We start from the raw sequence: 57,671 nt of genomic DNA on the forward strand, positions 1-57,671 counted from the left end.
GCATTGAATGTGCCAATCGTAAGACTAACGGATTTTTTTCACCGTCAAAATCTTTCGGAAGAAACACTTTTACAGCTTCCGCTGGATAGATAAAATCCATACTTTTTTGTCCTTCCGCAGTACAATCGTTTCGAAATGGCGGCAAGGTTTTATACAACGGATTTTTACTTTGATAATAATATTCCATTAATGGTGGCAACACAAACCAGCTTTTGTGTGTCATTTGACTCAATGGCTGACAGGACGAGTTTACCTGAAAACGCTCGTCTTTATCTACATGAACCCAAATGTGATACGGACATGGTTTCGTTTTTAATCCGCTTCTTGGAATAAATTGAAGTTCCGTTTCTTCACATAATTCTGAAGCTCTGTAGCCACTTTTTGTACAGATGGAAACTTCTTCCAATTCATCATACGGAACATCAAACCAATCACTTTTGGGCAATATGCTAAACACATCAAACAAAATTGGTGCCGCTGTTGTTGTTCCAATTAATCCTGGACGACCTTCGCCATCGGCATTTCCAACCCAAACTCCCACAATATAATCTTTGGTAGAACCAATTGCCCACGCATCTCTAAAACCAAAACTGGTTCCTGTTTTCCAAGCAATTTCTTTACTCGAATCGAAGAATTCCCAGTTTTCTTCACCTTCTGGTCGGTTCACTTCTTTTAAGGAATCATATGTTAGATAAATAGATCCTGCATCAAAAATTGTTTTTTCTGTCGTAAGACTTCCAAAATCTACGTTTTCATCTAATAAAAATGAAGGTTCGCAAAATTCATTTGTGTAATATTGACTAGAGTTATCTCCAAAATGATTCAGCGTAGAAGAGAAAGCCGCATAGGTTTTGCATAAATCCCATAAGTTACTTTCTGCACCGCCAAGTATTAATGAAAGTCCATAATGATCGGCATTATACGATATATCTTTTAGTTGTAATTGTTTGAGGTGATAATGAAATCTGTCCAACCCAAATTGTTGCAACATTCGTACTGCCGGAACATTTAACGAACGCGCCAACGCTCGTTTTGCTGTCACAGCGCCATCGTAGGATTCGTTAAAGTTTTTCGGATTGTAATTCCCAATTTTCGTAGGAACATCAATTACTAATGTGTTTGGTAATAAATCGCCTGCATCTAAAATTGCGGTGTACAGAAACGGTTTCATAATGCTTCCTGTACTTCTAGGTTTATGAATAACATTTACATCTTTTTGATGTGCATTATCGGTTGGTGTGTTTCCAACATACGCCAATACTTTACGTGTTTTTACATCTAAAACCAAAACAGCCGCATTATACACTTGATTCTGTTTTAGTTCCTTGTAATGTTTGGCAACAATGGCGTTTGCTTCTTGTTGTATGTACGATGCTACAGAAGTTTGTACACGTTTTCCTTTGTGTGTTTCGGTTATTTTATTGAGCAAATGTTTGGCAGTTTGCGGTAATGCGTACGGTTTTTGCGGAAGTGGTTCTTCAATTGCCAACTCGTAGGTAAGTTGATCTATAATTTCTTGATCGTGTAATTTTTTGAGTAACCGATTTCGTTTTTCTTTTAATCGTGCTTGATTTTTCCCAGGGAATATTAAACTTGGTGCATTTGGCAACACGGCTAACGTAGCATTTTCTGCCCACGAAAGTTCTTGTGGTCTTCTTCCAAAATAACGCCAAGAAGCAGCGTCTAATCCGACAACATTTCCGCCGAAAGGCGCATGCGAAGCATAAAATTTTAAAATATCGTCTTTAGAATATCTAAATTCTAAACGTGTGGCAAGAACAAGTTCTTTTAGTTTTTCAAGATAGGTGCGTCTTTGTCCTTTTCTAGACAATCGAATTACTTGTTGTGTGAGTGTACTTCCGCCACGTTTTACACTGCCTGATTCTATATTTTGCCATAACGCTTTCGCGATGGAGATTGGGTTGAATCCAGGATGGTTGTAAAAGTATTCATCCTCAAACTGAACGATGCAAATTTTGAATTTCTCGGGAACGGAATCTAATTGTGGAAAACGCCATTGACCGTCATCGGCAATTTTCGCGCCAAGCAAAACACCTTCATTACTTTCAATTACCGTTGAAGTTGGTACGTTGAATAGTGTTTTTGGCAAACAAAAATAGTACGCTATTACTAAAATAACCAGAATAATAGTTTTGATTTTGTGTTGTTTAATCTTCTGTATTATGCTGGTTATCATATAGTGTTTAAAAAGTATTAATTTCCGTTGTTATGTGGAGATGTTATGATGGTTCCAGGACCACTATAAGTATCAGTATACGGTGTAGAAACCCATATTCCTGTTTGTGCATTCCAAACATAAATCATGTTATCGTCTCGTGCGTCAAATATAAAGTTCCCATTAGAAGTTGTAATTGCTCCTGCTCCACTATAAGTATCAGTATATGTAACCGAAGACCATGTGCCATTAGTTGCATTCCATGCAAAAATTTTATTATCATCTCGAGAGTTAAAAGCGAAGTTTCCTTCTGAAGAAATGATTGTTCCTGCACCACTGTAAGTGTCTGCATATGTAACTGAAGACCAAGAACCGTTAATAGCGCTCCATGCAAAAATTTGGTTATCATCTCTAGAGTCAAAGGCAAAATTTCCGTCCGAAGAAATGATTGCTCCAGCACCACTATAGGTGTCAGCATAACTTACATCTGTCCATGCATAGTTTATATAGCTCCATGCAAAAATTTTATTATCATCTCTAGAATTGAAAGCAAAGTTTCCATTCGAAGAAATAATTTCTCCAGCACCGCTATAGGTGTCAGCATATGTTACTGATGACCAACTATTACCATTGCTCCAGGCGTTTATAGTATTATCATCTCTTGAATCAAATGCAAAACTAGTATTTGTATTGTTATTTAAAGGATTGGTTTGATTGTTTCCTCCAGGACTTCCGCCTTCAACACTTCCAGCAGTTTTAGCATACAATGCATATGGAACACTTAGTAACTGACTTGTTCCAGTAATGGTATAGTTAGTTCCGCCTAAAACGTCTGTTTCAGTTTTGATAAAATACGGTCCTGAACTCCAATCAATTGTAGAAAAATCATCAGAAGTTGATCCGCCACCAATTTGAATTGTTATCAAACCATTTGTGTTTGTAGAAGCAATATGTGTTTCTGTATAAACAGCCGTTCCTGTTGCATTAGTTTGTAAAATACTCACACGCATTCCAATATTTGAATCCTGTATTAGATTTCCTTGATCATTTCTAATAATCGCTTGGTAATTGATTAAATCTGGCGCTTGCGCAAAAGTTGTAACTGTAATAAAAAGAGTTAATATATAGAGTAAATTTTTTTTCATTAGTGTTATTTTTTGATGATTTTGAATGTTTTGATTTCTTTAGTTTCTTGAAGAATTTTTAAAAGATAGGTTCCACTTTTTAAAGTTCCGATGGAAATAGTTTCAGAAGAAATCTTTTTTTCGTTTTTGATTGATTTTCCATTTAAGTCAAATAATTGATAACTTAAATTGGTGTGTTTTCCAGTTTTTAATCTCAATACATTTGCAGTCGGATTTGGAAATACGCGTACAGCTACATCGTTGAAAGAAGGATCATTTGTACTTAGTAATTGAGTAACTTCTAAGGGAATTTGCGCACCTTGACTCACACTTCCTTCTGTACTTTCAAGTGTTTTTACGGTAAGTAAACCCACAGAATAGCTAACACTACCAGTACTTCCTGTACTTTCATTTGCCGAAGAAACAGGTGTTTCTTGAGCAACTAAAAATGAAGTAAAAAATAATGCTATTAAAAATAATGTTGTTTTTTTCATATATCGGTTTTAATAGTTTGTTGCAAAGTTCGTAATTTTTTTATGTGATTTTATAATTTTTATACAAGCGTTGCAAAAAGTTTATAAGCGTATTATTTTTTTACAAAACTATACTCACGCTCTACTTTGCAAATTTTTACATTGTAGTGCGCATACCAGTTTTTAATGCCTTTTTGTTGTGCAATTAAATGATCTGTATGTTGTTTCCATTGCTGAATGACTTCTAAATTTTTCCAATAGCTCACCGTAATTCCGACCGCATTTCGTGCGCTGTCAATTCCGATGAATCCTTTTTGTTGCTTGGCTAAAGTTTCCATTTGTTCCGCCATTTCGGCATATCCTGCTGTCGTTTCTGTTTGAACAGAAGTAAAGATCACCGCGTAATACGGCGTAAATTCTGAATTCATAGTTTTTGTGTGTACTTGTAATCTTATCGAACCAATGTAAAACTTCCTTTAAAGGCAAAACCGTCTGCCATTTCCATTTTGTACCAATAGTCATTACTTGGCATTTGTTTTCCTCGGTATGTTCCGTCCCAACCTTCGGTTTGTCCTGGTCTAAAATAAAAGATGAGTTTTCCGTACCTGTCAAATATATACATGATTGCCGATTGTTGCACAGCTACAGAAATTCCGCGAACATTCCATGTGTCATTTGCCAAGTCGTTGTTTGGTGTAAAAAACTGTGGAAAATAAATGTTAGAAATATCTACAATAGTATCATAACAATCAGGATTAACATAAAAATTACTGATACTTCTACAGCCAATAGCATTGGTAACAGCTACAAAAATTTCTTGTACGCCACTAGTTGCATAGAAAATTGGGTTGATGGCTCCAACATTCGCTTCCGCATTATTTTCAGTTAAGTAAAATGCTAATGAATACGTTGTATTTCCGTCTAAAACGACTTCAGAATAACTATCATTTAAGTCAAAATATCCAGTGGTACTATTGTCCAGATAACAATCGGTTAGCATCCGCGCACTTGGCGTATTTACATAGGATGGCACTTCAGGATTTGCAATAATTTGAACCGTAAATTGTGTCGTTTCAAAACAACCATTTGAAGTATCTTCTACACGCACGTAAATCGTAGCCTGATTGGTTGTTAAGGTATAATTTGAATCAATAGGACTTGTATTACCAGTCGCATCACCTAATGAAACATGATAGCTTACAACCGTAGTTTGCGTTACATTTTGCAATACTTCATCTTCTACCAAAGTTAAATTGAACATGTTAGTACTTCCATTTTCACATGCAGTCAAATCGCTTGGTGTTGTAATGCTCAATCCTTGATTGATGGTGATTTCAAAATCTGTAATTGCAAAACAATCATTATTCGTATCATCTACACGCACAAAAATAGTTTCTTGATTTGAACTTGGCGAATAGTTTGTGCTAATTGCGTTTGTGCTTGCTGTTGCATTTGCTAAACTCGTATAATAACTTACCGTTACAGTTTGCGTTGTGCTTGCTAGTACGGTTGTTTCCACTTCCGTGAGATTGAAAACGTCGTTGTTTACACCTTGACATTGTATAATATTATTTGGTGTATTTATTTGTAGGCTTTCGCCAAGATTGATGTTAAATTGTGTCGTTTCAAAACAGTTGTTATCATTATTTTGAACACGTACATAAATTGTTTCTTGTCCAGGAGAAATTTGATAATTGGTATTTATAGGATTTGCGTCCATTTCGGCATCCGCCAATAAAATATGATACGAAACCGTCACCAGATTTGTATTGTTTTGAAGCAATTCCGTTTCTACATCGGTTAGTGTAAATGTATCACTTCCTTGGTCTATACATTGAAACAAATCGCTTGGGGTTTCAATAGTTGGACTTGAACTAAGCAACACATTAAACTGTGCTACAGAAAAACATTCGTTATCATCATTTTGAACACGCACAAATATTGTTTCTTGTGTTGTGGTTAGTTCATACATTGTGCTAATCGGATTTACATTGTCATCAGCATTTGCTTGTGAAGTATGATACGTAACTGTCACCGAATGTGCCACATTTTGAAGCAACTCCGTTTCTACAGCTGTTAAGTTAAACATCGGATTTCCATTACTTTCACATTCGGCAAGATTGGTTGGTATTGTCAAATCTGGAATATTATCATAAATGACAATGTTTACTTCAATAATTTCAAAAGTTCCTGTAAGCGTATTTTCAACTCTAATGTAAATAGTTTGTCCGCCTTGTTGAGTATTTGTCCATGTATCTGGCAATGGATTTGTGCTGTTGGTAGCATCATCACTCGTTATATATGAAGAAACTTCATAGTCAAAAGCTTCATGCAATCCTGCGGCTCCGTACCAAGAACCATAAAGGAAATCGTTATTTATAACGGTTGTAAATGTAAATGTGTCTAAGTTAATTTCGTATAATTCACTTGTTGAAACACCGTATAAAGTACCCAATTCACTTGCAAGTCCAAAAGTTCCGCCAGGAATTTGACCTAAATCAACGTGTGAAACATAATTGAAGTCACTATCAATAGTAACTTCATACAATCGGATACTTCCAGATAAATCCCAACTGATGTACATTTTTCCATCTAATACTACAAAATCACCACTTGGTGCGCCAGATCCGAAATTGTGCCAAACATACGCCGGACTTAATTCGTCACTATCATATCTGTATACAGAACCGCTATTAAACCCACCAAAATATAAATTTCCTTGTGTGTCAAATGATAACGAATTTGTAGCAGGAATGGAGCCTAAGTTTGGTAATGGAAGTGTTGTACAATTCGTTTGATCGAGTTCAAAAATAGTATTGAAATCAGTTGCATAAATAACACTATTTTCATCCACGGCAATATCTGAAAGCGAATTTGGCATGTCGCAAATAACAGTTGTTGTAATGGTTCCAGATAAATCGTTTAATTGAATAATATGTCCTGAAGATGTACAAATAACAACAGCTTCTTCAATAGTAACACCATCATAATTCGATAGAATATCATTTTGAATGTCTAAAATATTCAATTCTGAAAATCCATCATCATCACAAATCACATACTCAATCGGATCCATCATCATTGCTTCAGATGTTTCTGCTGAATTTGTGTTGCGATTGGAACTTATCGATAGTGATAATACTCCGAGTACACCTATTAGAAATACTTTTGTTTTATGCATGCCCCAACCTGTTTACCTGATATAAAGGTACTAAAAGCTTTTTTATATTTATTGTTCTTATATTATTTTACAATTTCAACCCATTTTCCTTTGGTACGAATAAAATATTCGTTGTCGTACATAGCTTCCGCCTGAATACCTGGTAAGTAATATTTTCCTAAATAGGATGCGTTGAGTAATACATTGAATGTTTTAGATCGTTTGTAGCCTAAATCAAAATAGAAATTAACACGATCATCTCTAATATCTATATGTCTTGCTTCGCTTGATGTAACATTGCCATAATCTGTAAAACGTGTATTTACAATTTCCCAACCTGAAGGAAATATTTCCGTTAAAGCAATATCTTTTACAGTACTCGATTGATCATTTGTAATGGTCACAGAAGCCATAAAATCAGTTCCTTGCGTAAGTTTAGTTACATTAACAGGATTTCCTTTTTTGTCTTTATATGCTACTCGAATTGTGAAGTTACGTTTTTCAGCCAATTCTTCACCCAATGGTAATTTTCCAGCATTCAATACACGTACAAATAGTGTATTATCATCTTTATTTTCAACTTGTAAACTATTTGCGCCTTTGGTAATTTTTAAACTACGTTGTGCAATTGCTTTGGATGTTTTTATGTTTTCATTGTTTTTTCCATTTAAATGGAATGCGATATTGATATCTTTTCCACCGTTTTTTGTCACCATTTTACCCATTGAAAGTAAACAATAAGCGGTTGTTTGTGTGCTCATCCAACGACTTGAAGATAATCGTTGTGCAATATTTTTTGCAAGAGTAACAGTTCTTTTATCATCTAAAATAACCATCGTTTCCATTGCCATTGCTTTGTTTCTATACATTGAACCATACGAATAACTATTATAATTTTTGGTTTCTACAAAGTCTGTCGTAGCCGATTTAATGATGCGTTCTGCCGCTTCTTTTTGTGAAGCCAATGCGTACGCTGCGGCCAATCGCCATTTTCCGCTGTTCGATAATTCTTTCGATTCACGCAAACGGTTCATAGAAGCTAAATCTGGATGTCCAGCCAATGCCAATGTGTACAATCGGTATGCTTGTGCTAATTCAGAATTATAGTAACCTCTTCCATCTGACGAACGCCAAGAACGTGCTTTATTTTTCTGATATTTAAGCCATTGACTCATAAATGTAAGCGGCAATCTGTATCCTTTCTTTTCAGCTTCAATCATAAAATGACCCGAATAACTCGTTCCCCAATCATTTGCTTCACTTTCCCCAATCCAATAGCTCATACCGCCATTTGGACGTTGAAAATGTGATAAACGTTTGATTCCTTTTTTAATATTATCTTGAATTTGATTTTCTTTTGCAGATGATAAATCAAAAATATCTGCTAAATATAATTGTGGAAATACACTTGACGTAGTTTGCTCAACACATCCATGTGGATATCGAATTAAATATTCCATGCGTGCTGTAAAATCCATTGGCGGCAACGTAGAAAACTCTACAGTTGCTTCATTGGTTCCTATAACTCCAAACGTATCAAAATTGAGTGTTTCTGTTGTTTTTCCTTCAAGCGTAAGCTCATGAATTTTTGTACTGATCGGATTCGGGTTTTCTACATCAATTTCCACTTTATACGATGCTTTTTCACCATTTCCAGTAGCAATTACTTCAATAGTTTGTATGCCTTTTGCCTGACTCACATCTAAATCAAAATACACCATTTTTTCATCTGGTCTATCAAACGTAAGTGATTGTGTTGAATTGCCAATAACTGAGATTCCGTTTTGTAACTTTAGCTGAAGCGAAACATTTTTCACCTTATTTTCCATAGCAAAAACCGTAACTGGAAGCGTTACTTTTTCACCTGGACTCAATTTTCTTGGAGCTGTTGCCAACACCATTAATGGTTTTTTTACTTGTGATGATTGCTCAGCATTTCCGTATGCTTCTGTTTTAGGATCTCCGGCAACAACCATCGTACGAACTGCGCCAATATAATTTGGCATGTCAATTTTGTGCGATTTCGTTTCACCCGCTTTCAGATTGAAAGGTCCTAAATATTTGACAACAGGTTTAAAACGGTTTGCTTTTTTGTTTTTAGCGCCATTTCCGCCGTCGCCACCACCAATTGCAAATACTTGATCAATACTACCGCTAAATGCGCCAATAATATCATCATAAATATCCCATGTGCGTACGCCAAGCGCTTGTCGTTGGTAAAATGCATCCCAAGGATTTGGTGTTTTAAATCGGGTTAAATCTAGTAAGCCTTCATCTACAATTGCTAATGTATATGTCATTGCTTTTTTGTCCGTTTCGCTCACTTTTACAGTGAATGATTGTTCTGGACGAAGCGTTTTAGGCATTGAAATTTTTGGTTTTAGAATCGTTGCAGGATTTTCAACCAGTATAGGAATAACTCCGTACAGGCGAATTGGCAAATCGTTAGTTACATTATCATGTTTTTGAACCAATGAAATATTTACAAATACATTTGGCGCCATTTCTGCTGTAATCGGGATTGTAGTTGTGGTTTGTTCTTTTTCAGTTTTTACCCACTTGGTGCTTAATACTTCCGTACCGTTTTCAACACTTACCAATGCTCTTCCACCTTTTCCTGATGGAAATGTAATTGTTGCCGTTTCACCAACGTTGTATGTTGTTTTATCCGCAGAAAAGATCAGCATTTTTGCCATTTCAGAATTTCCATTGGTATTTGCACGCCACCAATTTTTGTAGAAATACATTGTTTTTCCAGAAGCATGACCACTTTTCGGATCGTAGATACGAATTAAATAACGTCCGCGATCTTCATCAGGAATGTTTAACTTAAACGTTGCTTTACCGTTTGTATTCGTATTGATTTTAAAAGTTTTATAGTGCGAATGATAGTCGCTTCCAGCATAAGAAGAAAGGTCTTCGTAGGAAGAACTCCACCACCAACGCCAATGAATTTGATAAATTTTCACTTCCAATCCGTTACGTTTGATTGGATTTCCTTTATCGTCAACCGTAGCTACTTCAAAAGTTTGCTCTTCATCTGTATAGTATGAGCCATATCGTTTTGGTTCGGGCGCGCGCATTCCGACAAAAGAAATATACGGTGCAAAATCTTTTGAAAAGGCATCAATAGAATAATCGCCACCATTTTCAAATACACGTGTTAAGAACGACGCACGCAACATACCTGGTGCTTTGTTGGTAACGTTTATTTTTTTAGAAATATTGGTAATTCCATCTGCATTTAACGAACCTTCAAACATGGTAAATTCTTCCGTATTGAACTTTCTTGTTGGATCGTTAAATTCATAGTTTGGAAACTTTTCAAACGAAGTATTGGTACTACTTAATTTTATACTCACTTCCGCACGTAAGTTTTTAGCAGGTGCGCCATGTAGCCAAGCGGCTTTGAGTTCGCCTTCAATTGGACGCGAACTGGCAAGAATTTCATCCTCAAAATCAATATTAATTTTTAAACGATTTGGCTTTACCGTTTCTATTTTTAAATTTTTAGTAAATCGGACACCACCAACTGATACAGTAGCATTCCAATTGCCTGTAGGCGCTTCTTTTGCTGTAGGAACTGTAAATTTGTAAAACTGATGTACACCTTGTGTTGCAATATTTTTATAAACCAATTTGCCTTGCGCATCTGTAACTTCCATTTTTACAGGATGATTTTTAGGAAGCGGATTTCCAATATCATTTAATACAAAAGCTAAGTGTAATGAATCGCCAGGTCGCCAAACGCCGCGTTCGCCATAAATATATCCTTTTAGCCCTTTGTTAATTTTTTTTCCAGAAACATCAAATTTACTCATGGAAAGCGCGTTTCCGTCATTGAGCTTTACATAGGTAACTTGATTGTTTTTTGAAACCGTAGCAAAGTATGCATTTTTATCAGCGTCAATAAGCGTTAACCCTTCTGAATCGGTACGTTTGGAAGCAATTTCTTGTTGTTGATAATTGTAAAGTGTCACTTTTGCACTTCCGACAGGATTGGTAGAAATGATATCACTTACCGCAAAATAGTACGATTTGTTTTCGCCTCTTTTTACAATAACACCTAAATCAGAAGCGAGCACATTTGCCGTTAAAAAACGTCTTTCTAAATAGTACGAATCTGTACACGGATTATCACGATCGCTCCAATTGTATCGATAATCTCTGAAATTGTACATGCGATTGTCCCAATATTCTTCTTCATTTTCGTCTTCCTCCTCACGATTTTGATAATAGCTACTTTCAGCTTCCTCTTTTGCGGTATTGTCATCACAAGTGTACAACCCATATGCGCGTTTGAAACCAATTTCTATTTGATAAATTGCACCAGGTGACGCTTTGAATAATGTTGATAAATCAATTCCATACGTTCTCCATTGTCCGTCATTGTCATTTTCGTTTTCAAATAGATTGATGGTTTTTTTGGCAACACGGCGTCCAACTGTACGAATGCTATATCGATCTACATTGCTAAGATCATTACCTTGTAAAAACTGCAATACATTATCTTGATATATTTTAATAACGCGAACATCAACTGATTTTAAATTGATTGCTTGGAAGTTATATGTTAAGTCTTTTGAGTTTGGCAAAATCACACCAGTACTTACAGCACGCAATGCAGGTTTTTGTTGTTCAAATGAAACACGTTTTGAATACGGTTTTTTCAGTTTGAAATTTTCTTTGTTTTTAATTCCAGGAAAGATTTCAAGTTGCACATTTCCAGTAACTCTATTTTCAGGATATACGTGTAAAATATTTCCATCAACGGCATAGGTAAGTGCTGATTGATTTTGAACCGAAACCAATCCGTCAAAGTTTTGATTTTTTAATAAAGGATCAGAAAAGTTAATGCTGAATTTTTGTTCAGGACTTTGAGAAATATTTACTTCAATAACAGAGAAGTTGTTTTGCCCTGGAATTGTATATTTTCTTTTCCCAGAAGATTTTGCAACAATAGGTTTACCTGTCCATGCAATTGTTATTTCAGAATCGTCAATAGGTCTGTTAATACTATCAATTGTAAATTCGTATGCGTAATTGTTAAAAATATTTTCATTCCATTTAATGGCTAATTCTTTACCGTTTTGCGTTGCCGAAATTAACTCTGAAAGTTTTTCTTTAGGTATGGCATCTGCAGATTTTAATACACCATTTAAATATTGCCATTCTTTAGAATATGATTGTAAATCGTTGGTTACGATAAGAAAGTTTGGTGTAATGGTTTTAAAAGCAAATGTATAGTGTTCGAACGTAGCTGGCACAGCTTCGTAAATTTTGTCCAAATGTACTTGTACTGTATATTCGGTGTCTGGCTGTAAGGAAGTTTCAGGTGTAAAACGTAATGTTTTGTTATTCTCAACCGTTAATTTCCCTTGTATTTTGGGTGTAATTGAAATTAAATTGCTTGGTACTTCTTGGTTTGCTTGCCAATCGGTTACTTCTTTTTGAAGTCCAACAATAATCGATTCTTTTGCAGAAATAGTTCCTGCAGTTGTTTGATAAATATAATCTTTAAACTCAAAAATATTATCGGTTTCTGGAGCTGTTTTTTTGCAAGAGTATAAACCAATAAATACAAATAAAACGATGAAAATAGTTGAAGTGCGCATGGTGATTTTTTTTGTAAAATAGACAGACTTTTTCATTAAAATAGTGCTTAATTAGTATTCGTTGGTATATAACTAGTATTCGTAAAAGAATAACCAATTTATGTGTTTACTCTTTGTAAATTCCGATAGTAACTGTTCCGTTTTCGTCAACCATGGCTCTGTACATTCCAGCCGTATTAAACTCTGCAACTAAGTTTCCTTTGGTATCAATGGCAATAATTCCGCCATCGCCGCCCATATTTTTCAATTTATTCTGAATGACTTCTTTTGCAGCTTCTTGCAATGATAAACCTTTGTATTCCATTAACGCTGAAATATCATATGCAACGTTTGCTCTTATGAAATATTCTCCGTGTCCAGTTCCTGAAACTGCACACGTTTTGTTGTTGGCGTATGTTCCGGCACCAATAATTGGAGAATCGCCAATACGACTCCATTTTTTATTTGTCATTCCTCCAGTAGAAGTTCCTGCGGCTAAGTTTCCGTTTTTATCTAATGCAACACAACCAACCGTTCCGTATTTGTAATCTTTGATAAACGGATCAATAGATGCGGCTTTGTCTTTTATATCTTTATTTTTTGCTTTTAGTAGTGAATTGTATCTTTTTTCTGTGAAGAAGTAACTTGTGTCAACAGTTTCTAAGCCTTGTGATGCGGCAAATTCTTCTGCGCCTTTTCTAGCCAATAATACATGATCTGAGTTTTCCATGACTTTTCGTGCTGCAGAAATTGGATTTTTCAAATTTGTAACACCAGCAACAGCGCCTGCATTTAATGTTTTTCCTTCCATAATAGAAGCATCCAATTCATTCTTTCCATTGTTTGCAAACACAGCTCCTTTTCCTGCATTAAATAATGGTGAGTTTTCTAAAATATGAATGGTCTGCTCTACAGCATCTAAACTTGTACCACCATTATTTAAGATTTCATATCCTTTTTTGGCGGCTTTTTCTAGGGTTTCTTTATACTGCGCTTCAAGTTCTGGAGTTAAGTTCTTTTTTAAAATAGTTCCTGCGCCACCATGAATTACCAATCCAAAACTATTTTTTGGAGTTTCATCTGTTTTAGGTGTTTCTTTTTGTGAAGAGGTATCTGCGCAACTGTTTAGTAGAAAAGCAAATAGAATTAAAATAAGAGTTGATTTTTTCATCGGTAAAAATTGATTAGTGGCTTAAAATTACACAATTTCAAATGGAAAAGTGTTGGTTTTTCAAATAATTATATAAACTAAAAAAGCTTCAAAAGAATACACTTTTGAAGCTTTTATTGGATAATTTCTCAAAAATTAACAGCCTGTAATTCCTGCCATTGTAATGAATGAATCACAGAAACAGTTGGTGTTTGCCGAAGGACAACCAACAGTTTGCGGTGGGCAATTTGCCGTAGCGCAACCATTTGTCCCTGGAGGACACCCATTAGTTGGGCAACCTGCAGTACATTGCATGGATTCGAAAGAATCGCAAGGGTTTGATCTTGCTGTTCCACCTATGATCCTATTTCTTTGATCAAATGATGCAATTTTAGACTTGTTAATATTTAACTTTTGAGATAACTTCTTTTTTTTCATGAATATTTCTTTTTAATTAATTTAAGCAACGCAAATACGTACTGATTTTACTCCACACGCCAAGTCTATTGTTATTGGACATGGAAATTGTATAGATTCACATCCACCTTGCCAAGAAGGATCACAATTACAAGCCGTATATAATTCACTGACCCAAGTACAATTGAATAAATCTTGTGTCGGAGCACAAATAAAAGCAAGTGATACTGGAGCAGGAGCTACTGCGCCTCCGTTTAGCTTAGAAACGGATGATTTTTTTAGTGATAAGTTTTTTAACTTCTTTTTTTTCATGATAATTTAAATTTTAATTAATATTTATGCTTCACAAGGAATGTCAACGGACTTTCTACAGGCATTATACTGAGAATTACAGTTAAAATCCCAAGTTGGTTCGCATTCACAAGCTGTATATAATTCACTATACCACGTACTTGTTGTACAGTTAATAATATCTATTGTAAGTGCGCATTGTTGTAAGTTTCTAGTTAAAAGGATAGGAACTTGACCACCATTTAGGTTGGATATTGATGCTTTTTTAAGCGATAATGCTTTTAATTTCTTTTTTTTCATGGTTTTTAATTAAAGATTATAACAAACAAATTCTAACAGAATCCGCGCATCCTACAGGAGCGTTCGAATTACAATTTAAATCCCAAGAAGGATCACATTCACAAGCTGTGTTCAACTCGCTATACCAAGTACATTGGCGAATGTCATACGTAAATAGGCAGTCTCTGATATCTATGGTTAATAATGGTCCTGGACTTGGAGCTGCTATCCCACCATTTAGGTTGGATATTGATGCTTTTTTTAGTGATAAAGTTTTTAGTTTCTTTTTTTTCATGATTTAATAATTTTGTGATAATATTATTTGGAAACACTAGTAGGCTAGTCAAAATTACAAGTGTTTTCCCATCTGGTTAAGCAGTCACATGCTGTTAATAATTCACTCGGGCCAGTCCCGGTACATTGATATACATTCCAAGTTATATAACATTGATATGCAATGCGAGTTACTGGAATAGGTATTGTAATTGTAGTATTAGGTAGTGCAATCTCACCACCATTCAAACTAGAAATTGATGCTTTTTTAAGCGATAAAGCTTTGAGTTTCTTTTTTTTCATGATCGTTTACTTTTAATTTTATTTACACAGGACAAGCTGTTTGTGAAGAATTACATACTAGTTCAGTCATACACAAACAAGTATCTACTCTACTAAAACATCTAGTGTCATTTGTTTTGTATCTTATAGGGATTAGGCCTCCATTAATAGTCGAAAGTTTTGAAACTTTCGCTCTCATTAAAGATAACTTCTTGCTAATTTTCTTTTTTTTCATGACTATTTAATTTAAGCGTCACAAACATCTTTTGATGGCACTGGGCAAATAATTCCCCAAGAAGGACAATTAATATTTTGTGTTGGAACACATTCACATTGCGTGCGCAATTCACTTATCCATGTACAGTTGAATATATTCTCTGTTTCACAAAAACAAGTGTGATGCGACAGCGCCAAACCACCTTTTACATTTCCTAGATTTGAGATTTGTTTCTTTCCTAAATCGAGTTTTTTACTAAATTTCTTTTTTTTCATGATTTAAATATTTTGGTTAACAAAAAAAAGATATAGAATAATACAGTGAGTAAAGTACGGTTTCACCTTACTTAACACTTGTACGTCAGTCAATTACTGTACTATCTGTATGAAAATGATAAAGGATCACTAAAAAATCCGTAATTTTAAAATCTAAAATTCTAAGGATAATGGGAATACAAAAACCGTTTAATCTCAATCAATGGATTGAAGAAAATAGAGACTTATTAAAACCACCTGTAGCCAATAAAAACTTATACAAAGAAGCGGGTGATTATATTGTAATGATTGTGGGCGGGCCAAACGCTCGAAAAGATTATCATTACAATGAAACTGAAGAATTGTTTTATCAGTTAGAAGGAAATATAGAAGTACATATTCAAGAAGATGGTCAGAAAAAAACCATGAAACTTGGGCCTGGCGATATGTATTTGCATCCAGCAAATGTGCCACATTCACCAGTTCGTTTTGAGAATTCTATCGGACTTGTCATCGAGCGAAAGCGAAAAGGAACCAATTTTATGGATGGTTTGCAATGGTATTGTGACAATTGCAATCATAAATTACATGAAGTAAAGTTTCCGTTGTTAGATGTTGAAAAAGATTTTTTAGGACATTTTAAAGATTTCTATGCTTCTAAAGAATTACTTACTTGCGACAATTGTGGACACGTTATGCCAGTTGATAAGCGATTTACCGCAGATGAAGAGTAACATTGTTTTTTTAATAATCGTTTTAGGAATTTTTTCATTTTCATGCGAACCAAAACTATCAGCGGAAGCTATTGTTAAAAAATCGTTGGAAGAAGCACATGGTGGAAAAGCGCAATGGGAAACGTATAAAATTCTAATTTACGAAAAAACAACTACGCTGTATGATCGTTTTGGAAAAATAGAACTTGAAAAAAAGCAAAAATTCTACAATACATTACAACCTAAATTTACCTCAAAAGCAATATGGAAAATAGATGATGAAGAAAAACGAATTGTCTTTGATGGTGAACAAACTTTTGTATTTATTAATGGTTTTCAAGTAACTGATGATGAAAAAGTAAACGTTGCTCACAAAGAAATTCTGGGTGCGCAATATGTATTATGGCAACCGTATAAATTGTTAGCGGATGATGTTTCCTTAAAATTAGAAGGAAAAGTTACGTTAGATGATGGAAATGAGGCATATAAAATAAAAGCTACGTATCCTGAAAGTGAAACGGTTTGGTGGTATTATTTTGATGTCAAAACATTTATATTAAAAGAAAACGTAGTCAAACATGGAGCAACATACAGCCAATTAAAAAATATAGCGCAGGAAACAAAAACCGGATTGCGTTTACACAAAGAGCGAAAAAGTTATATGATTGATAGTACTAGGAATCAAAAATACCTTCGTGCACATTATTATTATAGTATTTTAGAATTGAAATAAGAAACAAAATTATCAAAGATGAAGATTGCTAGAATTGTGCTATCTTCGCAAAAATTTAACAAAAGAATCAAAAAAAGTTATAAATAAATGGGAGCAGTAACTACTGATTTTGGAATCAAAGAAGCTTTAGCAACGCTAGGCTTAAAAGATATCAACGAAGGAACATCAACAGGTTCAACTAATTTTTCAAATGGAGAATTGATTGAATCATATTCTCCAGTAGATGGAAAATTGATCGGAAAAGTAAAATCTTCAACAAAAGAAGACTACGAAAAAGTGATGGAAGCTGCTACTTCAGCTTTTAAAACGTGGAGAACAATGCCAGCGCCACAACGTGGAGAAATTGTGCGTCAGTTTGGAGAAAAATTAAGAGAGAAAAAAGAAGCTTTAGGAAAATTGGTTTCGTATGAAATGGGGAAATCATACCAAGAAGGTTTAGGAGAAGTTCAAGAAATGATTGATATCTGTGATTTCGCAGTTGGATTATCACGTCAGCTTCACGGATTAACAATGCATTCGGAGCGTCCTGGACACAGAATGTATGAGCAATATCATCCACTTGGAGTTGTAGGAATTATTTCTGCATTTAACTTTCCAGTGGCGGTTTGGGCTTGGAATACAGCATTAGCTTGGATTTGTGGTGATGTTTGTGTGTGGAAACCATCTGAAAAAACACCAATGTGTGGTGTAGCGTGTCAAAATATTGCCGCTGAGGTTTTTGCCGAAAATAACTTGCCAGAAGGAATTTGCTGTTTAATAAATGGTGATTATAAAGTTGGAGAATACCTTTCTAAAGACACACGTATTCCATTAGTTTCGGCTACAGGATCAACACGTATGGGGAAAATTGTTGCCAAAGAAGTTGCAGGACGTTTAGGAAAATCTTTATTGGAATTAGGAGGAAACAATGCCATCATTGTAACACCTGATGCAGATATAAAAATGACCGTAATTGGAGCCGTTTTTGGAGCCGTTGGAACAGCCGGACAACGTTGTACATCCACTCGTAGATTAATTATCCACGATTCTATTTATGATAAAGTAAAAGATGCAGTAGTTGCCGCGTACGGACAATTGCGTATCGGAAATCCATTAGACGAAAACAACCATGTTGGACCAGTGATCGATAAAGATGCTGTAAAAGGATACCAAGCGGCTTTAGAAAAAGTAGTTGCTGAAGGTGGAAACATTGTTGTTGAAGGTGGTGTTTTATCTGGAGAAGGTTATGAAAGTGGTTGTTATGTAAAACCTGCAATTGCAGAAGCAGACAATTCATTTGAAATTGTACAGCACGAAACATTTGCGCCCGTATTATACTTATTAAAATATTCGGGTGATGTAACAAATGCGTTAGATGCACAAAACGGAGTTGCACAAGGATTGTCTTCTGCAATAATGACTAACAACTTACGTGAAGCAGAACATTTCTTATCTGTACAAGGATCTGATTGTGGAATTGCAAACGTAAACATTGGAACTTCTGGAGCAGAAATCGGTGGTGCTTTCGGTGGAGAAAAAGATACAGGTGGCGGACGTGAGTCTGGATCTGATGCTTGGAAAGTGTACATGCGTAGACAAACAAATACCATCAACTACACAACTGAATTGCCATTAGCGCAAGGAATTAAGTTTGATTTGTAGTTTACGATAAGAAATATATATAGAAAAAATCCGCTTCAAACGAAGCGGATTTTTTTATGTTTTTTATTGAAAGGTTGAAATCTTGAGCTTTCTAGTATTTCTAGATACTAAATTCTTTCAGAATTTTATTCGAAATGACGCTTTGATTTACAATGTATACTTTTTCAATCTAAAGTTATTATTACATTTTCAAATTACTATACTGTTGAAATATTCGTCATTCCGAACTTGATTCGGAATCTCATATGTTTTGCATGCTATTTTCTGTGAAACTGAATCAAGCTTAACTTGATGCTAGATTCGTTAGTTCAAAACATTTCGAGTTTGAGTAAAGAATCTAAAAGCGTAGCGGTCTAAAAGGCGAAGCCGCTCTAACAGCAAAGCGATCTAACAGCGCAGCGTTCTAAATTAAAGCATTCCGTTTGCTTCTACCCATTTAAATTTTGTAATATCTTCAGGAATTGCAACACGATCAGCAATACGCGCCATACGATCTGGTAATTTCATTACGTAATCTCTCGCTTTTTTAGCTCTATCTGTTAATTCGGTTAATTTATCAATTTCCCAATAAACATTCAGCTTTCTTAAAATATCAACATAATCATGCGTTGTGTATACACCTAAACGTTGTGCAGCATTGGAAAAGTTTTCAAATGCTGTTCCGATAGTTTCTCCAGATTCACGCACAAATTGTGCTGGCATGACGATTTTTTTACGCATCATATCTTCAAAAGCCAACATCATTTCACTTGGATCATAATTGAAAATTGTTTTCACAAACTCTCTATATGCCAAATGGTGTCTCATTTCGTCACCTGCAATAATATTACACATTTTTCCAAGCAACACATTTCCTTGTTTTTTAGCTAACTGCCCAACTCTTTTATGAGAAACATTGGTTGCTAACTCTTGAAAACTTGTGTATACAAAGTTTCTATAAGGATCATTTGCTGTTCCAATATCAAATCCGTCGTTAATTAAATGCTGTGTGGTAATTTCTACTTCACGCATGTTTACACGACCAGATAAGTATAAATATTTACTCAACACATCTCCATGACGATTTTCTTCTCCTGTCCAATGACGAATCCATTTTGCCCAACCATTGTCTCTGCCATTTTCTCCATGTTGATTGATTCCTTCAACATCCATTAACCACGATTCGTAGGTTGGCAATGCTTCTTCCGTAATAGTATCTCCAACTAATACAACCCAAAAGTCGTATCCTAGCTCTTTTGCTTCTTCTCTAATTTGATGCACTTCATCAAAAAATGTATCTTCTTGAGAATTTGGCAAAAAATCTGTGGGTTGCCATATTTTTTCGGGCGGAATTAGATATTTATCCATGTAACCATCGATTTCTTTTTCGATCGTTTGCATGACTTCTAAACGTATATTTTTTATTGACATGATGGTTGTTTAATAATTTGACAAAAGTACCACTAAATATCTACTTTAAGCGAGGATTTTAAAGAATTAACACCTTTAGCGGTCAATAGTTTTCTATTACTTAGTAAAATAGCTATTATTTATTACGACCAGTTTCATTAGGGTACAACTCAGGAAGCGGATCACTTTGCCAAAATTCTTTCGTATCTACATCTAAAATAGATAGTTTTCCTGTAAAAGCGGCACCTGTATCAATATCCCACAAATTATGAGCTTTCATAGGTGTTGAAGTTCCGTAGCGAATCGTTGGTGTATGACCGATGTAAATTTCAGTGTACAATGACAATCTTCTTGGTCCGTGTTGTTCTTTTTTAATGTTTTCAAGCCCAATTTCTTCTACCAAAACGGCGGTTTCTATCAGTGTTCTATCAAAATAAAAATTCTTTGGATAAAATTCTTTTTCCACACCTAACATGGACGTAAAACCTGCATGTAAAAACAATCGATTTTTAGCATCTAAGCTGTAGTTTTCTAAATTATCATAGAATTCAATATGTTGTTCTTTATCAAAGGAAATACGCTCGTAACTTTCAATGGTTTCTTTTCCACCATGACGATACCATGCATCATTAATGTGTCCGTCCATGAGCCATTCATGACACCAAACATCATGATTTCCACGAATGAAAATACAGTTTTGTTTTGTGTTTAAATCGATTAAGAATTCTACCAATTCTGCAGATTCGCTCCAGCCATCAACATAATCGCCCATAAAAATAAGCGTATCTGAAGTCGTAACATTAGCGCGTTTTAGCACTTGTACTAATGCTTTAAATCCTCCGTGAATATCTCCAATAGCAAGTGTTCTCATTGATTTAAATTTTGGTCTAAAATAGTATAAAAATTGATGGATTATTCATGTTTACAGAAACATAACATTGAGAAAACACAGCTTAATTAACTATACTTTATTTTCCGCAAAATTCGAATGGTGGCTTTGTACAATTCATAAATATCTTTATCATAGTTTTTTAAGTATGGTTTAGCCGAATCTAATTTTTCTTTCGCTTCGTGAAAACCATTCAAATAACAAATCATATAGGTTGCTGGAAGATTTCGTAAATCGTGATCTTCACTTTGGTTGATCGGAATTTTTTTGCTCAGTTTTTCAAGAATTACATTATTACTATTGTAAATATGATGCAAGGTTTTTTTGTCAAATTGTGGCGCTTCAAAAATCAACTTGCTATCAATTACATACATTCCGTTTGGCTGAAATGTAATCGTCTTTTTTTCCAACGGATAATACTTGTAGGTGTCTTGCAATCCTAACGGAACATATTCAATAATGGTAAATTCATCATCAGTATAGGTAATTTCAACCTGATCCAACGCAGAATAAAACAACTTTACTTGCTCGTTAATCATTTCAATATCAACTCTAGAATAAAAAACTTTGTCTTTCTTTTTTTGCTTAATTCCTGCCCAACACACCACAAATTGTTCCTTAAACACTTGGTAATGTGTTTCTAAATTTTTGTGTTCATTCGTAATAAAATTAATCACGCTATCTAATGTCAATTTTATGTTGTTTCGTGCACTTTTTTCTATGGTTTGCACTAGTTCTGAATTCACATCTTTAATCTCAATATCAAATGTTTTTGGCATGGAAATACTGCCATCACGCATAAAAATAGAACCGCCATAATACTTCCAAATGTTCTTGCGAAGCGACGTAATTTTAGCATTTGACCGAATGGTGACCAAACCAACTACTTTGCCTTTTGGTAAATGCGGAAAATAGATGTTTTCATACTGAACAATCGGCGGATTTGCCAAATAGGCATTGACCAAATTTTGAATTTTGCTATCGTCAAAAAAATCAACACCAACAATTTGATTTTCTTCATCTTCCACGCCAATTACGATAAACGAGTTGTTTTTCGGGTTGCTGTTAGAAAGTGCGCAAATGTGTTTTAGAAACTTTGCTTTTCCTTCTTTTTCGCCAATATTCAACTTTCGCTTTTTATCGTAAAAACTATTCTCGTCGTTGTGAGCGAGTAAATTTTTAATCAAAAGGCGTTTATTGATCATAATATTGTGAGTTCTCTTTGAATGTTTTTTCTAGCGTTTGTTTCCCACAAATCGTGGTATTTTTCAGTGTAATAAATTCGTGGACGTTCTAGAAAATGCTGCAATACTTTCTTTCTTCCTTTTTTATACATGAAATTTGGAAACATGGAATATTCCTTGCGAATTTTTTGCGTGTATGCTTCATACGTTTCCCAAGTTGTTCCTAAAATTGCCAAATCGAAGTCCAAAAGATAGGCATTATCTTGATTTTGAGTATTTAAGATTTCATGTTTTTTGGTGGAAATGATCAAATTTGCGCAATTTTCTATGCGTTTTGGATCAATTTGAAGACATTTTAGTTGTTTTTCGGCAAATTTTGCACTTTTCAACTCGTTGTTACTTTTGGTTGCTTTGTATACAATATCATGATACCAAATGGCAAATTGTAGCATATCATAATCTACCAAATCAGCTTGATCGTTCTCCGCAAAATGTAACATATGACTAATATGATTCAAGTTGTGATACTGACGTTTTTGTTCACTATACGTATCTCTAATTTCTTCCCAATGATATTCTATAAATAAAGTATCATCGGTATATGTAGATAAAAGATTTCTCCAAGAAGTATAGAGTCTGTTGTGCATTATGATTTTTAAAACCTAATTATAAATTATTGACATTTAAAATCTCTCTAATTTTAAATATTCCAAATCTTAATATATTTTGTCATGACAGATAAATTCACTATTTTTGTCTAGTAATGCTTAATAAAGCCTCTTTCTTTTATAGAAACGTAATTAAGTGAAAGATATACAAAGCTTCTCAAAATTTGAGAAGCTTTTTTATTTTATTTATGATTTCTTTACAATCGTACTCGAAGCTTGTGCCGTACACATCACCATCAAATCGGCAACATTTACATGCGCAGGGCGTGATACAATAAAATAGGCAATTTCGGCAATATCTTGTGGTTTCAAGGGTTGATATCCTTGATATACCTTCTCAGCTCTGTCTTCGTCGCCTTTAAAACGAACATCGCTAAACTCTGTTTCTACCAATCCAGGATTAATTGCGCCGACGCGAATTCCGTGTGCATTTAAGTCAATTCGCATTCCTTGATTCAGTGCATCGACCGCGTGTTTACTAGCACAATACACATTTCCGTTTGGATATACTTCCTTTCCAGCCGTAGAACCAATATTTAAAATATGACCATTTTTTCGTTCCACCATTTGTGGAATAATGGCATTGCTTACATATAAAAGTCCTTTTACATTAATGTCTAACATGGCGTCCCAATCGTCCAAATTTCCACTCTGAATTGGATCTAAACCATGTGCATTTCCTGCATTATTGATCAAAATATCAATCGTTTTGAAATTTTCTGGCAAGGATTCCACTGCTTTTGCAACGTTTTCTTTATCGCGCACATCAAAATTTAAGGTGTGAACTTCCGTATGCAAACTTAATTCCGCTTGTAATTCGTTCAAACGTTCTTGTCGGCGTCCACAAAGAATCAAACGTATATTATGTTTTGCAAATTCGCGTGCAATCTCACGACCAATTCCGCTTGTTGCACCTGTTATAAAAGCTGTTTTTTTCATATTTATTTCCCACGAAAGTGGGAATCTATTTAAGTTAAACAAATACTATTTTAAAACTCAAAAATCTATTCTCAATTCTAACATCTCAATACTAATAGCTCTCTACTGCAAACCTACGGAACTTTATGTCCTTGACTTTCCACCAATAAGGTAAACCAATCTTCCAGTGATAAGTCAATAACTGTTGCTTTCGCAGCATTCGTAATACGTTGGGGCGTTGTTGTCCCAATCACAGGATGAATTCCTGAAGGATGTTTTAAAATCCAAGCTAAGACCAATTGATCTTTCGTAGCGTTATATTTTTCTGTTAAATTGTCTAAAACCTTGTGAATTCTTTCCGTTTGTTCATTTTGTTCTCTAAACACACTTCCTAGCGGTTGCCAAGCCATTGGAATGATAGAATTTGTGATCATATAATCAAGAGTTCCATCATGCATGGCATCAAAATCTGTCAATGAAAACTGAATCTGATTCGTTGTAATTGTATTTTTAGTATTTACCATCGTCATTTGCGAAGGCGTAAAGTTAGACACACCAAACTCCTTAATTTTCCCTTGTGTTTTCAGTTGCTCAACTGCTTTGGCAATTTCGTCAGGATGCATCAACGGACTTGGTCTGTGTAGCAATAACAAATCTAAATACTCCGTTTGTAAATGTTGTAATGATGTTTCGGCAGACCAAATAATATAATCCGCTGCATAATCATAATGTTTAATGGTGTTTTGACGTGTTTCCGCTTGGTATTGAATACCGCATTTTGAAATAATTTCGATGCTTTCGCGATCAATTTTGCTTTGTACGAACGCGTTTCCGAAATCAGCTTCGGTTGTATAACCACCATAAATATCAGCATGATCAAACGTGGTAACTCCTATATTTCTGCAATGATGCATTAAATCAACCATTTGTGAAGTTGACAATTGTTTTCCCCAACGTCCCCAAGTCATGGTGCCTGCTATAATTCTTGAATAATTTGATTTCAAAGTGTTGTTATTTTATGGTAAAAATACGAATTTCTTTAAGAAGAAAACTGAGCGGAGTAGAAGTTTAGACTGTACTTTTTTTTGCCACGAATTCACGATTATTTTTTCTTGATTTTGGTATTCTGAGTCATTCCGAACTTGACTCGGAATTCCATACGATTCAACACTTACTGCTATGAGAAGCTGAATCAAGTTCAGCTTGACGAATTTTCAACTAACAATTTAGCAAATCTAAGAAAGCCCAAAAAGCGAAGCGCTTCCAATATTCAAAAAAATTCCTGCCTTCGCAGGAATGAAAATACTATTTTTAAAAAACACTTGCTCTAATCTTTTTCCAAAGTCGTGTAAGAATAAAACCAGAAGCAATGACAACTATTGTTAAGGTTATTGCATAAGTGTAATCGCCATAAATCCAGTAGCCTGTCGCAAACATGATACTGTAAATAAAAATCATGGCAACGATCATAGCTAAAATACCTGAAGGAACATTCCATGGTTGTGTGTCGGTTACAATTTCCACATCAGCTTCTTTGGCATCAGCAATAGTTTTGTTCCAGCCAGGTCCGCCAGGTTGTATTTTTTTGTAAAAATTGAATAAAGTTTTGTTGGTTTCAGGTTGTGTCATGAAGGTAACTGTGAGCCAAATAATCGTTGTAATGAATACTACTAGTGGAAACTGCGCATAACTTGGCATCCAACCTTCTATAGTTATTCCGCTTACGTCTTTATGTGTGAATAGAATTTTCCCAACAATAGTCAATTTAAACAAATAAGAAATGATACCAGAAGATACCATTGCCGAAATTTCACTCCACGCGTTAATTCGCCACCAAAACCATCGTAAAATAAAAATCAACCCAGTTCCGGCACCAAACATAATAATGATGTCAAAAAGCTGACTTGCATTTTGTAAACGCAATGCAAAAAATGCACTTAACACCATTAAAATAACGGTAGAAATTCGTCCAACATTCACCAATTCTCTCTCAGAAGCTTCCTTATTAATGGTTTGTTTGTAAAAATCATTTACAATATAGGATGATCCCCAATTTAAATGTGTTGAAATGGTTGACATGTATGCCGCAACTAACGAAGCTAAGACCAAGCCTAACAATCCGCTTGGTAATTTTGTTAACATGGCAGAATAGGCAACATCGTGTCCTAATTTGTCATCGGTGATGTTAGGAAATGCTTCGCGAATACTTTCTAAATCTGGAAAAACTACCAACGAAGCCAATGCTACTAAAATCCACGGCCACGGACGTAACGCATAGTGCATAATGTTGAAGAAAAATGTGGCGCCAATGGCATGGTTTTCATCTTTTGCGGCTAACATTCGTTGTGCAATATAACCACCACCGCCAGGTTCTGCGCCTGGAAACCACGAACTCCACCATTGTACCGCTAATGGAATTATAATTAGTGTGATGAGGATTTCTTTATTATTAAAATCTGGAAAAATATTGAGTTTATTTGCTACATTTTCATGTGTAATTAAGTTTTCAATTCCACCAACTTCAGGAAGATTAACACAGTAATACGCGGCTCCAATTGCACCAGCCATTGCGACAAAAAACAATATAAAATCTGTGTACACAACACCTTTAAATCCGCCAATAGCACTAAAAATTACTGTAATTACGCCAGCATATACAACTGTTTCCCACGGTTGCAAACCGAGCATTACACCGCCAATTTTTATCGCGGCTAGCGTTACTCCAGCCATGGCAAATACATTAAAAATGACACCTAAGTACATGGCACGAAATCCTCTTAGAAATTTGGCGGGTTTTCCGCCATAGCGCAATTCATAAAATTCAATATCTGTGGAAACATTTGATTTTCGCCAGAGTTTTGCATAGACAAAAACGGTTAATAAACCTGTAATTAAAAAAGCCCACCACATCCAGTTGGACGAAACACCATCTTTTCGAACAATATCCGTTACAAAATTTGGAGTGTCGGTTGAAAACGTAGTTGCCACCATAGAAACTCCTAAAATCCACCACGGCATATTTCGTCCTGATAAAAAATATTCAGACGTATTTTTCCCTGAAGTTTTAGACACATAAATTCCAATTCCTAAAACAATGGCAAAAAATCCAAAAATAAGGCTATAATCCAATCCTGATAATTCCATAAAAAAGATTTAAAAAAAGGCAATGCAATTCGTATTATTGCGAAACATGCGCTTTTAAGTTATCAACAAAAAAATGAGATCGTTAGATTTCAATTTAAGTTTTGAGTTTTAAAGGCTTCAATATATAAATTATCCTAAATATTTTAACCAATTATTAACAGCAATAAAGGAATAATTTTAACAATTTGCATCGTTAAAATGTGATTAGTAAATTCACGCCACAAAAAAGTACCTAAATGGAAGAAACAATTGATATTAGAGCTATTAATGAAAAAATAGAAAGAGAAAGTGCATTTGTCGATCTACTTATGTTGGAAATGAACAAAGTAATTGTAGGACAAAGACACATGGTTGAACGTTTATTGATAGGCTTGTTAGGACAAGGACATATTTTATTAGAAGGTGTTCCTGGTTTGGCAAAAACATTGGCTATCAATACGCTGAGTAAAGCTGTTCAAGGAAGTTTTAGTAGAATACAATTTACGCCCGATTTACTTCCGGCAGATGTTGTAGGAACGTTGATTTATAATATGAAAGACAACGATTTTTCTATTAAAAAAGGACCAATCTTTGCAAATTTCGTACTTGCGGATGAAATCAACCGTGCGCCAGCCAAAGTACAATCGGCATTGTTAGAAGCAATGCAGGAAAAGCAAGTTACCATTGGTGATACAACGTTTACTTTAGACAAACCTTTCTTAGTAATGGCAACGCAAAACCCTGTTGAGCAAGAAGGAACGTATCCGTTACCAGAAGCACAAGTGGATCGTTTTATGTTGAAAACCGTAATTGATTATCCAAAAATGGATGAAGAACAATTGATTATGCGTGCCAACTTAAAAGGAAGCTTTGAAAAAGTAAATGCTGTCGTTTCTGTTGAACAAATCCTAAGAGCGCAAGAAGCAGTTCGTGATGTGTATATGGATGAAAAGATTGAAAAATACATCTTGGATATCATCTTTGCAACGCGTTACCCAGAAAAATACAAACTAGGAAACTTAAAACCATTAATCAGTTTTGGAGCTTCGCCACGTGGAAGTATTAACTTGGCAACCGCTGCAAAATGTTATGCATTCATCAAACGAAGAGGATATGTAATTCCTGAAGATGTGCGTGCGGTAGTTCATGACGTTTTACGTCACAGAATTGGAATTACGTACGAAGCAGAAGCAGAAAATATTACTTCTGAAGGCATCATCAATGATATTGTAAACGAAATTGAAGTACCGTAAATGAGTTGACTTTGTCATTCCTGCGAAGACAGAAATCTACTAATTAACTAAATTGGATACTTAAAAAAGATTTCGCATCAAGTGCGAAATGTCCAGCAAGCTGAACAATGGATACAAAAGAGTTACTTAAAAAAGTACGAAAAATAGAAATTAAAACGCGCCGTTTGAGCGATCATATTTTTGGAGGAGAATATCATTCTACTTTCAAAGGAAGAGGTATGACGTTTAGCGAAGTGCGCCAGTATCAGTTTGGTGATGATGTTCGGAATATTGATTGGAATGTAACCGCGCGCTACAACGAACCATATATTAAGGTGTTTGAAGAAGAACGCGAACTGACGATGATGTTGCTGGTAGATATTTCAGGATCTGAATTATTTGGAACAAATACACAATTCAAAAACGAAACGATCACAGAAATTTCGGCAACGTTGGCATTTTCAGCCATGCAAAACAATGATAAAGTCGGTTTGATTCTATTTTCAGATGAAATTGAATTATTTATTCCGCCTAAAAAAGGAAAATCGCATGTATTGCGAATTATTCGTGAGTTGTTAGAATTTACACCAAAAAGTACAAAAACTGATATTTCGCAAGCATTACGATTTTTATCAAGTGTAATGAAGAAAAAGGCGATTGTTTTTATGTTGTCTGATTTTATATCAGATGATTACGAACAAACACTGAAAATATCGGCTAAAAAGCATGATCTTACGGGAATTAGAATTTACGATAAACGCGAAGAAGAAATTCCAAACTTGGGAATTGTGCAAATGCAAGACAGCGAAACAGGCGAAAGTATGTTGGTAAATACGGGTTCAAAAACGGTTCGTAGAAACTATACTAACTTCTATCAAGAAAAAGTGAAAAACTTCAAAGAACAGTTTTCAAAAAGTGGTGCAGGTGTTATAAATACACGTGTTGATGAAAGTTACGTAAAAAAATTATTAGGATATTTTAAACGAAGAGGATAAGCGAATGATGAATACTAAATTAAAAAGATGTACTGTGGTGTTTTCGATTGAAAAATTGAAGACATGCTTCTTTGTGTGCGCAGTTCTTTTTTCACTCGTTGTTCAAGCACAAAAAGTGGTAGCAGTTGTAGACTCTACACAGCTTAAAATTGGAGAAGAAATAAAGCTTTCAATTATAGTAGAAGCAGATTCAACGGCAAGTGTGGTATTTCCGCAAGAAGCAAATGAATTTCTTCCGTTAGAATTGTTAGAAGCTTATAAAGTAGATACTTTAAAAAAAGATACCAAATACAATCTGACAAGAAAATACGGACTCACGCAGTTCGATTCTGGCAACTATTACATTCCAAAGCAAAAAATACTTATCAACGAAAAACCATTCTATACAGATTCAATTCGAATTGCTGTGGCAGATGTTGCTGTAGATACATTGAAGCAGAAAATGTATGAAATTAAAGAATTGGTTTCGGTTGAAAAAGGAAGTAGCAATTGGTGGAAATGGTTTTTAGGAATTTTAGGAATTTTGGCAATATTTGGATTGTACTTTTACTATTTTGTATTTCAGCTTAAAGCGAAAAAGAAGAAGAAAAAGAAGAAAGAAATTCCACCTTACGATAGAGCTTTATTACAATTAAACGAATTGGATAACTCTACATTATTACTAAAATCGGAATACAAAGATTACTATTCTGAACTCACAAATATTGTACGTCAATATATAGAAGAAGAAGTACGAATTGATGCCTTGGAAAGTACAACGGAAGAACTCATCCGTAAAATTGAAGCACAAAAACAAGCTGGTTATTTAGATTTAAAAGAAGAAACAATTAAAAATCTAAAAAATGTATTGCAAACTGCCGATTTGGTAAAATTTGCAAAATCAAAACCAGATGATGCTGTCGTACAAGCCGATCGTAATTTGGTAGAACACATTGTTGTGGAAACCAAAGAAGCGGTTCCAGAAATTTCAGAAGAAGAACTCAGAAAAGACGAAGAATATAAATTACGACTGTTAGAAGAACAGCGTAAAAAAAGACGTTTCAGAAATGCAGCCATTGGAATTGTTGCTATGATTATCACTTTTGGAGGACTAATTGGGTATGCAACATTATCTTATGTAAAAGAAAACACATACATCGGTCATTCAATGGACGATTTAATAAATGGCGATTGGGTTACAAGTGAATATGGTATATCAGGATTTACCATTGCAACACCGCAAGTGTTAGAACGTGTCAGTCCAATACAAAAATCAGACACTATAAAATCGCCTGTTAACTCAGAAATATTTCAATATCAAAGCTATTTAGCACCACTTGCAATCAACTTGGAAACGTTGACATTTACAAAACAAATAGATATCACGGCTGATCAAATTGTGGAACAAATTCTAAAACAATACGAACAAGCAGGAACAACTGAAATTGTTGTAAAACGGGACGAATACGAATCGCCACGTGGTATAAAAGGTCTCAGAATGTATGGAGCAGCAACATTTAATGATGTGCAAAATCCGTTAGGAACATCGCAAAGAAGAGCGTATGAAGTATACATTTTTGAAGAAGGTATTGGTATTCAAATTCTACGTATCATGTATGCAGAAAATGACGAAGAAGGAAAAAAAGTATTGGATAGAATCCTCAACTCAATAACACAAATAGAAGAACAAAAATGATGTTAGAAAATTACACTTTTGCACATCCACAATTCTTTTGGTTGTTATTGGCATTACCATTAGCAATTGCTTGGTATATATGGAAAAAACCAAAACAAATGGCATCTGTAAAAATGTCAAGTTTGCAAGGTTTCAAAGCCACACCAAGTATATTGCCAAAATTGAAACCAATACTATTTGGATTGCGTTTACTAGCAATAATTTCATTAATCGTTGCTATTGCACGACCACAAATAAAAGAAGTATCCACGCGTGTCAAAACCAATAACGGAATTGACATTGTCATGGCAATTGATGTTTCGGCAAGTATGTTATCGAAAGATTTAAAACCAAATCGATTAACAGCATTGAAAGAAGTAGCATCAGAATTCATTGATGGACGACCAAGTGATCGTATCGGGTTAGTGGTATATGCAGGAGAAAGTTTTACAAAAACACCTATTACGACAGATAAAAACATCATTCAAACCGCGTTAAGAGGTATTAAATACGAATATGGTGAATTGGTTGGTGGAACTGCCATTGGTATGGGATTGGCAACAGCGGTAAACCGTTTAAAAGATAGCGACACCAAAAGCAAAGTCATTATATTATTGACAGACGGAGTGAACAATGCAGGTTTTATTGAACCGCAAATTGCTTCCGAATTGGCAGTAGAATACGGCATAAAAGTATATACGATTGGAATTGGAACCAACGGAATGGCGCCAACTCCTATAAGAATCAACCCTGATGGAACTCTAATGTTTAGAAACATGCAAGTAACTATTGATGAAGAGTTACTAAAACAAATTGCAGCGACCACAGGCGGAAAATATTTTAGAGCAACCAACAGTAAAAAATTGGCACAGATTTATGAAGAAATCAACAAGCTCGAAAAAACAGAAATAGAAGAATTTAGATATACAAATTATGATGAAAAATATAGAATATTTGTACTATTTGCAGGACTCTTATTATTGTTAGAAATGATATTGAGAAAAACCATTTTTAGAAGTTTTATCTAAATATGGAAACAAAAGGAATCATCATTGTAGCAAGTGCTAGAAGTAATGGAAACACACATTTCATAGCTACAGCATTGCAACAAAAAACAAGGTTTTGAAATGCCTTTTATAGAAAGTGCCAACTATTTAGGTATGAATTATAAAGGACATATTCATACATGGATTGAAGATAAAAAAATAACAGAAGAAGTACAGCAAAGCATCACAAACTTTGCAAATCAATTGAAGCAGAAATAACATGCTAGAAGAAAAAAAATATTTTTACGTACTCATTATCATACCAATTGTGGTATTGGTATTTCTACTCCTGCAACTTTGGAAACGAAGCGCGCAGCGTAAATTTGCCGATAAACAATTGTTAGAACGATTGAGTCCAGAAAAATCTATTTTCAAGCCAATCTTAAAACTGACAATTTGGTGTTTGGCAATAGCTTCACTAACGGTTGCATTGGTAAATCCGAAAATTGGAACAAAACTTGAAACGATAAAACGTGAAGGAGTTGATATTGTATTTGCCGTAGATGTATCTAAAAGTATGTTGGCAGAAGACATATCACCAAGCCGATTGGACAAATCGAAACGTATTGTTTCTGAAATTATCAACAAGCTTGGAAGCGATCGTATCGGAATTATCGCGTATGCGGGAAGAGCAGTGCCACAATTGCCAATTACAACTGATTTTTCAGCGGCAAAAATGTTCTTATCAAACCTAAACACAAACATGCTTTCCTCACAAGGAACAGCAATTGATGATGCCATTCGTTTGGCAAAAACATACTATGACGATGTGGAACAAACCAATAGAGTATTGGTTATTATTTCAGATGGAGAAGATCATACAGGTGGTGCAGGAAAAATTGCAGAAGAAGCAACCAAAGAAGGAATTAAAACCTATACAATTGGTGTTGGAACCGTAAAAGGTGGGCCAATTCCAATAAAAAGAAGAGGAATTACAGAATCATATAAGCGCGATTTACAAGGTGAAGTTGTCATTACAAAACTGAACGAAAAAACATTGCAAGACATTGCATCGGAAGGAAATGGCGAATATATTGATGGAGCAAATACAGAAGCGGCAGTTGAGTTTATTACAAACCGATTAAACGCTATGGACAAAACAGAATTTGAAGCAAAAAAGTTTTCTGAATACCAAGACCAATTTCAATGGTTTCTTGGGTTGGGAATCTTTTTATTACTGTTAGATATATTTCTATTAGAAAGAAAAACAGCGTGGTTGCAAAAGTTGAATTTATTTAATGAAAAAGAATCATGAAACAAGTAAAACACATATTTATATTACTATGTACAGTTTCGATTGCGTTTGCGCAAAACAAAGAAGCGGAGCAGATAAAGCAAGAATCGAATCGGTTTACATACAAAGCCAATCAGGCATTGAAGGAAAATAGTTTTTCGGATGCGGAAGCGGAATACCGAAAAGCAATCTCAAAAGATGGCGAAAACGCAGCAGCAAAGTACAATTTAGGAAATGCATACTATACAAATGAAAGCTATACGGAAGCATTTAAAAGGTATAAGCAAGCTTCTGAAGTTGCGTTGACGAAAGCTGAAAAACACAGCGCATATCATAACATGGGAAATATTTTCATGAAAAACAAAGAATACGAAAAAGCGGTTGCGGCATACAAAAATGCACTTCGAAACAATCCAACGGACGATGAAACTCGGTACAATCTGGCTTTAGCCAAAGACATGTTAGAGAAAAATCCGCCGAAAGACGATCAAGATAAAGAAGACAAAGACAAGAAAGACCAAAAGAAGGAAGACGAAGACAAAAAGGATAACGAAGACAAGAAAGATAATAAGGATAAAAACAAAGACGAAGGCGATAAGGAGAAAGATAAAGGCGGAAAAGACGATAAAGACAAAGACGGAGAAGGCGATAAGGAAAAAGAGAAGAACAAAAAAGACAATAAAAACGATACGGAAAATGCTGATCAGAAAGATGATAAAAAACAACAACAGCAACCAAAGCCAAATCAGTTGTCGCCGCAACAAATAAAGAGTTTGCTGCAAGCTATGAACAATGCCGAAAAGAAAACGCAGGACAAACTCAATGAGAAAAAAGGAAAAGCTATCAAAGTGAAGGCTGAAAAAGATTGGTAATCATTTACATATTATAAAAACGAAAAAAGTTCGTTACAATACATGAAAACAAAAACATACATAGTTACATTCATATACTTGCTATTCGCAAGTTTCTTGTCGGCTCAGGTTACGTTTGAAACCAAAGTGAGTAAAAAGAAGCTAGGCGTTAACGAGCGCTTACGTGTAGACTTTGAAATGGATCAAGATGGTGACAACTTTACGGCACCAAAATTCAATGGATTTCGTATTACTGCTGGCCCCATACAATCTATGAATCATGTTTGGAACAATGGGCAGAAATCATTTTCAAAAACATACACATATTTTTTACAACCAACTGACGAAGGAAAATTTACCATCAAACAAGCAAAAATAGAAATTGATGGGCAAATTTATAAAACGCAACCAGTAGTAATTCAAGTTACAAAAGCAGTTGCCAAAGATAAAGATGGAAACAATTCGGACTATGTAATTTCTGAAGGATTGCACTTGGTCACAGAAATATCTAACAGTAAACCTTACCTAAACGAACCTGTAACGGTTTCGTATAAATTATACGTAAAACCAGGTATCAACGTAAGTGATTACAGAGAACTTGGAAAACCAACATTCAACAACTTTTGGAGTCAAAATATTGAAACACGAATCAAAGCAGAAAGAGGAACGTATAAAGGCGAACAATATTCATATGTAATATTAAAGCGATTTGTATTATATCCACAAAAAACAGGAAAACAAGTTATTGAACCCTTCTCTATTGATGTGCAAGTTTCTGTACCAACCAAAAGAAGATCGGTATTTGGAAGACAATATGAAACAGTGCATAAAACAGTTTCATCCTCACGCCGAACAGTAAATGTACAAGCATTACCAGAAGCAGGAAAACCAGCAGATTTTGGTGGCGCAGTTGGTGATTTTGATTTTGCAGTAACGACAAGTAAAACGTCATTAAACGCTACCGAATCATTGCAAGCAACAGTAGAAGTTTCTGGAAAAGGGAATTTAAAACTATTTGAATTGCCAAAACTAAACTTGCCGAGTTCGTTAGAAGTATATGATCCTGAATTTACTGAAAAAGTTTCTACACGAATTAGCGGAATGCAAGGTAGAATTTCCGATAGTTACACGGTTGTACCACAATACAAAGGAAAATATCCAATTCCGAGTATTTCCTTCTCATATTTTGATCCGAAAGCAAAAAAGTACAAGACACTCAACTCTGACGAAATTGTCATTGATGTAATTGGAGGTCCTGTAAATACAGCTACAGCTTCAACTGATACAACTCAAAATACAACACAGAAACAGTTAGTTACGTCAAATGGTGCACGATTCCGATTCTTGAAAACAAATACAAAATTAGTTTCTGGCAAAGCAACCGATTTCTTTAAATCGAACTTATTCTACGGATTGCTTTTTGGACCTTTTCTATTCATTCCAATCATATTATTAGTGCGAAGAAAGAAGAGAGCGTTTGACAATGATATTCAAGGAAACAAAACACGAACGGCAAATCGTTTGGCAAAGAAATATCTATCAGAAGCTAAAAAACGTTTGGGCGAAAAAGAAGCATTTTATGAAGTACTAGAACGTGCATTGCATAACTATTTACGTGCCAAACTCAGCATAGAAACTTCTGAATTTAGTAAAGAAAAAATAAATCAATTACTTACACAACGTAGTGTGAAAGAAGAAACAATTGGCGATTTTATCACGCTTTTAGAAAGTTGTGAATTTGCACGATACACACCAGCTTCTAACGTAACCATTAACAAAGATTACGAAAAAGCAGTATTAACAATTTCGCAAATTGATAAACAAATAAAGTAACTAGAAAGAGATGAAAACCAAGCTAACATACATACTTCTCGTGTTCATTTCTAGTTTAACACTAGCATTTGGACAAGAAAATTCTGCGGTATTCAATTCGGCAAACGAAGCGTATAACAAAGGAAATTATGAGGAAGCCATTACACAATACAAATCGATTTTAGATTCAGGTGAATATTCTGCTGAGGTTTATTACAATTTGGCAAATGCATACTACAAAACCAACGTAATTGGTCCAAGTATTTACTATTTTGAAAAAGCATTACAGCTTTCGCCGAATGATGACGATATTCTAAATAATTTGAGTTTTGCTAGAAATATGACGATTGATGCCATTGAACCATTACCAAAAACACAGCTCTCAAAATTCGTTGGAAACATTACCGAAAAATTTTCATACGATCAATGGGCTTGGATTGCGGTACTATTTGGGTTTCTTTGTGTACTTTCTTTTTTATTATATCAATTTGCATATCGAAGTTTGCAAAAGCGAATCTATTTCCTAATCAGTTTTATTACATTGATTTTTATGTTTGGAACTGTTGCCGTTGCGTATCAACAATATGAAAAAGCACAACAAGATCGTCCAGCTATAATATTTGCAACAGAAACTACAGTAAAAGCAGAACCAAATTTACGCAGTGACGCTGTATTTACACTACATGAAGGAACAAAAGTACAAGTGCTTGATACGGTAGGCGATTGGAAAAAAATACGTTTGATTGATGGAAAAATTGGTTGGATTATTGCCGAAGATGTCAATGAATTATAAAAAAAAATGTGCTAACTTTTTAGCATTATAAATATCCCATTAAAAAAAATACATACTTAAAATATCAAGTGTGTAACAACTGAAACTAACACATGAAAAATTTATTTTCTAATCTCAAAGGCGATGCTTTTGGAGGAATTACTGCCGGAATTGTTGCTTTACCGTTAGCTTTAGCGTTTGGAGTTTCTTCAGGATTAGGTCCAAGTGCTGGATTATATGGTGCTATTTTTATTGGATTCTTTGCCGCTTTATTTGGCGGAACCAATACACAAATTTCGGGTCCAACTGCGCCAATGACCGCTGTAAGTATGGTTGTTATTGCAGGAATTGTTGCCACAAACGAAGGTGACATTGAAAAAGCACTTCCAGCAATTTTAACCGTTTTCCTCTTAGCAGGATTATTCCAAGTTGGTTTGGGAGCATTAGGTTTGGGAAAATACATAAAATACATTCCGTATCCCGTGGTTTCAGGCTTTATGACGGCTATTGGTGTCATCATATTAATTACGCAAATTCTACCTTCTATCGGATATTACCCAAAAGAAGATATGGATTATGTGAATAAATTTAAACCACAAGCGGAAGAAGTTATACTAGAAGGAATTTTACGAGACGAGCAAAACAAAGGAATTCTTGTATTGGAAGATTTCAAAGAAACCATTGAAAGAGCAAAGCAAATCTCCCAGGATGATATTTTAAAAGAATCAAAAACACTAGCTAAAAACAATGCTTCAGGCGTTATAGGCGCTTTAAAAGTATTGCCACGTGCGCTTAAAAATATCAATTGGTTGGAAGTATTACTTGCTTTAGGAACCATTTTTATCATTTACGGTTTTAAACGGATTACAAAAATCGTCCCAAGTACGCTGGTGGCACTCGTCGTCATGTCGGGAATAGCGTTTGGTTTCGGGTTAGATTATCGATCCATCGAAAAAATTACTGGCGATTTTCCTTTACCAAATATGGAAATCTTTACAAGTTTTAGTCTCGGAAGCATTACACCATACATATTTACTGCGTTAACTTTAGCTCTTTTAGGCGCAATTGATTCTTTGTTAACAAGTGTTGTGGCGGATAATATGACCAAAACAAAACACAAACCGAATAAAGAATTAATAGGACAAGGAATTGGAAACTCTATTGCCGCTATATTTGGAGGAATTCCAGGTGCAGGTGCAACAATTAGAACTGTGGTAAATATAAATTCTGGAGGAAAAACAAAGCTTTCAGGAATGATTGCAGGTGTTTTGTTATTAATTATTTTATTAGCATTAGGGCCAGTTGCATCACAAATTCCAGCCGCAGTATTAGCAGGAATTTTAATTACCGTTGGTATTGGTGTAATGGATTATAAAGGCTTGAAAGCGATTCCAAGTTTGCCAAAAGATATCAAATTAGGACCTTTAAAATTAAGTTCGGAAGTATTGATAATGTTGATTGTTCTTGGACTTTCTACTTTCTGGGATTTAATCTATGCCGTAGGAATTGGATTGGTAATTGCTTCTTTAATGTTTATGAAAAAAATTGGAGATATTACCGCAAGAGGTTCAGACATTAAAAGCTTGCGGGAAGAAGTTTGGGATGATGAAATTGATTTCCCTGAAAATTTAAAAGAAGAAGTCTTTATCAAACACATAAAAGGACCATTATTTTTTGGATCTACAAGTGAAATTCAGGCGTTAGCCAAACAATTGCCAGAAACTGCTCGTACCGTGATTATTCGTATGGGAAGAATGCAATATATTGATCAATCAGGATTGTATGCTTTGGAAGATATTTTGATCGATTTAAAAAGTGATGGACGCAAAGTATTATTTGTGAACATTCCGAAACAGCCAAAATACATGATGGAACGTATTGACATTATTCCAGATTTAATTCCGGAAGAAGATTGTTTCAAATCGTTTGAAAAATGTTTAAAATGGATTAAAGCTAACGTAGAAGATACGGTTCATTAAGAATAATATACAGACATATAAAAACCCACTTCACTTGTTATGGTTGAGTGGGTTTTTTACTTATGATTATTCTACATCAAAATTAATTCAACTAGCACTATTATGTTCATCCTTTGGACTTCACAATAGTAAGTTTCATTAAAAAAGAAACAGTTTCTACACGAATGTAAAAACTGTTTCTAAACTAAATAACCAACCAAAGTCTTTGTATTTTATTACTTTTTAAAGTCGTCCTTATTGAACACTTTATTTTTTATTCTTTTACGTTTTTTGTCTGTTTGCTTCAACTTTGTTGAGCTTCCATCTGTAGATGGACGTAAATACTGAATGTATACTCTTCCTTCAAATTCATAGGTTGTTCCAGAATCTGGGTGAAACAATTGTATGGTTCCGTCATCTATAACGCTCAATTCAAAATATTCATTGTCTAGGTAATCATAATCTAATGTTAAAACTTTTAAATACGGATCGTCTTGTACGTCGTATATGGTATAAATTCCTTCGTAGTCATACACTAAGTTTGCAATTGGTGTATCAACCGTATCTCTAGACGATAGGAATGTGTCATCATTTCCACCTGCTAAAAACGTTAAGAAATTTTCTTCATCAAAAGCATTTAACATTCCAGCCTGACTGGTAAATACTTTTTTCCAAGCTGTAAATTCTTGTAAGAAGTAATGAATGTTATCATAGAATACGAAATCGTAATCAAAATTTGAACGTTGGTAACCTGTTAGGTAATAACTCGTATTTGTTGACGTATCAACCAAGCGAATTCTATTAGTTCCTAATTGATCTACACGTAATGGATAATAGCCATCAATATCGTGATCAATATCTACATAAGTAAAATCTGTTCCGTACGCACCAACATCAATTCCGTAACCATTTCCGTTGTTTCCAATTCCTGAGATGTTGTTATTTGCATAAAATATTCCATTTCTGAATGAAACTGTAAATGCACGTTCTAAAAAAGGAACTTCTCCATTTCCTGTAGTTTCATTAATGTTTACATACCAAAGTTCGTATGAATCTAACAGTTGAGCCAAACTAATGCCTGGTTCGTCTATGATAGAATCTTCTACTAATACTTCAGTATAACATGAACTAAGTAGTGTACTAAATAGTGTAATCGATAAGAGTAGTTTTAGCGTCTTCATAAGCCAATCGTTTTAATGTTGATATAAAACTACTTTCAAAACATGTGCCAAAATAGTAAGCTCCTGATTTTCAGACATACGCTAAGAGTAATATTTTACGTATTTTTGATTTATAGAATATTTATTTTATGGACAAAGAATTAAAATATGCTGTTTTTGGTGCTGGAAGTTGGGCAACCGCAATTGTAAAAATGTTGTGTGAAAATCTAGATGAAGTTGGTTGGTACATGCGAAGCGTTTATACAAAAGAGCATTTGCTAAAAGAACAGCACAATCCTAGTTATTTGAGTTCGGTTGAGTTTAATATTGATAAGCTAAAACTTAGCAATGATATTAATGAAATTGCCAATTATGCAGACGTTTTAATTTTTGTAATTCCATCTGCTTTTATTTATGGAGAATTGCAAAAACTTACAGTAGATATTTCAGAAAAAACGGTGGTTTCTGCTGTAAAAGGAATTATTCCAGAAACTGGATTGTTGGTTGGCGAACATCTTCATGATGAGTATAAAATTCCATTTGAAAATATTGCAGTCATTGCCGGACCATGTCATGCAGAGGAAGTGGCTTTGGAACGGTTATCATATTTAACAATTTCGTGTGCAGATGAAGCAAAAGCACAAGCTATTGCCAATCAATTATCAAGTAGTTATATCAAAACAAAAATTAGTGATGATGTTATAGGTACGGAATATGCTGTAATGTTGAAAAATATTTATGCTATTGCTGCCGGAATTGCACACGGATTGGGTTATGGCGATAATTTCCAAAGTGTGTTGATGAGTAATGCTATTCGCGAAATGAAACGCTTCATTAAAAAAGTACATAAGATGAAACGTAACATTAATAATTCTGCTTATTTGGGCGATTTATTGGTAACTGGATATTCTGTTTTTTCTAGAAATCGAATGTTCGGTAATATGGTTGGAAAAGGCTACACGGTAAAATCTGCACAAATGGAGATGAATATGGTTGCTGAAGGTTATTATGCTACCAATAGTGCGTATTTGTTGAATCAGAAGAATGATAAAAAAACAAACATGCCAATTATTGATGCAGTTTACGCGATTTTATATCAGAATAAAGATCCGAAAAAAGTATTTAATAAATTAACGGATAAGTTGGATTGATTTTAATGTGTCAATTTGATGATTTGAAAATGTATCAATGACAAGTATGTTGAAATCTAGATTGAAAGATTACTACTTACAAAAAACTAACCTACTAAAATACTAAGAGCAAAGCGATACCAAAGCCAAGCGTCTCTAAATTACTTTACTAAAATTCCTTTGGTGTTCATTAATGGAATTGGTTGAAATGCATTTTTATTGATGGTATTTTTTCTAAAAAGGTACTTTTTATCGTACATTTTTCCATCTTCAAAAAAAGTAACGCTGAATTCATTGTTTAATGCAAAAACATCTTCTTGCAACCATTCTGCTTTTGCGTATGATTTTGCAGGTAATTTGTCCAATTTATGACGCATTACGGAAGTTTCTCTTTCCGCATCATATCCACGAGTAACAATCAATATCATGTCTAAATCAACATCTTTTTCATTGATGATATAGGCATTCCAATCTTCAGTTTTGTAGATTTCGTTGTACTCTTGTACAATAGCCATATACACGCCTTCTACCTTTGGAATTTCAATATCTTTTTTCATATTTAATTACTGATAAAGTTCTTAAACTCCGTCATTGCGAGACTTTGATAAAAGTTGTGGCAATCTGTTTTATGATAGCAGATTACTTCGTCGCAAACTCCTTGTAATGACGTTATATTGTTATAAAGCAGATTTGAATTGCGATAAGAAACGCACATCATTTTCGCTTAACAAACGAATGTCTGAAATTTGGTGTAGTAACATTGCAATACGATCAATTCCGACACCAAATGCAAATCCTGAATATTCTGTTGGGTCAATTCCGCAATTTGTCAACACATTCGGATCTACCATTCCGCAACCACCAATTTCCAGCCAACCCGTTCCTTTGGTGATTTTGTAATCGGTTTCTGTTTCCAATCCCCAATACACATCAATTTCTGCGCTTGGTTCTGTAAACGGAAAATACGACGGACGCAATCTAATTTTAGATTTTCCGAACATTTCTTTTGTGAAATATTGTAGTGTTTGCTTTAAGTCTGCAAAACTTACTTCTTTGTCAATATACAATCCTTCAATTTGATGAAAAAAGCAGTGAGAACGTGCCGAAATCGCTTCATTACGATATACTCTTCCTGGAGATATTGTACGAATTGGCGGTTGGTTGTTTTCCATGTATCGAACTTGCACTGAGCTTGTGTGCGTTCGTAATAATATATCTGGATTTGTTTGAATGAAAAACGTATCCTGCATATCGCGTGCTGGATGATATTCAGGAAGGTTCAAGGCTGTAAAGTTGTGCCAATCGTCTTCAATTTCTGGGCCTTCTGAAACATTGAATCCTATACGTGCAAATATATCTGTAATTTGATTCTTTACTAATGAAATCGGGTGACGCGCACCAATTTCAATCGGTTCAGCCGGACGTGTTAAATCGCCATATACACCTTTTTCTTCCGCATTGTTTTCCAATACTTCTTTTAAGGCATTTACTTTGTCTTGGGCAACCGTTTTTAGTTTGTTTATCGTTTGTCCAAATTCTTTCTTTTGTTCATTCGGAACATTCTTAAACTCAGCAAAAAATTCATTCAACAATCCTTTTTTACCTAAGTATTTAATTCTGAAGTTTTCAATATCTTCTTTTGCTTGTGTCGAAAACTTTTCGATCTCCGAAATATGTTCCTTGATCTTATCTATCATGACGATATTCTTGATTTAGCTTGCAAATTTAGGAAAAACTAGCACATACTAATAATCATTTAAAATAAACTAATGTAAGTTTTAAATATTTTTTTAATTATTTAGCAAAATGTAACATAAACTACTGGTGTTCAGTTTTTATTATTTTCGTTTTCTTTACTTTCCCAAAGAATACTGAATCAAGTTCAGTACAGGCTTCACAAAAGAAAGGGAATTTTTAGTTCATGCATTCTTATTTTATACTTTGGTATTCATGAATGCAAAGCATTTCCAGAGGTATTTTTAGTTTTTCTACCGAAAACTAAAACCGCAATCATTTTCCTAAATTTTTTCCAAGGTTTCAAAAATTCTTAACGGAAAACAATCGCTATACTGCGGAAAAAAAAGCTACTTACGAGAAATTTTGATGTTTATTGAATGTATTCCTTTTCTAAAAAATAGTTGACAATGGCTTCTTTCATTAAAACGGTTTGTTCTCCAGCTTTTAATACGGGTAAAGCTTCTTTGAATTTGTAATGTGGCCAACCGTCATCATCAAAATAATCAAATTCGTAATAACCATACGGTTCTAACAAGCGACAAATAGCAATATGCATCAAGTTTACTTTTTCGTCTTTTTTGAACGTTTTGTGTATTTGACCCAATTCTTGAACACCAATTAAATAGATAATTGCATCTAAATCTAACGTATCACCTTCTGCAAATTGATGCGTTAATTTATCAACCACATTGTTCCATCGTTCCTTTAATTGTTCGTCTCTTGCCATTGTTTTACTCTTTTTCAGTTGCAAAGGTACTTAGTTTCATACGAATGATATGTATTTGTTCGTTATTTAAAAAAGGTTTTTATTTAGAGAAACTTTATATTTGTTAAAACTCGATTTACATGAACTTTATTGACATCATTTTGGGCGGACTTCTTTTGTTTGGATTTGTGCGCGGACTCATGAAAGGACTTTTTGTAGAAGTAGCTTCGTTGGTTGCTTTGATTGCAGGCGTTTATGGAGCAATTCACTTTTCGTATTATGCAGGTGATTTTTTGAGTGATCAGTTTGAAACTTGGAATGAAAAATATATCAATTTAGCCGCATTTGCAATTACGTTTGTGGTAATTTTAGTAGCAATTACACTGTTTGGAAAGCTGTTGACAAAGATTGCCGATTTTGCATCGTTAGGTATTTTGAATAAGTTACTTGGTGGTGTTTTTGGCGGATTGAAAGTTGCCGTAATGTTAGGTGCTGTATTGGTTTTCTTTGATAGAACAAATAACACGATGGAGTTTGTTGCAAAGGAAAAAATTGATGATTCTATTTTGTATGAACCTGTAAAAGAGATTGGTGGATTTGTGTTTGCGTATGTTTTGAAAGAAACAGAACAACAAGAAGAAGACGAACAAGAAACGACACCAACAACTGAAAATTAATTATTAGTATTATGTGTGAAAAATGTGCAAATCCTGAAATAAAACATCATCCTGAGCATGAAGGTGTAAAACCTTTTCAAAAGAAGCTTAATAGCAATATGTTAAAAGGAAAGATGAAAATGAAAAAAGTTGTCAAGTAACTACCTAACAACTTTCTATACTTTTGAAATACGATTCTTAAAAATCTATTCTACAACTTCTGTTTCAGAAGTCATTCCGGCCATACTTCCACCTTTTATCAATTTTGTTTGATGAACGACTTGAATACTTTCTTCGTTTTTGATTTCTTCTATGCTACGTTTTTTCATGATTGAAATTTTAAGGATTCATATTAAATTATTCTTTTAAATATACAAAATAATAAGCGTTCATTTTTCAATATCTAAATCTTTTACATCCTACTATTAAAGATATCTAATTGAATTTGAGGCTTCAAAAAACCTTTTACTGCAACTACTGGAGCTACTCGGATAACACAAGTGTTATTTGACAAAAAAGTGCGTATTTGCACTCTCTAACGCTCGCTGTGATTACTATGAATTTACAGGCACAAAGAACAAATTTCAGATATTGAAATTGAAGTTCCTGTAATGAAAGTCACCGTTATTTATTCACTAAATCCAACCTATATTTATACAGCTTCTCAATTTATTATCTGAGCTATTTACAAATATTCAAACAATAAATTATGAGCGATATAAATATATTAATCGATTATTTAAATCCCAGAAAGAAAGAAGCAGAAAGCAGTCATCAATATTGGTATCATCTAACAATTTTAGATGAAGATTATATCGACTCTGAACAAGACTTTTTATCAGGTAAAGTTAAAACAATGCGTTTTAACTCACTTCCTGCATATAGGTCATATAGCGATAGATATCAAATGATTATAACCTCCTATGATCTATATGCCACCATAAATGATGAGGGAATCATCTCTTTTTATTTTAAAAGAGTTGAAGATGAAATAATTAAGTATATAAGTCTTCACGACTTTAAAAGACCTGGAAGACAAGAAAGCGACTATGTTTTCTTTGATGAGCTAAATGTTTCTTCTTTGACTGAGATATTATTAAATGATATTCTGTATTATGATGTATTTGAAAAAAAATTATTTACTCTCTTTATAGAACATCCAACCATTTCTATTCAAGGTCTTAAATCTATTAATTATAACCCAAAAGATTTAAATGGACTAAGTAACGGTATTTACGAAATTCAACACGATGACCGATTGATTAGCATGAATATGATATCAATGTTGCGTAGAGTAACAGATGCAAAGTTGAACCCTATAGGATTACATGATGGAGAAGAGCGCCCAAGTTACAATGTAAAATTAACGCTAAATCCAATCAATAATAAAATATATGTTTATCCAAAAATCAAAGGAATTTCTTCTAATAAAATTACGTTAATTTATGAATACAAGCCTACTCTAGATGAAAGTTCTATTGATGCCCAATTTCTCGGGAATACAGAAGCAATAAAGCTAGAATTTAATAGTAATGAAGCTTTTCTCGTATACATGATGGCTGTTTATTTCTCCAATGGCATTAGCCCTTTACAAATTTGGAAAGATAAGGAAGATAACACTGGAAGTAGTTTAAGAAGAGTTAACTTTTTTAGAGATTATGCTAACAGAGCTAGACATCTAATTAAAAGATCTACTCATGACCCTGGAAAACTATTAACATATTTGCAATACATTCCTGGTGATTTTTACATTAAAGATCAGGATTTGTATAAAGAATACGGAGTTGCTAGTCAAGGATTTGAGGCAACTATCATATGGGAAGCAATTGGTAATATTTTTGAAGTCCAAGGAAATTTAAAACTTACAGAAAAAAATGGAACTCATTTCCAGAAACTTGCACAAACGCTAACTATTGGGTCAGGTGAAATAATACTGCAAAGAACATATGATATTATTCTCTATTTATTAGAGGTATTATTAAAAATGCAGGAAGAAAAAGAAGTTCCTAGAAAACAGCAAGGTGACTATATTCTTGAAAACCTTATGAAACGAAAGGTAGATGGGGAGAGTTTTTTACAGTTACTTTATGGAAAATTCAATGGAAATGATTTTGTAACATACAACCTATTTATTTACAAAGCCTGGATTCAAAGTTCGTATACCAATCCGAATCATAAATTATATGCTGATACAACTCCATATATTAATGATCAATATAATGATTATGCTTCTCGAATTGTATTTCCTTATGAAACAAGTAAAATTATTGGTTTCTACACCAGTAATATGAACATGAGTTTTAATGAAAAAGGAAACATTGTAGTAACACCTGATGAAAGTTGGCTAGACAATATTGCAAAAACTATAAATCCTGCATTAGGCTATATTGTAGAACAGTTTGCAGAAGATGATTGGATAGCAGAATACCATCCACTACAACCTATTTTCTTGGCAGATGTTTCTAACAAAAATGCTGTAAATGTTCAAAAATTTTCTCCTATGATGCTTTTAAAGGCTAATGAGGAAATAGCTTTTTGGGAGAATGTTGCGCTTACTATTGATTATGGATTAGATGTGATTTCAACCGTTTCTGGAGTGGGGAATTTAGCAAAATTCAGACACCTGAATCGTCTTGTAAAAAATGCTTTAAAAATAAATAAAAGTAGAAAACTTAAAAAAGTAGTACATATATATAGCGCTTTTGATGAATTCAAAACACGAGTAGAAATTTCTCTTGACTTGATGAATATTGTAATCAAGATGGCTGATATTGAAGATACTGAGTTTGGAAAAGCATTGAATAGCTTTATGTTTTGGGTAGAAATGTTAACTTTAATACCTGATGTAGCCGAATTAGCCAAAGCAGGCTTTGATGCCATAAAATCAGTACGTGCAAGTGCAAGAAACGTAGCTAAATCAAAGAAGCTAAAAGAAACACTCGATAAGTTAGTTAAGAAGAAAATCATTACTAAAGCTGAGAAGGGAAAGTTTATTGGCGAAATTAATCAATTATCTAAATTTAGACATAAAATAGATAATTTTATTGCTAGGAATATTAAAAATGAAAATACAATAGGGGATATTCCTAAAAAAATTATTTATGAACAACTTCACAATATAACTGATACCTCTACAAAGGTTTCTAGACATATCAAAAAAAATAAAATAAAAATCATAAAACTTGATGAAGATGATTTTTATAAAGCGATTAAAGAACCATATGAAAAAATTGAAGATTTAAAGAAAGTAAGAGCTTCTCAAAAAGAAAATATAATTTATCTTAGAAATGATTCTCCGCTAGATAAGGCCTTTGGAGAAATCGTGCACGAAGGTCAACACGCGATGGATGATTTAGCTGGACTTATGTTAAAAGAAAACGAAGCAACACTGAGGAAGCTAACAAGTGAAATCACACATGATAAAATACCAATGGAAGGCTATGTAAAAAAAATGACAAGAAACCAGGTTATAGAATTAAGAGCAAGAATTGCAGAGCGAGAATTTCAAATTGCGGGTAATTTAAATCCAGATTTTTCTTCCGTAGAGGCAATGATAAGTCATATATATAAACATTATTAAAAGTAAAAATTTATGAATTCAAAAATAGAAACACTGTTACAAGAAATGATAACATATAAAGCAAATAGAAAATCTACTGAAACAGATATATATATCAAAAAAGCTTTTGAAAAAATAGAAGAAGAAATACTCTATGTTAGCATTCTAAATTTATTAAATTGGATTGACCCTAAGTTTCACACACCTGGTATCAATTTAGAAAAATATCTTCTTTATGAAGATTTTATGGATCCTGAAGATTTCGAAGAAATACATAAAGAATTTAAACTACTGTTTAAGTATATTCCAGAATTAAAAGAGATTTTTGCTTTAAAAGAAAAATATATTGAGTTCAATACTTCATTAACTAAAGGTGATATCCAAGAAATCTATGAATATGTCAATGTCAATAAAATTGTTAATCCTGAAAGCATAACTCGTTATTATGACTATCCGAAAGACAAATAAATGAAGTTTAATATTAATAGATTTAAAGTAAAAATCATAGTTAAAATTGTTTTGATTTTATTATCAAACTACATGTTTATAATATGAAATAAAGAACTGAATAAGTTAAACAATGATCAATTAATTAATTTTATTCTCAAAATAGAAGATTTCATAAAATATTTTTCGACACTGTCCTAAAAAGTGTGTAAGTTCAAAACTCAGGGTTAAATTATTTATAGTTTAAAAAGGAAAAATAAACGTAATATCTCTAACAAAGAAAAGAAGGGTTTGATGCCGCTTTCTTACCAAATGATATTCCACCAACTATATGGATTCCAAGAGATGCAACAGATTTACTTATATTTCATGAAACTATGCACTTTAAAGACTTTTTAAGAAGAGGCAAAGAAAATTATATAAGAGATGCTACTAGGAAACTAAAAACAGGTGAGTTTATTGAGGTTTCCAAAAGAGACGAGTTAATCAGATCTTATTTAAGAGAAAAATATGTATTAGAAAGAGTATTAGAAGAGCAAGAAAATTGGTTGAAAAAACATGGAGAATTAAGATGGACACAAAGAGAAATAGATGCAAGTATCAATTATTTTTATGAAGACTATTATTTTGAATGTATAGCTAACGGAATAGATGTAACCAAATTAACTTTAAAATAAACCTTATGGATATAGATAAATTATTTGAAAAATTACATAAGAAAGCTATGGAAACCATGGATTATGTAAATAATCTTTCTACAGAAGAAAGACAAAAAATCAAAGAAAAAGAAGAACTACTTAGCAAAAAAGTAAAAGAATTATTAGACAAAAAAGGAATTGAAATCTCAGATATTAATACATCTTTTCATGAAAACTTCAAAACTAAAGATGAACAAGTAATAAACGCTTATATTACTGTATACACATCTTCTTTCTCTCAGAGGGCAAGTGCAGTAGTAACAAGTGCCGAAACAATGGAAATGCTATATGTACGAACTAGTGTTACAAAGTTTATAGATGTTAAAGATTTTTTGATGTAGAATAATCATAAGTAAAAAACCCACTCAACCATAAAAGTGAAGTGGGTTAGTGCCTAATTCGCAGGAAGGTTTAAATTTACTTAATTTCATTTATTCGTATATCCTTTATTGGTTTATTCAGTAGCGGATTTAGTTCTTCAAGATTGATAAGGTCAAATTTTTCAATGAAAAAATCAAAATTAAATAAATCGATATTAGTATCAAGATTTCCATTGAAACCACATACGCCACAAAAATTTGGATTACAGGTTTTTGATAGCCAAAAACAGAGGCATGCTTCATTGGTTCCAAAGCTTCCATAAGAGCTAAAATAATCACATTCATCACTCCCATTACCAAGTATTATTCCATTCTTATCTCCAAGTTTAGACTGGACATCTTTGGGAAACGGAAGAAAAGCATATGTAATTGACTTTTCCTGTTTAGCATATTTTATTCCTTCTATAATTAAAATTTTCTGCTCATCTGTTTCAAGTATTTTTTGAATGATTTTTCGATCAATTTTTTGTAAATCCATATTAACGTATTTACCTAACTCCGTACTTTTTACAAATTTCGCCTTGCAGTTTTCACAATTTATACTAAGCGAATCTATTTTATTTTCAGTATCTAACAAGGAAAGAATAATTGATAATCCTTGCTGTAATGTGAAGTCATTCTTATTTGTCAATACAGTTGTAGTATCTGGATCTTTTGTACCGTTAGAATTTTTATCTGTGCGATCACAGGCTATTATGATTGCTAAAAACAGGGCAACCATGATAAAGAGTTTTGTTTTTTTCATCATTTATTATTTTAAGTATGACATTTATTCAAAAATAAGATAATTCTTTAAATAATTGTAATCAAATTAATGTGATTTTAGTTTGAAATTCGTTAACTTGAAAGGTAGAATATTTAAAATCAACTATGTGTAAATTTTGAATGGAGTCGAAAGTCTAAGCAAAATCAATGTTTTAATTGAATCTTGATGGTTGGTTGAGTATTTTTATCAAAATGTAATTTAATTTCATCAATGTTTGATTTGATACTTCGCATAAATAATTAAAAAATCAGAATAAAACCAGCTCATTTTACACGTTACAGATACTTTTTGCAATACGTCGTAAAGTTGTATAAATAGTAACGAATCTTTGTAAACCGCACGATTATTCGTACTTTGACAACACAATAAAAAAACCTCAATTAATAACAATAAAAACAAAAAGAATTATGGGATTATTTTCATTTATCAAAGATGCTGGCGCTAAAATATTTGGCGGAAAAACAACAGCAGAAGAAGCTGCCGAAGTTGCCGCTGAAAAAGCCGCTGCACATGCGGAAGCTGCCGCAATTGCAAAAGCAAATGCAGAAGCATCTATTAAAGAAACAATTAGCGATTTGGATTTGCATGTAGAAAACTTAGAAGTTTCACTAGAAGGTGATATGGCTATTATATCTGGAAAAGCACACGATCAGGCAACAAAAGAAAAAGTAGTTTTAGTTGTTGGAAATACGCAAGGAATTGCAATGGTTGATGACAGAATGGACGTGGAACACAAAGAACCTGAAGCACAATTTCATACAGTTGCCAAAGGTGATACACTTGGAAAAATTGCGAAACAATATTATGGAAACGCAATGAAGTATCCAACAATATTTGAAGCAAACAAACCAATGTTAAAAGATCCTAATTTGATATATCCAGGACAAGTATTACGAATTCCAGCACTAGACAAATAGAAAAAGCACAAAAAACTCCTCAAATTTGAGGAGTTTTTTATGTTTTAAAGTTAAAAACCTACAAAAAAGGGGAAAAGTCCCCTTGTTCCGTACTGCTAAAATCACATAATATTGCTGTATCAAATAGTGAATATCATGAGAAGCAGACGCGCATTAATCATATTACCACTTTCTTTTATACTTTTAATATTGGTTGGAATTACCTCTTTTAAAAAGCCAAAGACGGAAATTGTAGGAACATGGGTTTCGCAAACAGACCCTGATTATAGAATAGAATTTTCTAAAAATGGTATTTGTAAATATTACTATGTAGGCAAAGAATACAAACAATGTGCATATCATATTTCTGCTACGTATGATAAAAATAGTGAAGATCGTTCGTTGTTTCTTGAAATGTCAGATGAAAATGGCGATACCTCAGATTATTACGAATTAAAAGGTATTGATGATGAAAACAATGAAGATATTTTAGTCTTGGGCGATACGAAAAAAGGTGAAGAATACTTTTATGATAAAGTGTTAAACTAATAATTACTTCTTATAAAAATTCATCAAATCAATATATTTCCAAACATTTTCAGGTAACAAAGGTCTTATATTCTTCTTTTCTTTAATGGCTTTTCTAATAAATGTAGAAGAAATCTCCATAATAGGCGCATTAACCTTGTGTATTTTTGGATGATTTTCGAACTGATGCGCTGCCGTTCCTAATGAAATTCGTGGATATACATACACATCATAATGTTCTAAAATTACGTTGTAGTTTTTCCACTTGTGTAAACTTTTCAAATTGTCTTCGCCCATAATAAGGCAGAACTCATGTGTTGGATATTTTTCTTTTAAATGCGCTAACGTATGTACGGTGTAATTTGGTTGTGGTAACTTAAACTCAATATTACTTGGTTTAATCTTTGGATATTCTTCGGTAGCAATATTCACCATTTCATACCGATGATGATTATCAAGCAGGGAACTTTTCTTCTTAAATGGATTGTGAGGCGTTACAACCATCCAAATGGCGTCTAAATCGCTGTATTCTGCCATATGGTTGGCAATTGCCAAATGTCCAACGTGAATAGGATTAAACGTGCCAAAATACAAACCAATTTTCATCTGTATACTTTTATTTTATTAATTCGGTCAGATGTAATTCACCAACTCCGTTCTAGTTAATATTAACCAGATTTGGAGGCTCATTTCATGCAATTACTTTTTTTGAATTCCGATAAACTCGCCTACAATTCTTTCAGCTTCAGCTTTTGCATTATCCAAATCATCATTCATGATAATAACATCAAATTGCGGTGCTGTTGCCATTTCCACAGCGGCTTTAGAAACACGCATGTTTATCTTTTCTTCACTTTCAGTTTTTCTGTTTTTCAAGCGTTTAATCAATTCATTAATACTTGGTGGCTCTACAAAAACAGTTAATGTTTCCTCTGGAAATTTTCGTTTAATACGCAATCCGCCAACGACATCAATATCAAAAATAACGTTCTTTCCAGCGTCACAAATACGATCAACTTCGGTTTTTAGCGTTCCGTAATAATTTTCAGGATATACTTCTTCCCATTCTACAAATTCTTTATTTCGAATCTTCTCTTTAAACTGTGGAACCGTCAAAAAATAATAATCTTTTCCTTCTTCTTCCGTTCCACGTTTTTCGCGTGAAGCCGCTGAAATAGAAAATTCTAAATTCAATTCAGGAATTCCTAATAAATGATGTACAATAGTAGTTTTTCCTGCTCCAGAAGGCGCTGCAAACACAATTAACTTACCTCTTTTCATTTACAGAACGTTTAAAAGTTGCTCCTTTATTTTTTCCAATTCGTCCTTCATCTGAACCACCAATTGTTGCATTGGTGCGTAGTTAGATTTTGAACCAATAGTATTAATTTCACGTCCAATTTCTTGAGTAATGAAACCTAATTTTTTTCCGTTAGAATCTTTTGAATGCAATGATTTTGAAAAATAATCTAAGTGATTTGCCAAACGAACTTTTTCTTCCGTAATGTCAAATTTCTCTAAATAATAAATCAATTCTTGTTCAAAACGATTTTCATCAACTTGCTCTTTTAAATCATCCAACGCTTTACGAAGTCTATCTTTTACAGAAGCCATGCGCTCGTCGTCAATTCCGATTACAGCATTCAACAAGTCTGAAATATTAGTAATTCTTAACAAAAAGTCTTCTTCTAACACTTTTCCTTCGGCAAGTCTGTATTCGTTCAATTCTTTAATTGCATGTTTTAATGCAGTCAGAATCACTTCATATTCACTTTCATCAATCTCTTCACGTTCAGTTTTTAATGCATCGGGCATTCTTACAGCCATTTTTAACAACTCAATGTCGTTTGCACTTTGTTCTACTTGGCGCAACTGGTTCATATATTCTGTCACAACAGCTTTGTTAATAACCGTTGAGGTTTCTTCCGCAGTCACTTCTACATATAATGAAAAATCAATCTTTCCTCTCAACAAAGAAGCTGCGATTAGTTTTCGCATTGACAATTCTTTTTCTCTATAATAAGAAGGAATTCGAGCGTTCAAATCCAAACTCTTACTATTCAATGATTTTAATTCAATTGTAATTTTTTTAGACGGAAGTTGTTCTACAGACTTTCCGAAACCGGTCATAGACTTTATCATACCGCAAAAATAGTAAATTTACTGACATTGCTTAAGTTTATCAAAAGCTATTCTAAATGTTTTCAGGAGTTTCATCTAAAGATTTTTACGCTTTCGCAGAATATTTCATAGATCATTTGAGTGACAAACTAATGTGGTTTTGTCTTTTCCGAAGTGTAGTAGTAATTTTTCGTTAAGAATTTTTGAAGCCTTGGAGAAAATTTAGGAAAATAATTGCGATTTTAGCCAAAGCTAAAAACACCGCTGGAAATGTTTACATTCATGAATCCCTTAATATAAAATAAGTGTGCATGAACTAAAAGCACCATTTCTTTTGTTGAAGCCTGTGCTGAACTTGATTCAGTATTCTTTGGGCGAGCAAAGAAAACGAAAATAAAAAACCGAAATAGGTGTTGAAATCAAGTTAAACTAAAAGAAATCCTTTATTTTAGATTTCGTTTTTTATTTTTGACAAAACTACCTAATGCCTTTAATATTATTATCCATTGCACCAGCGCTTTTGATTATAATTTATATTTATTACAGCGATAAATATGATAAGGAACCAAAGCACTTGTTATTTATCTGTTTTTTGTTGGGCGCAATCGGTAGTATCTTAATTGCTTCGCTTTCGCATTTGTTTGTTTCACAGTACTATCCTGACATTGAAAGACCAATTATTTGGATGCAATTTTGCAAAGCATTCATCGTTGTTGCGTTGGTTGAAGAATTTAGTAAATACATATTTGTACGCTATTTTGCACAACAACACAAAGAGTTTGACGAACCGTACGATGGTATTATGTATGCAGTAATGGTTTCTATGGGTTTTGCGGTGACGGAAAACTTAGCATACGCGTTTCAAGGTGGAGTTGAAGTTGCGTTGTACAGAGCGTTTACAGCAGTTCCGGCACATGCAACATTCGGAATTATCATGGGATATTATATGGGAAAAGCCAAATTCTCTCGAAACAGAGTAAAATTTAACCTCATAGGATTGGCATTAGCAACCTGTTTTCACGGAGTTTACGACTTCTTCTTATTCATCAATTACATTCCAGGAATTTCTATTGGTGCGTTTTTATCATTGGCTGTTGGATTGCTATTATCGCAAAAAGCCATTCGGATTCATCAACAAAATTCACACTTTAAACCGAAGTAGCAAAACTCAACGCTTGCGCTTCCGAATGGTAAATTTGACCAAACTCAAAAAAACCAACATGTCCGCCATACTTTGGCATTTCTAAATACAAATCATCATTGGCTTGTGCTTCTTTAATTGGAAAACAATCTTCAGACAAAAACGAATCGTTCAGTGCATTAATAATCAATGTTGGCGTTTTAATATACCTTAAAAACTGTAAAGAAGAACACTTTGTATAATAATCCATAGCGTCTTTATAACCATGTGCTTTGGAAGAATACAAATCGTCAATTTTGAATAAAGTATCTGCTTTCTTAATAGCTTCTAACGATAACAATGACGGAAACGAACGCTGTTTTTCCATCAACTTTCCTTGTAAATGTTTAATAAAACGATTGCTATACAAACGATTTTCAAGTTTATTCATCTGTTGTAACGAACCATATAAAGAACACGGAACCGAAATAGCAATAGCGGCTTTTACTTCTTTCGGTACCCGAATAGGTTCGCCTAAATACTTCAATAGCATATTTCCACCCAAACTAAATCCTTTAATAATAATATGATCATAGGTAGCATGATTGGTCAATACGTGTGTAATAACTTCTCGTAAATCTTCGGTTGCACCAGCATTATACGAACGATACAAACGGTTCGATTCGCCGCTACAGCTTCTAAAATTCATGGCAATAGCATCATAACTATGTTCATTAAACAACTTTGCCGATCGGGTAATATAAGCGCGTTGTGCATTGCCTTCCAAACCGTGTAATAAAATAATAAGCTTGTTGGTTTTTTTCTTGGCGAAACTCCAATCTAAATCTATAAAATCATTATCACTTAACGTAATCCGTTCTCTTTTTTGTTCAATTTTTGCGCCAGTTCGAAACAAACCTGAATATACAGTTGAAATATGACCGTTTTTAAAAATAAGTGGTGGATCGTAATACGTATTTAATATTGGCATGTTATTTTTGATAAATAAAAAATAAATATACAATGTATTTTAAAGAATTTGATATTCGTTGGAGTGATTTAGATGCAAATCGACATTTAGCAAACTCAGCATACATAAATTTCATGAGTCACACACGCATGGGATTTCTTATTGAAAACGGTTTTACACAAAGAGAATTAGCCAAGCACAACATTGGACCCGTTGTGTTTTATGAACATATGTATTATTTCAAAGAAGCGTTTCTGGGGAAACCTGTAAAAGTATCGTTAGAAGTTGGAGGATTAAGTGAAGATGGAATGTTTTTCGAATTTCTTCATAATTTTTATGATGTAAACGGAAAAAACTTTGCTAGTTGTGAAATGATGGGCGCTTGGATCGATTTAAAAACACGCCAATTAATAGACTTACCAGAAGAATTTAATACTGCTTTTCGCGATGTACCTCGTGCTAAAAACTTCAAAATATTAACCAAAGAAGACACTCGTCGCTTTGGTAAAAAGCCTGAGAATTTAGAGCTTGATTAAAAAAATAAGAACTCATAATTCTCTTGATAGCGTTCTTTTTTCCGCGGTGTAGTAATTGTTTTCCGTTAAAAATTTTTGAAGACTTGGAAAAAATTTAGAAAAGTAATTGCGGTTTTAGTTTTCGATAGAAAAACTAAAAACACCTCTGGAAATGCTTTGCATTCATGAAATGCCAAAATATAAATAAGAATGCATGAACTAAAAATTCCCTTTCTTTTGTGAAGCCTGTGCTGAACTTGATTTAGTATTCTTTGGGAAAGCAAAGAAAACGAAAATAAAAAGTGAGATTTTGGTGATTAATAGATAATATAAAAGTTATTTCTAAAATTTCAAACAGAATACATGTTAACCATTTGATTGTTAGTTAAAAAGAAGTACATTTAAAACAACCTTTATTAACTAACATCAAAAATTATGGAAAATATTAATTGGATTGCACTCGTTGTAGCTGCTTTATCTACACTAGTAATTGGATTTTTATGGTACGGACCATTATTCGGGAAAGCTTGGATGAAAGAAACGGGCATTACTGAAGAACAAGCACAAAAAGGGATGCCATTACGATTTGGCTTGAGTGTTATACTCGCTTTCTTTGCTGTATTTTTTATCTACATTGTTTCTGTATACAGCGGAGGAGAACCCGGTGATCCTCACGGACAAGAAAAATTCTTAACATTCGGGCATGGTGCCGCTCATGGAGTTATGGTTGCTTTATTTGTAGTAATGCCAGCGTTGGTAACCAATGCTTTATTTGAGCAAAAATCATTCAAATATATGATGATCAATGTCGGTTATTGGATAGTTACATTTGCCATTATGGGCGGAATTGTCAATGCTTGGACGTAAAAAATAGTCCATATAAAATAAAAATGACTTTTTTAAAATTATAACAACGTCATTATGAGAAATTTTTGATTTCGAAGTAATCTGTGAATTCATAACTTACAGTTCACGGATTGCTTCACTTCATTCGCAATGACAACAGCTATATTATCCTTTCCAAATAGAATTTCTGAGCCCAATAATAAAAGGAACACCACGATGTACAGAAATATCCAATCCTTTTCCGCCGCCGCGATATTCAACCCATCGATTGTATCGGTATGAAAAAATTCCATTATTAATTCCTATAACCCAAACGGTTCCATCTTGATCACAGGCTATTTTTTGCCCAATTCCTTGTCCACGAAGTTGTATCCAACCCATTCCGTTTCCACGCCAAATACTTCCGTCTTCTGCAATAATATAAGGAACACCACGATGTGCGGCAATATCAACTGCTTTTCCATAGCCTGGATATAAATTCCAGTTTCTGCCATCAAATGAAAATACATTATTATTTACGCCAATAAGCCACAGTTGACCGTTATCACTATAAATTCGCTTTCCGAGTCCATTCCCAGGCATGGGAACCCAGCCAGAGCCAGTTCCTTTCCAAATTCCGTTATTCAATCCAATAATATAAGGTGTTCCTTTGTGTACGGTAATATCTTGTGCTTTTCCACGACCAGGATATTCTTGCCATCTACGTCCATTAAATGAAAAAACACTATTGCGCATGCCAATAACCCAAATAGTTCCATTGTCATTATAAATAGCTGTTCCTTGTCCGCCACCACGAAGTTGTCGCCATGTTTGGGCATTTCCAAAAGCCATACAAAAAAGTAATAATACAAAAGCACAAGTAAATTTTTTCATAATCAAGAAATTATAATATGTGTTTAAAAGTACAAATTTAATGCCATTTTAAAATCATTAC

The 57,671-nt window shown here is 33.8% G+C and carries 55 protein-coding genes (1 of these 55 only partly in view); 24 read left to right on the forward strand and 31 right to left on the reverse strand.

Annotated elements, in window-relative coordinates:
• The 13 genes from pbpC to ACQ654_RS15025 all read right to left on the reverse strand — a co-directional run.
• Positions 1 to 2,197: the 5' portion of a penicillin-binding protein 1C gene (pbpC, locus tag ACQ654_RS14965; RefSeq protein ID WP_430411148.1), read on the reverse strand. The gene continues 158 nt to the left of window position 1, outside the view; the window shows 2,197 of its 2,355 coding nt (coding positions 1-2,197); its start codon is at positions 2,195 to 2,197; its stop codon lies beyond the left edge, outside the window.
• Between the two features lie 17 nt (positions 2,198 to 2,214).
• The gene (locus tag ACQ654_RS14970) at positions 2,215 to 3,321 is read right to left on the reverse strand and encodes a hypothetical protein (protein WP_430411149.1); all 1,107 of its coding nucleotides are present in this window, start codon (positions 3,319 to 3,321) and stop codon (positions 2,215 to 2,217) included.
• A 5-nt stretch (positions 3,322 to 3,326) separates the two neighbouring features.
• Positions 3,327 to 3,794 carry a T9SS type A sorting domain-containing protein gene (locus tag ACQ654_RS14975; protein WP_430411150.1) on the reverse strand — a complete coding sequence of 156 codons (468 nt, stop codon included), beginning with the start codon at positions 3,792 to 3,794 and terminating at the stop codon, positions 3,327 to 3,329.
• A 92-nt stretch (positions 3,795 to 3,886) separates the two neighbouring features.
• The gene (locus tag ACQ654_RS14980) at positions 3,887 to 4,201 is read right to left on the reverse strand and encodes an antibiotic biosynthesis monooxygenase family protein (RefSeq protein ID WP_430411151.1); all 315 of its coding nucleotides are present in this window, start codon (positions 4,199 to 4,201) and stop codon (positions 3,887 to 3,889) included.
• A gap of 23 nt (positions 4,202 to 4,224) precedes the next feature.
• Positions 4,225 to 6,954 (reverse strand): T9SS type B sorting domain-containing protein, encoded by a 2,730-nt coding sequence (locus ACQ654_RS14985; RefSeq protein ID WP_430411152.1) that lies wholly within the window; start codon positions 6,952 to 6,954, stop codon positions 4,225 to 4,227.
• Between the two features lie 62 nt (positions 6,955 to 7,016).
• Entirely contained in the window at positions 7,017 to 12,548 is a 5,532-nt protein-coding gene (locus tag ACQ654_RS14990) for an alpha-2-macroglobulin family protein (protein ID WP_430411153.1), read from the reverse strand.
• Between the two features lie 106 nt (positions 12,549 to 12,654).
• Positions 12,655 to 13,698, reverse strand: coding sequence for an isoaspartyl peptidase/L-asparaginase family protein (locus ACQ654_RS14995; RefSeq protein ID WP_430411154.1), 1,044 nt, complete (start codon positions 13,696 to 13,698; stop codon positions 12,655 to 12,657).
• A gap of 135 nt (positions 13,699 to 13,833) precedes the next feature.
• Positions 13,834 to 14,115: a class I lanthipeptide gene (locus tag ACQ654_RS15000; protein ID WP_430411155.1), complete on the reverse strand. Its 282-nt coding sequence runs from the start codon at positions 14,113 to 14,115 to the stop codon at positions 13,834 to 13,836.
• 21 nt (positions 14,116 to 14,136) lie between these two features.
• On the reverse strand, positions 14,137 to 14,406 hold the full coding sequence (locus ACQ654_RS15005) for a hypothetical protein (protein ID WP_430411156.1): 270 nt from the start codon (positions 14,404 to 14,406) through the stop codon (positions 14,137 to 14,139).
• A gap of 24 nt (positions 14,407 to 14,430) precedes the next feature.
• Positions 14,431 to 14,685, reverse strand: a complete 255-nt coding sequence (locus tag ACQ654_RS15010) for a hypothetical protein (protein ID WP_430411157.1) — start codon at positions 14,683 to 14,685, stop codon at positions 14,431 to 14,433.
• 16 nt (positions 14,686 to 14,701) lie between these two features.
• A complete protein-coding gene (locus ACQ654_RS15015) occupies positions 14,702 to 14,959 on the reverse strand; it encodes a hypothetical protein (RefSeq protein ID WP_430411158.1) in 258 nt (85 codons plus the stop codon).
• Between the two features lie 44 nt (positions 14,960 to 15,003).
• A complete protein-coding gene (locus tag ACQ654_RS15020; protein WP_430411159.1) occupies positions 15,004 to 15,240 on the reverse strand; it encodes a hypothetical protein in 237 nt (78 codons plus the stop codon).
• Positions 15,241 to 15,465: 225 nt separating this feature from the next.
• Positions 15,466 to 15,711, reverse strand: coding sequence for a hypothetical protein (locus ACQ654_RS15025; RefSeq protein ID WP_430411160.1), 246 nt, complete (start codon positions 15,709 to 15,711; stop codon positions 15,466 to 15,468).
• A gap of 170 nt (positions 15,712 to 15,881) precedes the next feature.
• Here ACQ654_RS15025 and ACQ654_RS15030 point away from each other — a divergent pair, with 170 nt between their 5' ends.
• The 3 genes from ACQ654_RS15030 (at position 15,882) to amaB (ending at position 18,777) form a co-directional block, all read left to right on the forward strand.
• Complete coding sequence (locus ACQ654_RS15030) at positions 15,882 to 16,424, forward strand: 3-hydroxyanthranilate 3,4-dioxygenase (RefSeq protein WP_430411161.1); 543 nt, start codon at positions 15,882 to 15,884, stop codon at positions 16,422 to 16,424.
• Positions 16,414 to 17,136 carry a hypothetical protein gene (locus tag ACQ654_RS15035; protein WP_430411162.1) on the forward strand — a complete coding sequence of 241 codons (723 nt, stop codon included), beginning with the start codon at positions 16,414 to 16,416 and terminating at the stop codon, positions 17,134 to 17,136. The genes ACQ654_RS15030 and ACQ654_RS15035 overlap by 11 nt, the downstream gene beginning before the upstream one ends.
• Positions 17,137 to 17,223: 87 nt before the next feature.
• Positions 17,224 to 18,777 carry an L-piperidine-6-carboxylate dehydrogenase gene (amaB, locus tag ACQ654_RS15040; protein WP_430411163.1) on the forward strand — a complete coding sequence of 518 codons (1,554 nt, stop codon included), beginning with the start codon at positions 17,224 to 17,226 and terminating at the stop codon, positions 18,775 to 18,777.
• Positions 18,778 to 19,185: 408 nt separating this feature from the next.
• Here the strand turns inward: amaB and ACQ654_RS15045 are convergent, their stop codons facing one another.
• The 7 genes from ACQ654_RS15045 to ACQ654_RS15075 form a co-directional block, all read right to left on the reverse strand.
• Complete coding sequence (locus ACQ654_RS15045) at positions 19,186 to 20,187, reverse strand: acyl-ACP desaturase (protein ID WP_430411164.1); 1,002 nt, start codon at positions 20,185 to 20,187, stop codon at positions 19,186 to 19,188.
• Positions 20,188 to 20,302: 115 nt separating this feature from the next.
• The gene (locus ACQ654_RS15050) at positions 20,303 to 21,037 is read right to left on the reverse strand and encodes a metallophosphoesterase (protein WP_430411165.1); all 735 of its coding nucleotides are present in this window, start codon (positions 21,035 to 21,037) and stop codon (positions 20,303 to 20,305) included.
• Between the two features lie 86 nt (positions 21,038 to 21,123).
• Positions 21,124 to 22,260, reverse strand: a complete 1,137-nt coding sequence (locus tag ACQ654_RS15055) for an ATP-binding protein (RefSeq protein ID WP_430411166.1) — start codon at positions 22,258 to 22,260, stop codon at positions 21,124 to 21,126.
• Positions 22,257 to 22,886 carry an HD domain-containing protein gene (locus ACQ654_RS15060; protein ID WP_430411167.1) on the reverse strand — a complete coding sequence of 210 codons (630 nt, stop codon included), beginning with the start codon at positions 22,884 to 22,886 and terminating at the stop codon, positions 22,257 to 22,259. Before ACQ654_RS15060 ends, ACQ654_RS15055 begins: the two co-directional genes overlap by 4 nt.
• A gap of 207 nt (positions 22,887 to 23,093) precedes the next feature.
• Positions 23,094 to 23,846: an SDR family NAD(P)-dependent oxidoreductase gene (locus ACQ654_RS15065; RefSeq protein ID WP_430411168.1), complete on the reverse strand. Its 753-nt coding sequence runs from the start codon at positions 23,844 to 23,846 to the stop codon at positions 23,094 to 23,096.
• 113 nt (positions 23,847 to 23,959) lie between these two features.
• Complete coding sequence (locus ACQ654_RS15070; protein WP_430411169.1) at positions 23,960 to 24,829, reverse strand: aldo/keto reductase; 870 nt, start codon at positions 24,827 to 24,829, stop codon at positions 23,960 to 23,962.
• A gap of 307 nt (positions 24,830 to 25,136) precedes the next feature.
• Positions 25,137 to 26,969 carry a sodium:solute symporter family protein gene (locus tag ACQ654_RS15075; RefSeq protein WP_430411170.1) on the reverse strand — a complete coding sequence of 611 codons (1,833 nt, stop codon included), beginning with the start codon at positions 26,967 to 26,969 and terminating at the stop codon, positions 25,137 to 25,139.
• A 236-nt stretch (positions 26,970 to 27,205) separates the two neighbouring features.
• On the opposite strand from ACQ654_RS15075, the gene ACQ654_RS15080 reads away from it, so the two are divergent.
• From ACQ654_RS15080 to ACQ654_RS15125, 10 genes are all read left to right on the forward strand, one after another.
• Positions 27,206 to 28,201, forward strand: coding sequence for an AAA family ATPase (locus ACQ654_RS15080; protein ID WP_430411171.1), 996 nt, complete (start codon positions 27,206 to 27,208; stop codon positions 28,199 to 28,201).
• 107 nt (positions 28,202 to 28,308) lie between these two features.
• Positions 28,309 to 29,175, forward strand: coding sequence for a DUF58 domain-containing protein (locus ACQ654_RS15085; protein WP_430411172.1), 867 nt, complete (start codon positions 28,309 to 28,311; stop codon positions 29,173 to 29,175).
• A 73-nt stretch (positions 29,176 to 29,248) separates the two neighbouring features.
• Positions 29,249 to 30,850 (forward strand): hypothetical protein, encoded by a 1,602-nt coding sequence (locus tag ACQ654_RS15090; RefSeq protein ID WP_430411173.1) that lies wholly within the window; start codon positions 29,249 to 29,251, stop codon positions 30,848 to 30,850.
• Positions 30,850 to 31,857 (forward strand): vWA domain-containing protein, encoded by a 1,008-nt coding sequence (locus ACQ654_RS15095; RefSeq protein WP_430413030.1) that lies wholly within the window; start codon positions 30,850 to 30,852, stop codon positions 31,855 to 31,857. Before ACQ654_RS15090 ends, ACQ654_RS15095 begins: the two co-directional genes overlap by 1 nt.
• Before the next feature lie 99 nt (positions 31,858 to 31,956).
• Positions 31,957 to 32,094 carry a hypothetical protein gene (locus ACQ654_RS15100; protein WP_430411174.1) on the forward strand — a complete coding sequence of 46 codons (138 nt, stop codon included), beginning with the start codon at positions 31,957 to 31,959 and terminating at the stop codon, positions 32,092 to 32,094.
• Between the two features lies 1 nt (position 32,095).
• Positions 32,096 to 33,130, forward strand: a complete 1,035-nt coding sequence (locus tag ACQ654_RS15105) for a VWA domain-containing protein (RefSeq protein ID WP_430411175.1) — start codon at positions 32,096 to 32,098, stop codon at positions 33,128 to 33,130.
• Positions 33,127 to 33,981, forward strand: a complete 855-nt coding sequence (locus ACQ654_RS15110) for a tetratricopeptide repeat protein (RefSeq protein ID WP_430411176.1) — start codon at positions 33,127 to 33,129, stop codon at positions 33,979 to 33,981. Before ACQ654_RS15105 ends, ACQ654_RS15110 begins: the two co-directional genes overlap by 4 nt.
• 42 nt (positions 33,982 to 34,023) lie before the next feature.
• On the forward strand, positions 34,024 to 35,793 hold the full coding sequence (locus ACQ654_RS15115; protein ID WP_430411177.1) for a BatD family protein: 1,770 nt from the start codon (positions 34,024 to 34,026) through the stop codon (positions 35,791 to 35,793).
• A 10-nt stretch (positions 35,794 to 35,803) separates the two neighbouring features.
• Positions 35,804 to 36,565: a tetratricopeptide repeat protein gene (locus ACQ654_RS15120; RefSeq protein ID WP_430411178.1), complete on the forward strand. Its 762-nt coding sequence runs from the start codon at positions 35,804 to 35,806 to the stop codon at positions 36,563 to 36,565.
• Between the two features lie 92 nt (positions 36,566 to 36,657).
• Positions 36,658 to 38,523, forward strand: a complete 1,866-nt coding sequence (locus ACQ654_RS15125) for a SulP family inorganic anion transporter (protein WP_430411179.1) — start codon at positions 36,658 to 36,660, stop codon at positions 38,521 to 38,523.
• Between the two features lie 215 nt (positions 38,524 to 38,738).
• Here the strand turns inward: ACQ654_RS15125 and ACQ654_RS15130 are convergent, their stop codons facing one another.
• On the reverse strand, positions 38,739 to 39,683 hold the full coding sequence (locus ACQ654_RS15130; protein ID WP_430411180.1) for a nicotinic acid mononucleotide adenyltransferase: 945 nt from the start codon (positions 39,681 to 39,683) through the stop codon (positions 38,739 to 38,741).
• Between the two features lie 128 nt (positions 39,684 to 39,811).
• Here ACQ654_RS15130 and ACQ654_RS15135 point away from each other — a divergent pair, with 128 nt between their 5' ends.
• Positions 39,812 to 40,813, forward strand: coding sequence for an NAD(P)H-dependent glycerol-3-phosphate dehydrogenase (locus ACQ654_RS15135; protein ID WP_430411181.1), 1,002 nt, complete (start codon positions 39,812 to 39,814; stop codon positions 40,811 to 40,813).
• Positions 40,814 to 40,953: 140 nt separating this feature from the next.
• On the opposite strand, the gene ACQ654_RS15140 is transcribed toward ACQ654_RS15135, so the two are convergent.
• From ACQ654_RS15140 to ACQ654_RS15150, 3 genes are all read right to left on the reverse strand, one after another.
• Positions 40,954 to 41,349, reverse strand: a complete 396-nt coding sequence (locus ACQ654_RS15140; RefSeq protein WP_430411182.1) for a hypothetical protein — start codon at positions 41,347 to 41,349, stop codon at positions 40,954 to 40,956.
• 120 nt (positions 41,350 to 41,469) lie between these two features.
• Positions 41,470 to 42,489 (reverse strand): phenylalanine--tRNA ligase subunit alpha, encoded by a 1,020-nt coding sequence (pheS, locus tag ACQ654_RS15145; RefSeq protein WP_430411183.1) that lies wholly within the window; start codon positions 42,487 to 42,489, stop codon positions 41,470 to 41,472.
• 410 nt (positions 42,490 to 42,899) lie between these two features.
• On the reverse strand, positions 42,900 to 43,256 hold the full coding sequence (locus tag ACQ654_RS15150; RefSeq protein ID WP_430411184.1) for a hypothetical protein: 357 nt from the start codon (positions 43,254 to 43,256) through the stop codon (positions 42,900 to 42,902).
• A gap of 119 nt (positions 43,257 to 43,375) precedes the next feature.
• Between ACQ654_RS15150 and ACQ654_RS15155 the strand changes: the two genes are divergently transcribed.
• Positions 43,376 to 43,912 (forward strand): CvpA family protein, encoded by a 537-nt coding sequence (locus ACQ654_RS15155; protein ID WP_430411185.1) that lies wholly within the window; start codon positions 43,376 to 43,378, stop codon positions 43,910 to 43,912.
• A gap of 185 nt (positions 43,913 to 44,097) precedes the next feature.
• Here ACQ654_RS15155 and ACQ654_RS15160 read toward each other — a convergent pair whose 3' ends face one another.
• Positions 44,098 to 44,220, reverse strand: a complete 123-nt coding sequence (locus tag ACQ654_RS15160) for a hypothetical protein (protein WP_430411186.1) — start codon at positions 44,218 to 44,220, stop codon at positions 44,098 to 44,100.
• Between the two features lie 380 nt (positions 44,221 to 44,600).
• Here ACQ654_RS15160 and ACQ654_RS15165 point away from each other — a divergent pair, with 380 nt between their 5' ends.
• From ACQ654_RS15165 to ACQ654_RS15180, 4 genes are all read left to right on the forward strand, one after another.
• Positions 44,601 to 47,471, forward strand: coding sequence for a hypothetical protein (locus ACQ654_RS15165; RefSeq protein WP_430411187.1), 2,871 nt, complete (start codon positions 44,601 to 44,603; stop codon positions 47,469 to 47,471).
• Between the two features lie 12 nt (positions 47,472 to 47,483).
• Positions 47,484 to 47,918 carry a hypothetical protein gene (locus ACQ654_RS15170; protein ID WP_430411188.1) on the forward strand — a complete coding sequence of 145 codons (435 nt, stop codon included), beginning with the start codon at positions 47,484 to 47,486 and terminating at the stop codon, positions 47,916 to 47,918.
• Between the two features lie 356 nt (positions 47,919 to 48,274).
• Entirely contained in the window at positions 48,275 to 48,574 is a 300-nt protein-coding gene (locus ACQ654_RS15175; RefSeq protein ID WP_430411189.1) for a hypothetical protein, read from the forward strand.
• A 5-nt stretch (positions 48,575 to 48,579) separates the two neighbouring features.
• The gene (locus ACQ654_RS15180) at positions 48,580 to 48,936 is read left to right on the forward strand and encodes a hypothetical protein (RefSeq protein WP_430411190.1); all 357 of its coding nucleotides are present in this window, start codon (positions 48,580 to 48,582) and stop codon (positions 48,934 to 48,936) included.
• A gap of 76 nt (positions 48,937 to 49,012) precedes the next feature.
• Here ACQ654_RS15180 and ACQ654_RS15185 read toward each other — a convergent pair whose 3' ends face one another.
• Positions 49,013 to 49,720, reverse strand: a complete 708-nt coding sequence (locus ACQ654_RS15185; RefSeq protein ID WP_430411191.1) for a hypothetical protein — start codon at positions 49,718 to 49,720, stop codon at positions 49,013 to 49,015.
• A gap of 428 nt (positions 49,721 to 50,148) precedes the next feature.
• Between ACQ654_RS15185 and lysM the strand changes: the two genes are divergently transcribed.
• Positions 50,149 to 50,658, forward strand: coding sequence for a peptidoglycan-binding protein LysM (gene lysM / locus ACQ654_RS15190; protein WP_430411192.1), 510 nt, complete (start codon positions 50,149 to 50,151; stop codon positions 50,656 to 50,658).
• Positions 50,659 to 50,793: 135 nt separating this feature from the next.
• The gene (locus ACQ654_RS15195) at positions 50,794 to 51,186 is read left to right on the forward strand and encodes a hypothetical protein (protein WP_430411193.1); all 393 of its coding nucleotides are present in this window, start codon (positions 50,794 to 50,796) and stop codon (positions 51,184 to 51,186) included.
• Between the two features lie 3 nt (positions 51,187 to 51,189).
• Here the strand turns inward: ACQ654_RS15195 and nadD are convergent, their stop codons facing one another.
• The 3 genes from nadD to ACQ654_RS15210 all read right to left on the reverse strand — a co-directional run bounded on the left by nadD (position 51,190) and on the right by ACQ654_RS15210 (position 53,307).
• Positions 51,190 to 51,771 (reverse strand): nicotinate (nicotinamide) nucleotide adenylyltransferase, encoded by a 582-nt coding sequence (nadD, locus tag ACQ654_RS15200; RefSeq protein WP_430411194.1) that lies wholly within the window; start codon positions 51,769 to 51,771, stop codon positions 51,190 to 51,192.
• Between the two features lie 93 nt (positions 51,772 to 51,864).
• Complete coding sequence (gmk, locus tag ACQ654_RS15205) at positions 51,865 to 52,446, reverse strand: guanylate kinase (RefSeq protein WP_430411195.1); 582 nt, start codon at positions 52,444 to 52,446, stop codon at positions 51,865 to 51,867.
• Positions 52,447 to 53,307 (reverse strand): YicC/YloC family endoribonuclease, encoded by an 861-nt coding sequence (locus ACQ654_RS15210; protein WP_430411196.1) that lies wholly within the window; start codon positions 53,305 to 53,307, stop codon positions 52,447 to 52,449.
• Positions 53,308 to 53,770: 463 nt separating this feature from the next.
• Here ACQ654_RS15210 and ACQ654_RS15215 point away from each other — a divergent pair, with 463 nt between their 5' ends.
• Positions 53,771 to 54,448, forward strand: coding sequence for a PrsW family intramembrane metalloprotease (locus tag ACQ654_RS15215; protein ID WP_430411197.1), 678 nt, complete (start codon positions 53,771 to 53,773; stop codon positions 54,446 to 54,448).
• Here ACQ654_RS15215 and ACQ654_RS15220 read toward each other — a convergent pair.
• Positions 54,435 to 55,397 carry a YheT family hydrolase gene (locus ACQ654_RS15220; protein WP_430411198.1) on the reverse strand — a complete coding sequence of 321 codons (963 nt, stop codon included), beginning with the start codon at positions 55,395 to 55,397 and terminating at the stop codon, positions 54,435 to 54,437. The two genes, ACQ654_RS15215 and ACQ654_RS15220, sit on opposite strands and share 14 nt — an antisense overlap.
• Before the next feature lie 32 nt (positions 55,398 to 55,429).
• Here ACQ654_RS15220 and ACQ654_RS15225 point away from each other — a divergent pair, with 32 nt between their 5' ends.
• Positions 55,430 to 55,912 carry an acyl-CoA thioesterase gene (locus tag ACQ654_RS15225; protein ID WP_430411199.1) on the forward strand — a complete coding sequence of 161 codons (483 nt, stop codon included), beginning with the start codon at positions 55,430 to 55,432 and terminating at the stop codon, positions 55,910 to 55,912.
• Positions 55,913 to 56,326: 414 nt separating this feature from the next.
• Positions 56,327 to 56,758: a DUF1761 domain-containing protein gene (locus ACQ654_RS15230; RefSeq protein WP_430411200.1), complete on the forward strand. Its 432-nt coding sequence runs from the start codon at positions 56,327 to 56,329 to the stop codon at positions 56,756 to 56,758.
• 144 nt (positions 56,759 to 56,902) lie between these two features.
• On the opposite strand, the gene ACQ654_RS15235 is transcribed toward ACQ654_RS15230, so the two are convergent.
• Positions 56,903 to 57,610, reverse strand: coding sequence for a hypothetical protein (locus ACQ654_RS15235; RefSeq protein ID WP_430411201.1), 708 nt, complete (start codon positions 57,608 to 57,610; stop codon positions 56,903 to 56,905).
• Between the last annotated feature and the right edge of the window lie 61 nt (positions 57,611 to 57,671).

This window comes from Kordia sp., assembly GCF_965283645.1.
Classification (GTDB): Bacteria; Bacteroidota; Bacteroidia; order Flavobacteriales; family Flavobacteriaceae; genus Kordia.

Coding starts and splice junctions, on each gene's coding strand:
- ACQ654_RS15135 (WP_430411181.1), top strand. CDS start 39,812: ATGGACAAAGAATTAAAATATGCTGTTTTTGGTGCTGGAAGTTGGGCA.
- ACQ654_RS15225 (WP_430411199.1), top strand. CDS start 55,430: ATGTATTTTAAAGAATTTGATATTCGTTGGAGTGATTTAGATGCAAAT.
- ACQ654_RS15025 (WP_430411160.1), bottom strand. CDS start 15,711: ATGAAAAAAAAGAAATTTAGTAAAAAACTCGATTTAGGAAAGAAACAA.
- ACQ654_RS15170 (WP_430411188.1), top strand. CDS start 47,484: ATGAATTCAAAAATAGAAACACTGTTACAAGAAATGATAACATATAAA.
- ACQ654_RS15030 (WP_430411161.1), top strand. CDS start 15,882: ATGGGAATACAAAAACCGTTTAATCTCAATCAATGGATTGAAGAAAAT.
- amaB (WP_430411163.1), top strand. CDS start 17,224: ATGGGAGCAGTAACTACTGATTTTGGAATCAAAGAAGCTTTAGCAACG.
- ACQ654_RS15110 (WP_430411176.1), top strand. CDS start 33,127: ATGAAACAAGTAAAACACATATTTATATTACTATGTACAGTTTCGATT.
- ACQ654_RS15015 (WP_430411158.1), bottom strand. CDS start 14,959: ATGAAAAAAAAGAAACTAAAAACTTTATCACTAAAAAAAGCATCAATA.
- ACQ654_RS15010 (WP_430411157.1), bottom strand. CDS start 14,685: ATGAAAAAAAAGAAATTAAAAGCATTATCGCTTAAAAAAGCATCAATA.
- ACQ654_RS15005 (WP_430411156.1), bottom strand. CDS start 14,406: ATGAAAAAAAAGAAGTTAAAAAACTTATCACTAAAAAAATCATCCGTT.
- ACQ654_RS15100 (WP_430411174.1), top strand. CDS start 31,957: ATGCCTTTTATAGAAAGTGCCAACTATTTAGGTATGAATTATAAAGGA.
- gmk (WP_430411195.1), bottom strand. CDS start 52,446: ATGAAAAGAGGTAAGTTAATTGTGTTTGCAGCGCCTTCTGGAGCAGGA.
- ACQ654_RS14980 (WP_430411151.1), bottom strand. CDS start 4,201: ATGAATTCAGAATTTACGCCGTATTACGCGGTGATCTTTACTTCTGTT.
- ACQ654_RS15215 (WP_430411197.1), top strand. CDS start 53,771: ATGCCTTTAATATTATTATCCATTGCACCAGCGCTTTTGATTATAATT.
- ACQ654_RS15050 (WP_430411165.1), bottom strand. CDS start 21,037: ATGAGAACACTTGCTATTGGAGATATTCACGGAGGATTTAAAGCATTA.
- pheS (WP_430411183.1), bottom strand. CDS start 42,489: ATGATAGATAAGATCAAGGAACATATTTCGGAGATCGAAAAGTTTTCG.
- ACQ654_RS15095 (WP_430413030.1), top strand. CDS start 30,850: ATGTTAGAAAATTACACTTTTGCACATCCACAATTCTTTTGGTTGTTA.
- ACQ654_RS15140 (WP_430411182.1), bottom strand. CDS start 41,349: ATGAAAAAAGATATTGAAATTCCAAAGGTAGAAGGCGTGTATATGGCT.
- ACQ654_RS15115 (WP_430411177.1), top strand. CDS start 34,024: ATGAAAACAAAAACATACATAGTTACATTCATATACTTGCTATTCGCA.
- lysM (WP_430411192.1), top strand. CDS start 50,149: ATGGGATTATTTTCATTTATCAAAGATGCTGGCGCTAAAATATTTGGC.
- ACQ654_RS15165 (WP_430411187.1), top strand. CDS start 44,601: ATGAGCGATATAAATATATTAATCGATTATTTAAATCCCAGAAAGAAA.
- ACQ654_RS15055 (WP_430411166.1), bottom strand. CDS start 22,260: ATGATCAATAAACGCCTTTTGATTAAAAATTTACTCGCTCACAACGAC.
- ACQ654_RS15210 (WP_430411196.1), bottom strand. CDS start 53,307: ATGATAAAGTCTATGACCGGTTTCGGAAAGTCTGTAGAACAACTTCCG.
- ACQ654_RS15185 (WP_430411191.1), bottom strand. CDS start 49,720: ATGAAAAAAACAAAACTCTTTATCATGGTTGCCCTGTTTTTAGCAATC.
- ACQ654_RS14970 (WP_430411149.1), bottom strand. CDS start 3,321: ATGAAAAAAAATTTACTCTATATATTAACTCTTTTTATTACAGTTACA.
- ACQ654_RS15195 (WP_430411193.1), top strand. CDS start 50,794: ATGAGAAGCAGACGCGCATTAATCATATTACCACTTTCTTTTATACTT.
- ACQ654_RS15155 (WP_430411185.1), top strand. CDS start 43,376: ATGAACTTTATTGACATCATTTTGGGCGGACTTCTTTTGTTTGGATTT.
- ACQ654_RS15220 (WP_430411198.1), bottom strand. CDS start 55,397: ATGCCAATATTAAATACGTATTACGATCCACCACTTATTTTTAAAAAC.
- ACQ654_RS15230 (WP_430411200.1), top strand. CDS start 56,327: ATGGAAAATATTAATTGGATTGCACTCGTTGTAGCTGCTTTATCTACA.
- ACQ654_RS15175 (WP_430411189.1), top strand. CDS start 48,275: ATGCACTTTAAAGACTTTTTAAGAAGAGGCAAAGAAAATTATATAAGA.
- ACQ654_RS14990 (WP_430411153.1), bottom strand. CDS start 12,548: ATGCGCACTTCAACTATTTTCATCGTTTTATTTGTATTTATTGGTTTA.
- ACQ654_RS15120 (WP_430411178.1), top strand. CDS start 35,804: ATGAAAACCAAGCTAACATACATACTTCTCGTGTTCATTTCTAGTTTA.
- ACQ654_RS15065 (WP_430411168.1), bottom strand. CDS start 23,846: ATGAAAAAAACAGCTTTTATAACAGGTGCAACAAGCGGAATTGGTCGT.
- ACQ654_RS15180 (WP_430411190.1), top strand. CDS start 48,580: ATGGATATAGATAAATTATTTGAAAAATTACATAAGAAAGCTATGGAA.
- ACQ654_RS15235 (WP_430411201.1), bottom strand. CDS start 57,610: ATGAAAAAATTTACTTGTGCTTTTGTATTATTACTTTTTTGTATGGCT.
- ACQ654_RS15080 (WP_430411171.1), top strand. CDS start 27,206: ATGGAAGAAACAATTGATATTAGAGCTATTAATGAAAAAATAGAAAGA.
- nadD (WP_430411194.1), bottom strand. CDS start 51,771: ATGAAAATTGGTTTGTATTTTGGCACGTTTAATCCTATTCACGTTGGA.
- ACQ654_RS15035 (WP_430411162.1), top strand. CDS start 16,414: ATGAAGAGTAACATTGTTTTTTTAATAATCGTTTTAGGAATTTTTTCA.
- ACQ654_RS15125 (WP_430411179.1), top strand. CDS start 36,658: ATGAAAAATTTATTTTCTAATCTCAAAGGCGATGCTTTTGGAGGAATT.
- ACQ654_RS15160 (WP_430411186.1), bottom strand. CDS start 44,220: ATGAAAAAACGTAGCATAGAAGAAATCAAAAACGAAGAAAGTATTCAA.
- ACQ654_RS14975 (WP_430411150.1), bottom strand. CDS start 3,794: ATGAAAAAAACAACATTATTTTTAATAGCATTATTTTTTACTTCATTT.
- ACQ654_RS15020 (WP_430411159.1), bottom strand. CDS start 15,240: ATGAAAAAAAAGAAACTCAAAGCTTTATCGCTTAAAAAAGCATCAATT.
- ACQ654_RS15045 (WP_430411164.1), bottom strand. CDS start 20,187: ATGTCAATAAAAAATATACGTTTAGAAGTCATGCAAACGATCGAAAAA.
- ACQ654_RS14985 (WP_430411152.1), bottom strand. CDS start 6,954: ATGCATAAAACAAAAGTATTTCTAATAGGTGTACTCGGAGTATTATCA.
- ACQ654_RS15000 (WP_430411155.1), bottom strand. CDS start 14,115: ATGAAAAAAAAGAAGTTATCTCAAAAGTTAAATATTAACAAGTCTAAA.
- ACQ654_RS15060 (WP_430411167.1), bottom strand. CDS start 22,886: ATGCACAACAGACTCTATACTTCTTGGAGAAATCTTTTATCTACATAT.
- ACQ654_RS15130 (WP_430411180.1), bottom strand. CDS start 39,683: ATGAAGACGCTAAAACTACTCTTATCGATTACACTATTTAGTACACTA.
- ACQ654_RS15150 (WP_430411184.1), bottom strand. CDS start 43,256: ATGGCAAGAGACGAACAATTAAAGGAACGATGGAACAATGTGGTTGAT.
- ACQ654_RS14995 (WP_430411154.1), bottom strand. CDS start 13,698: ATGAAAAAATCAACTCTTATTTTAATTCTATTTGCTTTTCTACTAAAC.
- ACQ654_RS15105 (WP_430411175.1), top strand. CDS start 32,096: ATGCTAGAAGAAAAAAAATATTTTTACGTACTCATTATCATACCAATT.
- ACQ654_RS15075 (WP_430411170.1), bottom strand. CDS start 26,969: ATGGAATTATCAGGATTGGATTATAGCCTTATTTTTGGATTTTTTGCC.
- ACQ654_RS15085 (WP_430411172.1), top strand. CDS start 28,309: ATGGATACAAAAGAGTTACTTAAAAAAGTACGAAAAATAGAAATTAAA.